53 protein-coding genes (1 of these 53 running past the window's edge) are annotated in these 57,671 nt (G+C 59.9%); 27 read left to right on the forward strand and 26 right to left on the reverse strand.

Annotated elements, in window-relative coordinates:
• Positions 1–82 precede the first annotated feature (82 nt).
• Complete coding sequence (tyrS, locus tag AC07RO_RS19320; RefSeq protein WP_346627126.1) at positions 83–1,282, reverse strand: tyrosine--tRNA ligase; 1,200 nt, start codon at positions 1,280–1,282, stop codon at positions 83–85.
• Positions 1,283–1,494: 212 nt separating this feature from the next.
• Between tyrS and AC07RO_RS19325 the strand changes: the two genes are divergently transcribed.
• Both AC07RO_RS19325 and AC07RO_RS19330 read left to right on the forward strand, forming a co-directional pair.
• Positions 1,495–2,928 carry a peptidoglycan DD-metalloendopeptidase family protein gene (locus AC07RO_RS19325; protein WP_346627127.1) on the forward strand — a complete coding sequence of 478 codons (1,434 nt, stop codon included), beginning with the start codon at positions 1,495–1,497 and terminating at the stop codon, positions 2,926–2,928.
• A 3-nt stretch (positions 2,929–2,931) separates the two neighbouring features.
• Entirely contained in the window at positions 2,932–4,023 is a 1,092-nt protein-coding gene (locus AC07RO_RS19330; protein WP_282372465.1) for an anhydro-N-acetylmuramic acid kinase, read from the forward strand.
• A gap of 63 nt (positions 4,024–4,086) precedes the next feature.
• Here AC07RO_RS19330 and erpA read toward each other — a convergent pair whose 3' ends face one another.
• On the reverse strand, positions 4,087–4,437 hold the full coding sequence (gene erpA, locus AC07RO_RS19335; RefSeq protein WP_122536594.1) for an iron-sulfur cluster insertion protein ErpA: 351 nt from the start codon (positions 4,435–4,437) through the stop codon (positions 4,087–4,089).
• Positions 4,438–4,598: 161 nt separating this feature from the next.
• Complete coding sequence (gene argC, locus AC07RO_RS19340) at positions 4,599–5,633, reverse strand: N-acetyl-gamma-glutamyl-phosphate reductase (protein ID WP_192173081.1); 1,035 nt, start codon at positions 5,631–5,633, stop codon at positions 4,599–4,601.
• A gap of 133 nt (positions 5,634–5,766) precedes the next feature.
• Here argC and hemJ point away from each other — a divergent pair, with 133 nt between their 5' ends.
• The 5 genes from hemJ (at position 5,767) to coq7 (ending at position 9,211) form a co-directional block, all read left to right on the forward strand.
• Positions 5,767–6,192, forward strand: a complete 426-nt coding sequence (hemJ, locus tag AC07RO_RS19345) for a protoporphyrinogen oxidase HemJ (RefSeq protein ID WP_346627128.1) — start codon at positions 5,767–5,769, stop codon at positions 6,190–6,192.
• 46 nt (positions 6,193–6,238) lie between these two features.
• Positions 6,239–7,171 carry a DUF805 domain-containing protein gene (locus tag AC07RO_RS19350; protein ID WP_423573452.1) on the forward strand — a complete coding sequence of 311 codons (933 nt, stop codon included), beginning with the start codon at positions 6,239–6,241 and terminating at the stop codon, positions 7,169–7,171.
• Between the two features lie 55 nt (positions 7,172–7,226).
• Positions 7,227–8,012 carry an SDR family NAD(P)-dependent oxidoreductase gene (locus AC07RO_RS19355; RefSeq protein ID WP_282372471.1) on the forward strand — a complete coding sequence of 262 codons (786 nt, stop codon included), beginning with the start codon at positions 7,227–7,229 and terminating at the stop codon, positions 8,010–8,012.
• Positions 8,013–8,098: 86 nt separating this feature from the next.
• On the forward strand, positions 8,099–8,437 hold the full coding sequence (locus tag AC07RO_RS19360; protein ID WP_065991361.1) for a histidine triad nucleotide-binding protein: 339 nt from the start codon (positions 8,099–8,101) through the stop codon (positions 8,435–8,437).
• A 126-nt stretch (positions 8,438–8,563) separates the two neighbouring features.
• Positions 8,564–9,211 (forward strand): 2-polyprenyl-3-methyl-6-methoxy-1,4-benzoquinone monooxygenase, encoded by a 648-nt coding sequence (gene coq7 / locus AC07RO_RS19365; protein ID WP_282372473.1) that lies wholly within the window; start codon positions 8,564–8,566, stop codon positions 9,209–9,211.
• A 104-nt stretch (positions 9,212–9,315) separates the two neighbouring features.
• Here the strand turns inward: coq7 and speD are convergent, their stop codons facing one another.
• A complete protein-coding gene (speD, locus tag AC07RO_RS19370; protein ID WP_037019204.1) occupies positions 9,316–10,110 on the reverse strand; it encodes an adenosylmethionine decarboxylase in 795 nt (264 codons plus the stop codon).
• Positions 10,111–10,345: 235 nt separating this feature from the next.
• The gene (locus AC07RO_RS19375) at positions 10,346–10,768 is read right to left on the reverse strand and encodes an OsmC family protein (RefSeq protein WP_192173086.1); all 423 of its coding nucleotides are present in this window, start codon (positions 10,766–10,768) and stop codon (positions 10,346–10,348) included.
• A 206-nt stretch (positions 10,769–10,974) separates the two neighbouring features.
• Here AC07RO_RS19375 and crp point away from each other — a divergent pair, with 206 nt between their 5' ends.
• Complete coding sequence (gene crp / locus AC07RO_RS19380) at positions 10,975–11,619, forward strand: cAMP-activated global transcriptional regulator CRP (protein WP_192173087.1); 645 nt, start codon at positions 10,975–10,977, stop codon at positions 11,617–11,619.
• A gap of 26 nt (positions 11,620–11,645) precedes the next feature.
• On the opposite strand, the gene AC07RO_RS19385 is transcribed toward crp, so the two are convergent.
• The 4 genes from AC07RO_RS19385 to AC07RO_RS19400 are packed head-to-tail and all read right to left on the reverse strand — an operon-like array spanning position 11,646 to position 14,891.
• Positions 11,646–12,341 carry a lipoate--protein ligase family protein gene (locus AC07RO_RS19385; protein WP_192173088.1) on the reverse strand — a complete coding sequence of 232 codons (696 nt, stop codon included), beginning with the start codon at positions 12,339–12,341 and terminating at the stop codon, positions 11,646–11,648.
• A 49-nt stretch (positions 12,342–12,390) separates the two neighbouring features.
• Positions 12,391–13,227, reverse strand: coding sequence for an indole-3-glycerol phosphate synthase TrpC (gene trpC, locus AC07RO_RS19390; RefSeq protein WP_192173089.1), 837 nt, complete (start codon positions 13,225–13,227; stop codon positions 12,391–12,393).
• The gene (gene trpD / locus AC07RO_RS19395; RefSeq protein WP_192173234.1) at positions 13,224–14,273 is read right to left on the reverse strand and encodes an anthranilate phosphoribosyltransferase; all 1,050 of its coding nucleotides are present in this window, start codon (positions 14,271–14,273) and stop codon (positions 13,224–13,226) included. Before trpD ends, trpC begins: the two co-directional genes overlap by 4 nt.
• Positions 14,274–14,291: 18 nt before the next feature.
• A complete protein-coding gene (locus AC07RO_RS19400; protein WP_282372476.1) occupies positions 14,292–14,891 on the reverse strand; it encodes an aminodeoxychorismate/anthranilate synthase component II in 600 nt (199 codons plus the stop codon).
• Between the two features lie 471 nt (positions 14,892–15,362).
• Between AC07RO_RS19400 and estP the strand changes: the two genes are divergently transcribed.
• A complete protein-coding gene (gene estP / locus AC07RO_RS19405; protein ID WP_495086831.1) occupies positions 15,363–17,303 on the forward strand; it encodes an esterase EstP in 1,941 nt (646 codons plus the stop codon).
• A gap of 182 nt (positions 17,304–17,485) precedes the next feature.
• On the opposite strand, the gene trpE is transcribed toward estP, so the two are convergent.
• From trpE to AC07RO_RS19425, 4 genes are all read right to left on the reverse strand, one after another.
• Complete coding sequence (trpE, locus tag AC07RO_RS19410; RefSeq protein ID WP_495086832.1) at positions 17,486–18,967, reverse strand: anthranilate synthase component I; 1,482 nt, start codon at positions 18,965–18,967, stop codon at positions 17,486–17,488.
• A 68-nt stretch (positions 18,968–19,035) separates the two neighbouring features.
• Complete coding sequence (locus tag AC07RO_RS19415; RefSeq protein ID WP_495086903.1) at positions 19,036–19,818, reverse strand: phosphoglycolate phosphatase; 783 nt, start codon at positions 19,816–19,818, stop codon at positions 19,036–19,038.
• A 47-nt stretch (positions 19,819–19,865) separates the two neighbouring features.
• Positions 19,866–20,537: a ribulose-phosphate 3-epimerase gene (rpe, locus tag AC07RO_RS19420; protein WP_122536580.1), complete on the reverse strand. Its 672-nt coding sequence runs from the start codon at positions 20,535–20,537 to the stop codon at positions 19,866–19,868.
• Between the two features lie 196 nt (positions 20,538–20,733).
• Complete coding sequence (locus tag AC07RO_RS19425) at positions 20,734–21,726, reverse strand: hypothetical protein (RefSeq protein WP_495086833.1); 993 nt, start codon at positions 21,724–21,726, stop codon at positions 20,734–20,736.
• A 313-nt stretch (positions 21,727–22,039) separates the two neighbouring features.
• Here AC07RO_RS19425 and AC07RO_RS19430 point away from each other — a divergent pair, with 313 nt between their 5' ends.
• Positions 22,040–23,533: a helix-turn-helix transcriptional regulator gene (locus tag AC07RO_RS19430; RefSeq protein ID WP_495086834.1), complete on the forward strand. Its 1,494-nt coding sequence runs from the start codon at positions 22,040–22,042 to the stop codon at positions 23,531–23,533.
• Positions 23,534–23,670: 137 nt separating this feature from the next.
• Entirely contained in the window at positions 23,671–23,928 is a 258-nt protein-coding gene (locus tag AC07RO_RS19435) for a CsbD family protein (protein WP_122536577.1), read from the forward strand.
• A gap of 23 nt (positions 23,929–23,951) precedes the next feature.
• Here AC07RO_RS19435 and AC07RO_RS19440 read toward each other — a convergent pair whose 3' ends face one another.
• The 7 genes from AC07RO_RS19440 to AC07RO_RS19470 form a co-directional block, all read right to left on the reverse strand.
• Entirely contained in the window at positions 23,952–25,097 is a 1,146-nt protein-coding gene (locus AC07RO_RS19440) for an iron-containing alcohol dehydrogenase (protein ID WP_495086835.1), read from the reverse strand.
• 367 nt (positions 25,098–25,464) lie between these two features.
• Entirely contained in the window at positions 25,465–26,289 is an 825-nt protein-coding gene (locus AC07RO_RS19445; RefSeq protein ID WP_495086836.1) for an ABC transporter permease, read from the reverse strand.
• Positions 26,290–26,300: 11 nt separating this feature from the next.
• The gene (locus AC07RO_RS19450; protein WP_495086837.1) at positions 26,301–27,548 is read right to left on the reverse strand and encodes an ABC transporter permease; all 1,248 of its coding nucleotides are present in this window, start codon (positions 27,546–27,548) and stop codon (positions 26,301–26,303) included.
• Positions 27,549–27,659: 111 nt separating this feature from the next.
• Positions 27,660–28,691, reverse strand: a complete 1,032-nt coding sequence (locus AC07RO_RS19455) for an ABC transporter substrate-binding protein (RefSeq protein WP_495086838.1) — start codon at positions 28,689–28,691, stop codon at positions 27,660–27,662.
• Positions 28,692–28,781: 90 nt separating this feature from the next.
• A complete protein-coding gene (locus tag AC07RO_RS19460) occupies positions 28,782–29,906 on the reverse strand; it encodes an ABC transporter ATP-binding protein (protein WP_495086839.1) in 1,125 nt (374 codons plus the stop codon).
• A 290-nt stretch (positions 29,907–30,196) separates the two neighbouring features.
• On the reverse strand, positions 30,197–30,826 hold the full coding sequence (locus AC07RO_RS19465; RefSeq protein ID WP_122536572.1) for a response regulator: 630 nt from the start codon (positions 30,824–30,826) through the stop codon (positions 30,197–30,199).
• On the reverse strand, positions 30,823–32,811 hold the full coding sequence (locus tag AC07RO_RS19470) for a PAS domain-containing sensor histidine kinase (RefSeq protein WP_495086904.1): 1,989 nt from the start codon (positions 32,809–32,811) through the stop codon (positions 30,823–30,825). The genes AC07RO_RS19465 and AC07RO_RS19470 overlap by 4 nt, the downstream gene beginning before the upstream one ends.
• Positions 32,812–33,033: 222 nt before the next feature.
• Between AC07RO_RS19470 and AC07RO_RS19475 the strand changes: the two genes are divergently transcribed.
• Complete coding sequence (locus tag AC07RO_RS19475) at positions 33,034–34,017, forward strand: alpha/beta hydrolase family protein (protein ID WP_495086840.1); 984 nt, start codon at positions 33,034–33,036, stop codon at positions 34,015–34,017.
• Between the two features lie 72 nt (positions 34,018–34,089).
• Here AC07RO_RS19475 and AC07RO_RS19480 read toward each other — a convergent pair whose 3' ends face one another.
• Genes AC07RO_RS19480 through AC07RO_RS19490 form a run of 3 tightly spaced genes read right to left on the reverse strand, consistent with a single transcriptional unit; the run spans position 34,090 to position 36,634 of the window.
• Entirely contained in the window at positions 34,090–34,863 is a 774-nt protein-coding gene (locus AC07RO_RS19480) for a DnaJ domain-containing protein (protein WP_495009422.1), read from the reverse strand.
• Positions 34,864–35,532: an N-acetylmuramate alpha-1-phosphate uridylyltransferase MurU gene (murU, locus tag AC07RO_RS19485; protein WP_495086841.1), complete on the reverse strand. Its 669-nt coding sequence runs from the start codon at positions 35,530–35,532 to the stop codon at positions 34,864–34,866.
• A gap of 58 nt (positions 35,533–35,590) precedes the next feature.
• Entirely contained in the window at positions 35,591–36,634 is a 1,044-nt protein-coding gene (locus tag AC07RO_RS19490) for an aminoglycoside phosphotransferase family protein (protein ID WP_495086842.1), read from the reverse strand.
• A gap of 129 nt (positions 36,635–36,763) precedes the next feature.
• Here AC07RO_RS19490 and AC07RO_RS19495 point away from each other — a divergent pair, with 129 nt between their 5' ends.
• The 11 genes from AC07RO_RS19495 to AC07RO_RS19545 all read left to right on the forward strand — a co-directional run bounded on the left by AC07RO_RS19495 (position 36,764) and on the right by AC07RO_RS19545 (position 50,851).
• On the forward strand, positions 36,764–39,547 hold the full coding sequence (locus AC07RO_RS19495; protein ID WP_192173102.1) for an LPS-assembly protein LptD: 2,784 nt from the start codon (positions 36,764–36,766) through the stop codon (positions 39,545–39,547).
• Positions 39,528–40,850 (forward strand): peptidylprolyl isomerase, encoded by a 1,323-nt coding sequence (locus AC07RO_RS19500; RefSeq protein WP_495086843.1) that lies wholly within the window; start codon positions 39,528–39,530, stop codon positions 40,848–40,850. The genes AC07RO_RS19495 and AC07RO_RS19500 overlap by 20 nt, the downstream gene beginning before the upstream one ends.
• Positions 40,847–41,836: a 4-hydroxythreonine-4-phosphate dehydrogenase PdxA gene (pdxA, locus tag AC07RO_RS19505; protein ID WP_346627146.1), complete on the forward strand. Its 990-nt coding sequence runs from the start codon at positions 40,847–40,849 to the stop codon at positions 41,834–41,836. Before AC07RO_RS19500 ends, pdxA begins: the two co-directional genes overlap by 4 nt.
• A complete protein-coding gene (rsmA, locus tag AC07RO_RS19510) occupies positions 41,833–42,639 on the forward strand; it encodes a 16S rRNA (adenine(1518)-N(6)/adenine(1519)-N(6))-dimethyltransferase RsmA (RefSeq protein ID WP_495086844.1) in 807 nt (268 codons plus the stop codon). The genes pdxA and rsmA overlap by 4 nt, the downstream gene beginning before the upstream one ends.
• 117 nt (positions 42,640–42,756) lie before the next feature.
• Positions 42,757–43,137, forward strand: coding sequence for a Co2+/Mg2+ efflux facilitator ApaG/CorD (gene apaG, locus AC07RO_RS19515; RefSeq protein WP_192173106.1), 381 nt, complete (start codon positions 42,757–42,759; stop codon positions 43,135–43,137).
• A complete protein-coding gene (locus tag AC07RO_RS19520; protein ID WP_192173107.1) occupies positions 43,137–44,018 on the forward strand; it encodes a symmetrical bis(5'-nucleosyl)-tetraphosphatase in 882 nt (293 codons plus the stop codon). The genes apaG and AC07RO_RS19520 overlap by 1 nt, the downstream gene beginning before the upstream one ends.
• 55 nt (positions 44,019–44,073) lie before the next feature.
• Entirely contained in the window at positions 44,074–44,394 is a 321-nt protein-coding gene (gene glpE / locus AC07RO_RS19525; RefSeq protein WP_495086845.1) for a thiosulfate sulfurtransferase GlpE, read from the forward strand.
• Positions 44,395–44,681: 287 nt separating this feature from the next.
• Positions 44,682–46,604 (forward strand): PrkA family serine protein kinase, encoded by a 1,923-nt coding sequence (locus AC07RO_RS19530; RefSeq protein WP_192173109.1) that lies wholly within the window; start codon positions 44,682–44,684, stop codon positions 46,602–46,604.
• A 116-nt stretch (positions 46,605–46,720) separates the two neighbouring features.
• On the forward strand, positions 46,721–47,992 hold the full coding sequence (locus AC07RO_RS19535) for a YeaH/YhbH family protein (RefSeq protein WP_074886967.1): 1,272 nt from the start codon (positions 46,721–46,723) through the stop codon (positions 47,990–47,992).
• Entirely contained in the window at positions 47,989–49,551 is a 1,563-nt protein-coding gene (locus tag AC07RO_RS19540) for a SpoVR family protein (RefSeq protein WP_495086846.1), read from the forward strand. The genes AC07RO_RS19535 and AC07RO_RS19540 overlap by 4 nt, the downstream gene beginning before the upstream one ends.
• Before the next feature lie 70 nt (positions 49,552–49,621).
• Positions 49,622–50,851: a multifunctional CCA addition/repair protein gene (locus AC07RO_RS19545; RefSeq protein ID WP_192173110.1), complete on the forward strand. Its 1,230-nt coding sequence runs from the start codon at positions 49,622–49,624 to the stop codon at positions 50,849–50,851.
• A 36-nt stretch (positions 50,852–50,887) separates the two neighbouring features.
• Here AC07RO_RS19545 and folK read toward each other — a convergent pair whose 3' ends face one another.
• Positions 50,888–51,415, reverse strand: a complete 528-nt coding sequence (gene folK / locus AC07RO_RS19550) for a 2-amino-4-hydroxy-6-hydroxymethyldihydropteridine diphosphokinase (protein WP_495086847.1) — start codon at positions 51,413–51,415, stop codon at positions 50,888–50,890.
• A complete protein-coding gene (folB, locus tag AC07RO_RS19555) occupies positions 51,406–51,759 on the reverse strand; it encodes a dihydroneopterin aldolase (protein WP_346627151.1) in 354 nt (117 codons plus the stop codon). Before folB ends, folK begins: the two co-directional genes overlap by 10 nt.
• Before the next feature lie 74 nt (positions 51,760–51,833).
• Here folB and plsY point away from each other — a divergent pair, with 74 nt between their 5' ends.
• Positions 51,834–52,403, forward strand: a complete 570-nt coding sequence (gene plsY / locus AC07RO_RS19560) for a glycerol-3-phosphate 1-O-acyltransferase PlsY (RefSeq protein ID WP_074886952.1) — start codon at positions 51,834–51,836, stop codon at positions 52,401–52,403.
• Positions 52,404–52,451: 48 nt separating this feature from the next.
• Here the strand turns inward: plsY and tsaD are convergent, their stop codons facing one another.
• Positions 52,452–53,477, reverse strand: coding sequence for a tRNA (adenosine(37)-N6)-threonylcarbamoyltransferase complex transferase subunit TsaD (gene tsaD / locus AC07RO_RS19565; RefSeq protein WP_282368222.1), 1,026 nt, complete (start codon positions 53,475–53,477; stop codon positions 52,452–52,454).
• A gap of 196 nt (positions 53,478–53,673) precedes the next feature.
• Between tsaD and rpsU the strand changes: the two genes are divergently transcribed.
• The 3 genes from rpsU to rpoD form a co-directional block, all read left to right on the forward strand.
• Positions 53,674–53,889: a 30S ribosomal protein S21 gene (gene rpsU / locus AC07RO_RS19570; protein WP_002551877.1), complete on the forward strand. Its 216-nt coding sequence runs from the start codon at positions 53,674–53,676 to the stop codon at positions 53,887–53,889.
• A gap of 262 nt (positions 53,890–54,151) precedes the next feature.
• Positions 54,152–56,119 carry a DNA primase gene (dnaG, locus tag AC07RO_RS19575; protein ID WP_192173114.1) on the forward strand — a complete coding sequence of 656 codons (1,968 nt, stop codon included), beginning with the start codon at positions 54,152–54,154 and terminating at the stop codon, positions 56,117–56,119.
• Positions 56,120–56,186: 67 nt separating this feature from the next.
• A protein-coding gene (rpoD, locus tag AC07RO_RS19580) for an RNA polymerase sigma factor RpoD (protein ID WP_192173115.1) crosses the window boundary here: on the forward strand, positions 56,187–57,671 show its 5' portion. The gene runs 360 nt beyond the window's last position; only the first 1,485 of its 1,845 coding nucleotides appear in the window; the start codon lies at positions 56,187–56,189; its stop codon lies beyond the right edge, outside the window.

Here is a 57,671-nt window from a genome sequence, read left to right on the forward strand (position 1 = left end):
AAGGAGTTTTCCGTTTCGTCTGCGCCGGAAGTGGGGCGAATTATAGACAGATCCAGAGGGGCGTCAAGCACTTATTTAAACTTTATTCCAAGCGAAGTGTAATCCGCCCGAACGCCTTCTTGCCGGCCTGGCAAACATGGGTCGCCCCCAGCTTGAATACAAACCCGCGCTCTACCACCTCACCATCTATACGCACGCCGCCGGATGCCAGCAGGTCGCGAGCGACTGCCGAGTTCTTTACCAGCCCCGCCTTATTAAGGACGGCAGCAATCGGCATGTCTTCGGAAGCGGCCAGCTCGATCTCGGGAAGATCTTCCGGAAGCTCCCCATCCTTCATACGATTGCCTGCAGAACGATGGGCAGAAGCTGCAGCCTCTTCACCATGGAAGCGCGCGACAATCTCTTCGGCAAGCTTGATCTTGATGTCGCGCGGATTCGCCCCGGCTTCGCAATCCGCCTTAAAGGCAGCGATCTCCTCCATGGAGCGGAAGCTCAGCAGCTCAAAGTAACGCCACATCAGCGCATCAGGGATGGAGACGAGCTTGCTGTACATAATGCCGGGCGCTTCCTGGATACCTACATAGTTACCCAGAGATTTGGACATCTTCTTGACGCCGTCCAACCCTTCCAGCAACGGCATCGTCAGAACACACTGAGCCTCCTGACCATAGGCGCGCTGAAGCTCACGCCCCATCAGCAAGTTGAATTTCTGATCGGTGCCACCCAGCTCGACGTCCGCGCGCAAGGCAACCGAGTCGTAACCCTGCACCAGCGGATAAAGGAATTCGTGGATGGCGATCGACTGGTTCGACTTGTAACGCTTGTCGAAGTCATCACGCTCAAGCATACGGGCAACGGTGTATTGGGAAGAAAGCCGAATGAAGTCAGCGGGGCTCAGCTGGTCCATCCAGGTGGAATTGAAGGCCACCTCGGTTTTGGCCGGATCCAGAATCTTGAAGACCTGAGCTTTATAGGTCTCGGCATAGTCGAGCACTTGCTCGCGCGTAAGCGGGGGACGGGTAGCGCTCTTGCCGCTTGGATCGCCGATCATCCCGGTGAAATCGCCAATCAGGAAAATCACCTGATGCCCGAGATCCTGGAATTGACGCAGCTTATTAATTAGCACTGTGTGCCCGAGGTGCAGGTCGGGCGCGGTTGGATCAAAACCGGCCTTGATGCGAAGTGGCTGCCCACGCTTGAGCTTTGTGATCAGCTCGGCCTCGACCAGGAGTTCATCTGCACCGCGCTTGATCAGCGCTAGCTGCTCTTCAACCGACTTCATAACCGCCCCGTAATGCCTTATTTCAAAGGGAAACAACCATACAAGATCAGCGCTCAAATACAAGTTCTGACAATAGGTGCTCGACGAATCGCGGAGCGAGCCGATCGCAAGCTTGCCTCAGGCGAGATTTGGTTATATTTTATACAGTTATTTCATCTTCATCATGTCATTCATCTTTTCCATTTCATCTTTTTTCAAAGTCAAAATTACCTATGACCGACACTCCGCCTAAAGCGCCACCGCTTTATCCGAAGAGCCACCTGCTAGCAGCCAGCGGTATCGCCGCACTGCTCAGCCTGGCTCTCCTCGTATTCCCATCCAGTGACGTCGAAGCCAAACGAACAAACCTTGCTCTTGAACTGGACACGCCCGCTGATCAGATCGAGCAAGAACAAGACGCTCAAGAACAGACTCAAGCCACAGAGGCGCCGGTAGATTCTCCCTTCGCCCAGATCGAAGGTGATGCGACTGAGCCGACTGAAACAGCGAAGCCCTCCACCGACACAAAGGCTGCGCCGAAAGAGGTTGCCACTGCCAAAGGTCCCACCCACCGGGAAGTGGTGGTATCGAAAGGCGATACGCTGTCGACGCTGTTCGGCAAAGTCGGCTTACCCGCAACGGCAGTGCATGACGTTATTGCCAGCGACAAACAAGCCAAGCAATTCAGCCAGTTGAAAAACGGCCAGGTTCTGCAGTTCGAACTGTCGCCTGAAGGCAGCCTTAAGCAGCTGCACAGCAAGCTGAGCGAGACAGAAAGCATCAGCTTGTCCCGGACAGACAAGGGCTACACGTTTACCCGTGACGTAAGCAAACCCAATGTTCGCACTGCCTATGTGCACGGCATGATCAACAACTCGCTGTCGCAATCCGCCCAGCGTGCAGGCCTCAGCCATACCATGACCATGGAGATGGCAAACATCTTTGGCTACGACGTCGACTTCACCCAGGATATCCGCAAGGGTGACGAATTCGATGTCATTTACGAGCAGAAGGTCGTCAACGGCAAGACGGTCAGTACGGGCAATATTCTTTCGGCGCGCTTTGTAAACCGTGGCAAGACTTACACCGCAGTGCGTTATACGAACAAGCAAGGCAACACCAACTACTACACCGCCGATGGCAACAGCATGCGTAAGGCATTCATCCGTACTCCAGTCGAATTCGCCCGCATCAGCTCGCTGTTTTCATCCGGTCGCAAACACCCGATCCTGAACAAGATTCGCGCCCACCAAGGCATCGACTACGCTGCACCTCGTGGTACGCCAATCAAGGCGACCGGCGACGGCAAAGTCATTCTTGCCGGTCGGCGCGGCGGCTACGGCAATACCGTGATCATTCAGCACGGTGAGACCTACCGGACGCTGTACGGCCACATGCAGGGTTTTGCCAAGGGCATTCAGTCCGGATCCAGCGTCAAGCAGGGCCAAGTCATTGGCTATATTGGAACCACCGGCCTGTCCACGGGTCCTCATGTTCATTACGAGTTTCAGGTAAACGGCGTTCATGTCGACCCGTTGGGGCAGAAGCTGCCGATGGCAGACCCGATCGCCAAGTCCGAAAAACAGCGGTTCATGCAGGAGAGCCAACCTTTGATGGCTCGCATGGACCAGGAAAAGGCCACCATGCTGGCCTCGAGTAAGCGCTGACCCATGACTTTATATGTAGGTGTAATGTCCGGAAGCAGTCTGGATGGACTCGACTTCGCGCTGGTAGAACAGGATGACCGACCACGTTTGCTCGGCACCTACTACATTCCCATGCCGGACGATCTTCGCGCCGAACTGCTGGGGCTATGCGCCAGCGGTCCGGATGAGCTGGCCCGTGCCGGCATCGCCGAGCAGAAATGGGTTCATCTCGCGGCTCAAGGCGTACTGGCCCTGCTGGATCAGCAGAACGTGTCAGCCGGCGAAATCCGCGCGATTGGCAGCCACGGCCAGACGATTCGCCACGAACCAGCCCGTGGCTTCACCATTCAGATTGGCAACCCTGCCCTGCTCGCCGAAATGACCGGCATCACCGTTGTCAGTGACTTCCGCAAGCGCGATATCGCTGCAGGTGGACAGGGCGCGCCGCTGGTTCCGGCATTCCACGAAGCGTTGTTCGACGATAACAAGGACTACCGCGCCGTACTCAACGTCGGTGGTTTCAGCAACCTCAGCTTGATCGAGATCGACAAACCGGTTTCCGGGTTCGATTCAGGTCCTGGCAACGTGTTGCTCGACGCGTGGATACAAGCACAGCGTGGCGTGAGCTATGACCGCGATGGCGCGTGGGGCGCGAGTGGAACAGTCAATGATGCGCTGCTCAAGTCCATGCTCAGTGATCAGTTCTTCCAGACCAAGGGCCCGAAAAGCACCGGCCGTGAAGTGTTCAACCTTGGCTGGGTTCATCACCATTTGTTCCAGATGCCAACGCTGAGACCCGAAGACGTGCAGGCTACACTTCTGGAAGTCACCGCATTGAGCATTACCGAGTCGCTGCAATCGGCACAGGCGCAGACCAAAGAGCTGTTGGTCTGCGGTGGCGGCGCTCACAACAAGGCATTGATGGATCGACTGGCGGCGCTGCTGCCGGCAACAAAGGTCACAAGCACAGCGGAATTCGGCGTTGATCCTGATTGGGTGGAAGCAATGGCGTTCGCCTGGCTTGCCCATTGCGCACTGGAAAGCGTACCCGCCAACCGTCCGAGCGTGACCGGAGCCAAAGGGTTGCGAGTTCTGGGCGCAATCTACCCAGCCTAAGTGCAACGCCCGCCATGCAAAACGCCGCGCAAATGCGCGGCGTTTTTGTGTGCGACGGTTGGATCAGATCGAAAACGAAGAGCCGCAGCCGCAAGTAGTCGCGGCATTAGGATTCTTGATTACGAAGCGAGAGCCTTCCAGACCCTCCTGATAATCCACTTCCGCACCTGCCAGGTACTGGAAGCTCATGGGGTCAACCACCAGGCTGACACCCTCGCGCTCAACAATCGTGTCATCTTCGGCGACGTCTTCATCAAACGTGAAGCCGTACTGAAAGCCGGAACAACCGCCACCGGTCACGAAGACGCGGAGCTTCAGGCGGTCATTGCCCTCTTCATCGACCAGAGTTTTCACCTTGTGCGCGGCACCGTGGGTGAATTCCAAAGCCACAGGGGTGAAGGATTCAACGCTCATGCTCAAAATCTCCCGGCGCTAAGCCGTCATAATGCGTAATGTCGCGCATTATCCGCTTCTCCTAGAAAATTGGTCAACTATTGTCACGGCAGCCGCAAGCGACAAGCTGCAAGAAACAGCCAGCTATCGGCTTACAACCTGAGACGTACGACCTGGCGCTGTTAAGGCAACATCCCCGCGTGGGACAGGCCCAGGCGCTCATCGAGGCCAAACATGATGTTCATGTTCTGCACGGCCTGGCCCGAAGCGCCTTTGACCAGATTGTCGATGACCGACAGCACCACCACCAGATCGCCATCCTGCGGACGGTGCACAGCCATGCGGCAGACGTTGGCTCCACGTACGCTGCGGGTTTCCGGATGGCTGCCGGCGGGCATCACGTCGACGAATGGCTCATTGGCATAGCGTTTTTCAAACAACGCCTGCAGATCGACCGATCTGTCGACGACGGTTGCGTACAACGTGGCGTGAATGCCACGGATCATCGGCGTCAGGTGCGGCACGAACGTCAGCCCGACATCGCCGCCGGCTGCACGACGCAGCCCTTGGGTGATTTCGGGAAGATGGCGATGCCCTTTAACGGCATAAGCCTTGAAGCTCTCGCTGGTTTCGGAATATAGCGAGCCCACGCTGGCGCCGCGACCTGCACCACTGACACCCGATTTGCAGTCGGCGATCAATCGTGATGCATCAGCAAGGCCCGCTTCGAGCAGCGGCAGAAAGCCCAGCTGAGTGGCGGTGGGATAGCAACCCGGCACCGCAATCAGGCGTGCGCCTTTGATGTGCTCGCGGTTGACTTCCGGCAGGCCGTATACCGCCTCGTCGAGCAGCTCCGGTGCACCATGGGGCTGGTTGTACCACTTGGCCCACTCGACCGGATCTTGCAGACGGAAATCGGCGGAGAGGTCGATGACCTTGGTGCCAGCGGCGAGCAACTCGCCCGCTAACGCATGTGCGACACCGTGAGGCGTGGCGAAGAACACCACGTCGCAGGCGCCAAGCACCTTGACGTCCGGCACACTGAACGCCAGACCGTCATAGTGACCGCGCAGGTTTGGATACATGTCAGCGACAGGCAGACCTGCCTCGGAGCGCGAGGTGATCGCAACCACTTCAGCCTCCGGGTGTTGCGCCAGAAGACGCAACAACTCGACGCCGGTGTAACCCGTACCGCCGACGATACCGACCTTGACCATAACCTGCCCCTCAACGAAACCAGTGGAAAGCCGCTGATCATATGGGTCGATTGCCAATGGGACAACCGCGAACGTGACGTACGGGCGCCGAAGCCACTACTATTTGGCACCGTGTTCCTGGAAACAAACCAAAATGCTCTATCTCTGGATCAAAGCCCTGCATATCGTCGCCATGGTGTGCTGGTTCGCAGCCCTGTTCTATCTTCCGCGGTTGTTCGTCTATCACGCCATGAGCGAAGACTCGGTTAGCCGCGAGCGTTTCTGCACCATGGAGCGCAAGTTGTACCGGGGCATCATGATTCCCTCGATGATCGCCACACTGGTATTCGGTATCTGGCTGATCGTCCTGGCCCCGGGTTTCCTGCAGCAAGGCTGGTTGCATGCCAAGCTCACCCTGGTCGTCCTGCTGATTGGCTATCACCACGTGTGCGGCGCTCAGGTCAAACGCTTCGCGCGCGGAGTACCAGGCCGCAGCCATGTGTTCTATCGCTGGTTCAACGAGATACCGGTGTTGATCCTGCTGGCTGTGGTCATTCTGGTAGTCGTCAAACCGTTCTGACGCGCACTGCTCACATCGTATGAACTCAAAAGACAAGGAAGCCAGCATGGCGGAGCACTTCAAGATCGTTTTCGAGGGACAGTTGCGGACAGGTGTTGAGCTGGAAACAGCGCGCCTGAACCTGGCGCAGCTGTTCAAGACTGACGTTTCCGGCGTTGATCGTCTATTCACCGGCAACCCGGTGACCATCAAGCGCAGTCTGACGCGAGACGACGCGCAGCGCTATCTTGCGGCGCTGAACGATGCGGGTGTCGAAGGCCGTATCGAGCCTGAGGATCCGGTATCACTGAGCCTTGAAGAAGTCGTTGAACACGCGCCCCAGCGTCCGTATTTCGAACCCGCGGTATCGCCCTACGCGCCGCCGCGCACACCGGTTGCACAAGACTGGCCCGCCGTCGGCGAATTAAAGGTGTTTACCACTCAGGGGCGGATCGGCCGTCTGCGCTATCTGGCGTGGAGCATGGCGCTGGTGGGCGTGGCCATACTGGTCGCCGCCCTGTGTGTCGGCGTTCTCAGCGTTTCGCTCGTGGCGGGAGGGCTGCTGGGCACCGTCGCGTTCGTCGCGTTTGTCGTCATCAGTGTCCAGATCGGCGCCCAGCGCCTGCATGACGCCGGTATGTCGGCCTGGTTGCTGCTGCTGAATCTGGTGCCGGTGGTGGGCAGCTTCTTTCCAATTGTGATGATGGCCGTGCCCGGTAGCACAGGCCCTAATCAGTATGGTCCGCCGCCGCCCGCCAATACGCCACGCGTCAAAGCCCTCGCAGTGATCTGGCTTGTGGTACTGGCGCTGGCGATCGTGGCTGGGGTGATGGGTGGCCTGAAAACCATTCAGGAAGAAGTTGAAGCCACCACCAGCGCATACGAACAAGCATTGCCCTACGACGATGACACCAATGACACCAATGACGCGGAACAACCGACCGTCCCCGTTGATCCTGTAGATATTGGTGACTCGTCCGACAGCAACGACGACCAATAACTATCTGGCAGCAAGGACGCTGTCTCAATACGAGCTGCAAACACTGGAGAATTGCATGACCCGTTACGCCATGGTCACAGGGGCATCCAGCGGTATTGGCCTGGCGATGGCAGAAGCCCTCGCCCGCCGAGGTCGCAACCTTATTCTGGTGGCCAGGCACCGGGAAATGCTGGAAAGCATTGCGCTTGAGTTCACCCAACGGTTTGGCGTCGAGGTGCTGTTCCGCGCCTGCGATCTGGGTGAACCGCTGCGCCTCTCGGGCTTTCTGCTAGAGCTCGAAGAGGGCGCGCGAAGCATCGATTTGTTGGTCAACTGCGCGGGCATCGGCAACAGCGGGCCGTTTCTCGCTCAAGAATGGGCGCAAGAGCAGGACCTGCTCGACCTTAATGTGCTCGCATTGACGCGGCTGTGTCACACGGTTGGCAACCTGATGGCGGTCCAAGGCGGCGGTCAGATTCTCAACGTTGCTTCGATCATGGGCTTTCAACCAGGGCCGTGGATGAGCACCTACGCCGCGAGCAAAGCGTATGTACTGCATTTTTCCGAGGGGCTTCGCGAGGAGCTGCATAAAACCGGCGTGAAGGTTTCGGTGTTGTGCCCCGGGCCGACGCGAACGGCGTTTTTCCGCACCGCACAGCTGGACGCCGGCAAGTTCACCCACGACAAACACATGACCGCCGAAGAAGTTGCGCTGTACACGGTTCGCGCGCTGGAAAAGAACCGTGCGGTGATTATCCCGGGTTGGCGTAACAGGCTGCTGACGCGGGTTCCGCGCTTCGCCGGTCGCTGGATGACGCGAAAACTCTGGGGCTCGATTCTCAAATCTCGTACGTCAGTCTGACGCGACCCGTCGCAACAAACGGCTGGGCGTGACCCGGGACGCTCAGTACACTGCCTTCATCCCCCTCGAAACGGAGCAAGAAGGCTGTGGATACTTTGTTCACCAAGATCATCAACCGCGAAATCCCGGCGAAGATCATCTACGAAGATGATCAAGTGCTGGCCTTTCACGACATCGCCCCACAGGCGCCAGTGCATTTTCTGGTCATTCCGAAGAAGCCGATCGCCACCCTCAACGACGTGACTGAAGACGATAAAGGGCTGCTGGGCCATATCCTGTTCACGGCGCAGCGCCTGGCGAAAGAACTGGGTTGCGAGGACGGCTTTCGCGTGGTCATGAACACCAACGAGAAAGGCGGGCAGACCGTTTATCACATTCACATGCACGTGCTGGGTCAGCGCCAGATGAACTGGCCGCCGGGCTGAGTCACCGCGTTCGGATTCTATCGACCTGCCGAGTGCGTGCCTTGCGCCTCGGCGGGCTGACGCCGGACAAGCCCGGCTTCATCGTTTGCGGTAGACTGGCCATCGTGGATTTACCCGGAGGCGCCCATGGCTACCGAACGTCACTACTCCCCTATCGACCGTTTTCTGCTTCAGGCCGACGCTGCGATGAAGACGCTGCTGCCCGTCAGCGCGCACGCACACCGTCCCTCGCCTGCCATTGTTCAACCCGATATCAAGATGAATGAGACCGACACCCGACATGTCGCCGGGCTCATGCGCATTAATCACACCGGCGAAGTCTGTGCTCAGGCGTTGTATCAGGGGCAGGCGCTTACCGCGAAACTGCCTCAGGTGCGCAAAGCCATGGAGCACGCCGCCGAGGAAGAAATCGACCACCTGGTGTGGTGCGAGCAACGCATTCATCAGTTGGGCAGTCATACCAGTGTGCTCAACCCGCTGTTCTACGGCGCTTCGTTCGGCATCGGCGCAGTGGCGGGCTTGATCAGTGATCGGATCAGCCTGGGCTTTGTTGCCGCGACGGAAGATCAAGTCTGCAAGCATTTGAATGAGCATCTGGAGCAATTGCCGGTCGAGGACGAGAAGTCCCGTGCGATTCTCAAACAGATGTGTGCCGACGAGGAGCAACACGCCGAAAGCGCGATCGAGGCAGGCGGATTCCGCTTTCCGGCGCCGGTGAAATTCGGCATGAGCCTGATCGCCAAAGTCATGACCAAGACCACCTACAGGATCTGACCGAAACTGCGATTTCGGGCTGTTATTACGGAGCCCGATTATCGTTGAAAGCCAGATACAAAGAAGGCGCCTCTAGAGGCGCCTTTTTTTGTACCGCTGAAACCTTAGACCGGCATGTTGCGGCCGTAGAAGATTTCGAGCATCTCGTGCTTCACGCGACCAGTCACCTGCTCGCGCTGCTCAGCGGAGAGATTGCTGGTGGCGTCACCGAACAGGTAGTTGTCCAGCTCGAACTGCTTGAGCAGCATTTTCGTGTGGAACAGGTTTTCCTGGTACACGTTCACGTCAGTCATCTGGTAGCTGTCGCGGGTGTCGTCGGAAAGGTAATTCTGGATCGAGTTGATCTCGTGGTCGATGAAGTGCTTCTTGCCTTCGACGTCACGGGTGAAACCGCGCACACGATAGTCGACGGTCACGATGTCGGACTCGAACTTGTGGATCAGGTAGTTCAGCGCTTTCAACGGCGAGATCACGCCGCAGGTCGACACGTCGATGTCCACTCGGAAGGTGGCGATGCCGTCTACGGGATGGATTTCAGGATAGGTGTGAACCGTGATGTGGCTCTTGTCCAGGTGCGCGAGGATAGTCTCGGGCAGCGGACCCGGCGATTCTTCGATCTGGCTGTCAGTCGGCGTGACCGGCTGCTCGGAGATCAGAATGGTCACACTGGCGCCTTGTGGGTCGTAGTCCTGACGCGCGATGTTCAGGATGTTCGCGCCAATGATATCGACGACATCGGTGAGAATCCGCGTCAGGCGTTCGGCGTCGTATACGCTGTTGATGTACTCGACGTAAGCCTGCTGGTCCTGCGGGGTTTCCGCATAGCAGATGTCATAGATGTTGAAGCTCAAGGTCTTGGTCAGGTTATTGAACCCGTGGAGCTTGAGTTTGCTTTTCACCGTTAAAAACTCTCTATATGGGTGCGGCGCTGGCCGCGTGATCAAGCATGCCCGTCAACTGAGCCCGGCTCAGCTGCGTAGGACGGTTAACACCTCTTCGCGTTGGCGATTTTGGTTGTCTGGTCGGAGGCGAGCCGGCTATCCGGCGGTCGCGCCCTGAAAAAGGGGCGCATTATGCAGACGTCAGAAGTCGCATGCCATAGCCTGCACCGCTTTTGTGAAAATTGAGCGTTGCTCAGCCCAGTTCGATGATCTCGTAATCGTGGGTGATTTCGACGCCCGCATTACCCAGCATGATCGATGCCGAGCAGTATTTCTCGGCCGACAGCTCGATCGCACGCTTGACCTGCGTTTCTTTCAGACCGCGTCCTTTAACCACAAAGTGCAGGTGGATCTTGGTGAACACCTTGGGATCTTCGCTGGCGCGCTCTGCTTCCAGAAACGCCTCGCAGCTTTCGATGGGCTGACGGGCTTTCTTGAGGATGCTGACCACGTCGTAGTTGCTGCAGCCACCCAGGCCAATCAGCACCATTTCCATCGGGCGAACACCCAGGTTGCGACCGCCGCTTTCGGGTGGGCCATCCATCACGACCACATGGCCGCTGCCGGACTCACCGAGGAACATCGACTCACCCGCCCATTGAATACGCGCCTTCATCACCGGACTCCAATGCTTGAAAAATGGCGGCCAGCTTAGCACAGGGCCCTACCGTCGCTGAGTGGACTGGACATGCCCGAAAACGACCGCAATGTAGGAAGTGTCTGAAAAAAAGGCTAATTGCCGCTGTTGAACTGCGTTAAATCGGAAATACTGCCGATACCTCTAGGAATGCCTCAGGGCGCAGTTTTTTACGGGATACAGCCATGCTCGCCGTGCCGCCTCCGAACAAGATGAAAATCGCCGACAAACTGCTCCCGCACGCCCAGCGACGACGATGCCCGGCCAAGAGCAACATCATTTGCGCAGGCGAAGAATCGGACTCGCTATACCTGATCATCAAGGGCTCGGTGACGATCCTGATCGAAGACAACGAAGGCCGCGAGATGATTGTGGCCTACCTGAACAGCGGGGATTTCTTTGGCGAACTGGGGCTGTTTCAGCAGACGGCCGCCGGCGCCCAGCGCAGCGCCTGGGTGCGTGCCAAAACCGAATGTGAAGTGGCCGAAATCAGCTACGCCAAATTCCGCGAGCTCAGTCAGCATGACCCTGAGTTGATGTACGCCATCGGTTCGCAGATCGCCGAAAGGCTGCGCAACACCACGCGCAAGGTCGGCGATCTGGCGTTTCTGGACGTCACCGGGCGCGTTGCCCGCAGCTTGCTCGATCTATGCAAACAGCCCGACGCGATGACCCACCCCGATGGCATGCAGATCAAGATCACCCGCCAGGAGATTGGCCGTATCGTGGGGTGTTCCCGAGAAATGGTCGGTCGTGTGCTCAAGTCACTCGAAGAGCAGAATCTGGTGCATGTCCGGGGCAAAACCATGGTGGTGTTCGGCACCCGCTAACGACGTGATCGATGCCCGCAGCGGAATCAGATCCGGGCGAGCAGGCGTTCATATCGTTCCCTCAGGCGGGTTAGAAAATCCGGCGCGTCAAATAGCTCATGCAAAGCAATGTGGCTTTCTGCTTTGCAGCGTTGATCCAGCTCGCAGGTCTCATTGAAGCGGTTGACCGCGTTGACCATTGCCACGCGCTCGTCATCCAGCAGCATCGCGGCATGGGCCAACACCACCGGCCGTTTGCCACCCTGACTCTGGCGCCAGCGCTGCGCGGTACCGACCATCTTGCGAGCGTTGAGGTTGACGTTGAAGCGGCCGTCGCAGAAAGCGCCTTCGACTTCGCCCAGAGATGCAGCGCCGCCCAGCTCACCCAGGGTATCGAGGATCGGCTGACACAGGCGCATGTAGGCATTTTCGATGCGGTCGCGATCCAGATCGGTGTCCGGCTGGACATACACGAGCGCCACATTGACGGTTGAAGAAGATTGCGGCACCGGCTCGCCGCCACTTTCACGCAACAGGACGGGCCAGCCACTGTCGGCGAGGGTTTCGCTGGCTTCAGTGAAGCCGGGAAGCCGACTCAACCGGCGTGGCATAACCAACGCGCGATCAATAGGCCGCCAGAACAGCAAGCCACTGTCAGCGTGGCCATCACACACCGACGCCAGGAGGTCTTGCTCGGCCTTGAGGCCGGCTTCAACGCAGGTTTCCAAGAGCTGAAGGGTCATGCTGCCTCCTGACGCGAAGAGCGATGGCTTTCTGGCCTACAACCCTGGATCAGTCCAGCCCGCCGGACTTGATCGCCGTGCCTTTCTCCGGGAAGAACAGTCTCTGCAGTTCCACGCCCGGCTTCTCGGCGCGCATGAACGCCTCGCCCACCAGGAAGGAATAGACATCGCTGATTTCCATGAGCTCGACATCGGCGCGGTGGAAAATACCGCTTTCGGTAATGACCAGCCGATCACGGGGAATACGTGGCAGCAGGTCGAGGGTGGTTTCCAGGCTGACGTCGAACGTGTGCAAGTTGCGGTTGTTGACGCCCACCAGCGGGGTGTCGAGGGTTTTGAGTGCCCGCTCCAGCTCGTCGCCATCGTGGACTTCAACCAGCACGTCGAGGCCGACATCTTTGGCGACCGATGCCAGCTCGGCCATCTTCACATCATCCAGCGCCGATACGATCAACAGGATGCAATCGGCGCCCAATGCCCGCGCTTCGACAATCTGATACGGGTCGATCATGAAGTCCTTGCGGATCACCGGCAGCGAGCACGCCGCCCGGGCTTGCTTCAGATACTCGTCAGCGCCTTGAAAGAAATCAATGTCAGTGAGCACAGAAAGACAGGTGGCCCCGCCCGCTTCGTAGCTCTTGGCGATCTCCGCCGGCTGGAAGTTTTCGCGGATCACGCCTTTGCTCGGCGAAGCCTTCTTGATTTCTGCAATGACGGCCGGCTGCTTGCGCTTGGCCTGAGCAATCATTGCTTTAGCGAACCCACGCGGCGCATCGGCTGCGGCGGCCAAGGTTTCCAACTCGGCGAGGCTGACGCTGGCACGGCGTGCAGCGACTTCCTCGACCTTTCGGGCCAGAATCTTTTCCAATACCGTCGGCACGCTCATTCTTCATTCTCCTGCTTGAATACCGCGGTAAAGGCACCCAGTTCTTCCAGCTTCTCGCGGGCCAGGCCCGTGTGCAATGCGTCGTGGGCCAAGGCCACGCCTTCTCTCAATGACGACGCATGGTCAGCCGCGTAAAGCGCGGCGCCGGCGTTGAGCACGATCATTTCAGCGGCTTTCTGGCCGTGCTCGGATTTGCGCCGCCCCAACGCGTCGCGAATCAATTCCAGCGACTGCGCCGGGCTGTCGACCACCAGGCCGAACAGGCTCTGGCTCTTCATGCCCAGATCTTCCGGCTGCACCCAGTATTCGGTCACTTCGCCGTTCTTCAGTTCCGCGACAAACGTCGGCGCGGCGATGCTGAATTCGTCCAGGCCATCCTGGGAGTGCACCACCAGCACGTGTTTGCTGCCCATGCGCAGTAGCACCTCGGCCAATGGCCGGCACAGCGCCTGACTGAACACGCCGACCACCTGATGCTTGACGCCGGCAGGATTGGTCAGTGGACCGAGCATGTTGAACAGGGTCCGCAGGCCCAGTTCCTTTCGTGGCCCGGCGGCGTGCTTCATGGCGCCATGATGGGTTTGCGCGAACATGAAGCCGATACCGACGCTGTCGATGCAGCGCGCCACTTGCACTGGGGTCAGGTTCAGGTAAACGCCTGCGGCTTCCAGCAAATCAGCGCTGCCGCTCTTGCCGGAGACCGCGCGATTGCCGTGTTTGGCCACTGTGCAACCGGCCGCCGCGATCACGAATGAGGCGGCGGTCGAGACGTTGAAGATGTTCGCGCCATCGCCACCGGTGCCGACGATGTCGACCACGCCGTCCAGCGTCTTGAGCTGTACCTGATCCGCCAGCTCGCGCATGACCGACACGGCACCGACGATTTCGTCGATGCTTTCGCTCTTCATGCGCATGCCCATCAGGAATGCGCCGATCTGCGCCTGTGTGCACTGGCCGGTCATGATTTCGCGCATGACGTCGCGCATTTCATCGGTGCTCAGGTCCAGTTGATTCACAACCCGGCCCAGCGCCGTTTTGATATCCATTGCCATGTCGAATTGCCCTTAACCCTGACGGGTGCCGCCGGTCTGCTTGAGGAAGTTGGCGAACAGCTCGTGGCCCTGCTCGGAAAGAATCGACTCAGGGTGAAATTGAACGCCCTCAACGTTAAGGGTTTTGTGTCGCAGGCCCATGACTTCATCGACCGAGCCGTCTTCGAGCTGAGTCCAAGCGGTTAATTCCAGGCAGTCCGGGAGTGTCTCGCGCTTGACCACCAGCGAGTGATAGCGGGTCACAGTCAGCGGATGCTTTAGGCCTTCGAACACGCCTTTGTCTTCGTGGATCAGCTCGCTGGTCTTGCCGTGCATGACCTGGCGCGCACGCACTACGTCGCCGCCAAACGCCTGGCCGATTGACTGATGGCCCAGGCAGACGCCGAGCACAGGCAGCTTGCCGGCAAAGTGTTTGATCACGTCAATGGACACGCCGGCTTCGTTCGGCGTGCACGGGCCGGGGGAAACGACAATGCGCTCGGGGTTCAGGGCTTCGATTTCGGCGACGGTCATCTCGTCGTTGCGAATGACTTTGACGTCGGCACCCAGCTCGCCCAAGTACTGCACGACGTTGTAGGTGAAGGAGTCGTAGTTATCGATCATCAGCAGCATGGTGCTTAACCTTTTGAATGACTGACTTTATAACGTGGCCTTCTGTTTACTGACCTCAGTGGCACGCAGAGGGGTCGCAGGAGGTGTTCCGGCGAGGCACTGCAAAACCGAGGCATCAGAAGGCATATCAATACAGATCCGGCGGGGCCGGCGGGGGAAATAGTCAGGCGCGCCAACGCCAACGGGCGTGGCCCTTGATAACGCGCATCAAGAAGCTGCTGACAATCGACACAGGAAAGGTCTCGTTCATACGTTGCCGCACAGTAGCGTACCGCCGCAGGCCGCGCAATATCGCAGTGCCCGGATGGCCCGGCCCAGAGGCCGATTGGCAGGATTTGAACGCTCGCAAGGTGCAGATTGCAGCGTGGAAGGCGGTACAGAATATTTGCCGTGAATGCCACAGCATCGTGGGTGATTTGTGTCGCGGCTGCTACCTTCTCGTACAGCACTAAAACAATAAGGGATGCCCCCATGCTCAAAGCCACACTGCGCTGGCCGTTCGCGGCTTGCCTGCTCTCGCTCGCTTGCTCCTCCGCCCTGGCCGCCTCTTCCCCCTATTCAACGATGATCGTGTTCGGCGACAGCCTCGCCGACGCCGGACAGTTCCCCGATGCGGGCGGACCACCGGGCGCCACCTTGCGCTTCACCAACCGCACCGGCCCGACGTACCTGAACGGCAGCGGAGAGGCATTCGGTCTGAACTCATCAACGTTGCTGGGCGGAATGCTTGGCGTGGCGCCCGGTGATTTGCAGGCGTCGACCTCCCCCGTTCGCGCGGCGCAAGGGTTGGCGGACGGCAATAACTGGGCCGTGGGCGGCGACCGGACCGATCAGATCCTCGCGGCGATCACCACCCAATCACAGGTTGCCAACACCGATGCGTCGACGGGCGTCACGACGGTGTTCCGGACACGACCCGGTTATCTGGTTGAAAACAGCTCGCGGGCTGACCCGAACGCCCTTTACTACCTGACCGGGGGCGGCAACGACTTCCTTCAGGGCCGGGTGCTGAGTGCGGGACAGGCCGTCAACGCTGCCAACAACCTGGCGAACGGCGCACAAATCCTGTCCCAGGCCGGCGCGCGTTACATCATGGTCTGGCTGCTGCCGGACATCGGCCGCACGCCCGCTGCATTCGGCACGCCATTACAGGGGCCATCGACGTTGCTGAGCGGGGTGTTCAACCAGCAGTTGGTCAATCGGCTGGGGCAAATCGATGCCGAAGTCATTCCGCTCAATGTCCCGGGGCTCATACGTGATGTCCTGACCGACCCGGCGCGCTACGGGCTGGCGGCCGATCAGAACTTGGTTGGCACCTGTTTCAACGGCAACAACTGCACCGCCAACAGCGTCTACGGGATTGGCGGCCTGACCCCTGATCCGACCAAGCTGCTGTTCAACGACGGCGTGCACCCGACGGTTGCGGGTCAACGCCTTATCGCCGATTACGGGTATTCGATTCTGTCGGCACCGTGGGAGATCACCTTGCTGCCGGAAATGGCCAACGGCACATTGCGCGCGCAACAGGATGAACTGCGCAGTCAATGGCTGGCGGACTGGGGCAACTGGCAGAACGTTGGTGAATGGCGCGCCATCGTCGCCGGCGGCGGTCAGAAAATGGATTTCGACGCGCAAAGCAATTCCGCCAGCGGCGACGGTCATGGCTACAACCTCACAGTGGGTGGCAGCTACCGCTTCGCCGAGGATTGGAGAGCCGGCCTGGTTGCGGGCGCTTACCGGCAAACCCTCGAAGCCGGTGCCAAGGACTCGGACTACAAACTCAACAGCTATATCGCGACCGCGTTCGTGCAATATCAGGCGCAACACTGGTGGGCGGACCTGGCCGCTTCGGGCGGAAAGCTCGACTACGACAACCTCAAGCGCAAGTTCGCGCTGGGCATCAGCGAAGGGGCAGAGAAAGGCGACACCGACGGCGACCTGTGGGCCATCAGTGGCCGCGTGGGCTTTGATCTGGCCGAGCAGAGCAGTCGCTGGCATTTCTCGCCGTTCATCAGCGCCGACTATTCCCACGTCAATGTCGATGGCTATTCGGAGAACAGTGCGCGCGCGACGGCACTTAATTACGACGACCAGACGCGCAAGTCGAAACGTTTAGGCGCGGGGCTGCAAGGCAAGTTCGACGTCACGCCGCAGACTCAAGTGTTTGGCGAAGTGGCCCATGAGCGCGAGTTCGACACCGATCAGCAGGACGTGACCATCGCGCTGAACAGCGTGCCGGGCGTGGACTTTGATCTGAAAGGCTATGACCCCCAGCGCAGTCTGAATCGTGCAAGCGTGGGCCTGAGCCAGAAACTGGCGCCGGACCTGACGCTGCGGGCCGGCTATAACTGGCGCAAGAATGATGACGTGACGCAGCAAGGGGTGAATCTGGCGGTGAGTCTGGATTTCTGACGCACTAAAACATGTCGGAGCGCCCCGTGTGGCGCTCCACCTGCTCGCGATGGTTTCGTTGAGCACGCTAAAGATTTAGCGGCGCGGAATCAGCCTTCGCGAGCAAGCTCACTCCTACAACGGATTGGTGTTCGGCATAAAAAACGGCGCCCCGGGCGCCGTTTTCATGAGCAGACCAACCATCAAGCCTCAGGCGTCTGCTGCGCCAGGGCTACCGCTCGGAACATGGCGCGGCGCTTGTTGAGGGTTTCTTCCCACTCCAGCGCTGGCACAGAGTCGGCGACAATCCCGCCACCGGCCTGCACGTGCAGCTCGCCGTTCTTGATCACCGCGGTACGAATGGCAATCGCGGTGTCCATGTTGCCGTTCCAGGCAAAGTAGCCCACGGCGCCGCCGTACACACCACGCTTGACCGGCTCCAGCTCGTCGATGATTTCCATCGCACGAATCTTCGGCGCGCCCGACAACGTGCCCGCCGGCAAGATGGCCCGCAGCGCGTCCATCGCCGTCAGGCCGCTTTTCAGCTGACCGGTGACGTTGGACACGATGTGCATGACATTCGAATAACGCTCGATGACCATCTTCTCGGTGAGCTTCACCGAGCCGACTTCCGAAACGCGCCCAGTGTCGTTGCGTCCCAGATCGATGAGCATCAGGTGCTCGGCAATCTCTTTGTCATCGGACAGCAGATCGACTTCCAGCGCGTGATCTTCTTCTTCGGTGGCGCCACGGGGACGCGTCCCGGCAATCGGGCGCACGGTGATCAAGTTGTCTTCGACCCGCACCAGCACTTCCGGCGAACTGCCGACGACATGGAAGTCGCCGAAGTTGAAGAAGTACATGTACGGCGTCGGATTGAAGCACCGCAGCGCGCGATACAGGTCGATCGGGGCGGCGCTGAAGTCGATGGACATGCGCTGGGACGGTACGACCTGCATGCAATCGCCCGCCAGGATGTATTCCTTGATCGTGTCGACGGCTTTTTCATAATCCGACTGGGTGAAGCTGGATCGGAACACCGGATCCGCCGCCTGCGGACGGGTCAGGTCCAGACCACGACGGGGCATGATCGGCTGGCGCAATTTCTCCATCAACGCTTCGAGTCGCGCCAGGCCACCTTCGTAGGCTTCAGGCTCAGCCGGATCGACCAGCACGATCGCGTGCATCTTGCCAGCCAGGTTATCGAATACCACAACGGCATCGGACACCATCAGCAGAATATCCGGCACGCCCAACGGATCAGGATTGGGGCACTTGCCCAGACGCGGCTCTACATAACGCACGCAGTCATAACCGAAGTAGCCCACCAGGCCGCCGTTGAAGCGTGGCAGACCGGCGATGGTCGGGACGTTGTAGCGCGCCTTGAAGGTCTCGACGAAATCCAGCGGGTCTTTGACTTCCAGGCGCTCGATCTCGACGCCGTCGTGGGTCACGCTGACGGTATGGTCATGCACGCGCATGACGGTGCGGCATGGCAGCCCGATGATCGAATAACGCCCCCACTTTTCCCCGCCCTGCACCGACTCAAGCAGGTAGGAGTTGGGCTCGTCAGCCAGCTTCAGATAGATCGACAGCGGCGTATCGAAGTCGGCTAGGGTTTCATAGGCAAGGGGAATGCGGTTGTAGCCTTCAGCGGCCAAACGCAGGAATTCTTCGCGGGTCATATCAGCCTCGTGGTCTGAGGGAAAACGGTCAGGGATGCAAACGCGCCGGGGTTCCGGCCAGATTCAAGTCAGGCGCGCCAACGCCAGCGGGCCAGGGCCTTGATGACTTTCATCCAGAGTTTGCGAGTGACCACCACGATGGATTCTCTAAAAGAGGGAGACTTGAGGTCGGGCAACGTTATCTCAGCGCCTTGCGCTAAGCAACCGGCAGAACTGCCCGGAATCAGCATGCGCAAATCGTCGATGACCAGTGCCGGTGACTCTTCCGCGATCGGGCGTCCGTGGTTGTAGCCGTAACTCAGCGCCACACAGGCCACACCCGCCGCTTTCGCCGCCAGCACGTCGTTGCGCGAGTCACCCACGAACAGTGACTGCGACCCCGGTACGCCGGCCATTTTCATGACAAAGAACAGCGCCGCCGGGTCGGGTTTCTGCTGCGGCAGCGTGTCGCCACCCACGATCCAGCGAAAGAACCGGCCGAGCTTCAGGTCATCCAGCAACGGCGCAACAAAGCGCTCCGGCTTGTTGGTGATCAGCGCCATCTCGACGCCCATCTTCTGCAGCCATTTCAGGGTTTCCCGCACGCCAGGGTAGACCTTGGTCAGCGCGTGACTGCCGCTGTAGGCCTCCATGAAAATCGCCAGCGCAGCCTCCGAGGACTCTTCATCCACGGCGGTGTGATCCATGCCGTTCGCCAACGCGCGGCGTACCAGCACGCGCACACCGTTGCCGATCCAGTCACGTACCCGTTCGATTCCTGCCGGCGGCCGGCCAAGCTGGATCAAGGTTTTATCCACAGCTGCAGCCAGATCCGGCACGGAGTCGACCAGTGTGCCGTCGAGATCGAACATGATCAGCTTGGGCAGACGGCCCGGAAACAGCTGCTCGAAGCCGCTGGTCAACGGGCCAACGCCAGTTCTGCGTGCATCTTCGCAATGACTTCGCGGTAATCAGGCGCGTTGAAAATGGCCGAGCCTGCGACGAAGGTGTCGGCACCGGCTGCGGCGATCTCGCGGATGTTGTTGACGTTGACGCCGCCGTCGATCTCCAGACGGATGTCGCGACCGGACGCGTCAATGAGCGCGCGGGCCTCGCGCAGCTTGTTGATCGTGCCGGGGATGAATTTCTGACCGCCGAAGCCCGGGTTGACGCTCATGAGCAGGATCATGTCGACCTTGTCCATGACGTATTCGAGCAGGTTCAGCGGGGTCGCCGGGTTGAACACCAGACCCGCCTTGCAGCCGCCTTCGCGGATCAGTTGCAGAGAGCGGTCGATGTGCTGGGTTGCTTCCGGGTGGAAGGTGATGAAGGTTGCCCCGGCTTCGATGAAGTCGCCAATGATGCGATCCACCGGGCTGACCATCAGGTGAACGTCGATGGGCGCGGTGATGCCGTATTTGCGCAATGCCGCGCAGACCATCGGTCCGATCGTCAGGTTGGGGACGTAGTGGTTGTCCATGACGTCGAAGTGGACGATGTCGGCGCCAGCGGCCAGGACGTTGTCGACTTCCTCTCCCAGGCGGGCGAAATCGGCGGACAGAATCGAAGGAGCAATAGCGAAGGGCTGCATGACGCACCTTTTATGAGCGAAATCACGGTGGCGCGCATTGTACTCCAAGAGTTTGAAACGTGCGTTGGGTCGCACGAGAGTGATCCGAGCGGCGTGACTCAGGGTGCGTCAAAGGCACAAGGCCCGGTGCGACAGCATTGCGCACCGGGCCCAGGCTTGATTCAGGGATTCAGAATCAAAAGAGACGGCTGAAACCTTACACGGTCTCGACCAGCAGACGAGGACGCGAGCTCAGGGCATAACGGGCCAGACCAAAGCTCAACGCCGCGCCGATGATCAGCATGAAGAACGTGCCCCACGCCGCCTTGGCGACCTGCTTGGCCGCAACATCCGCCGCTTCACGGGCCTGTTGCTCAGCTTGCTGCTTGAGCTCCGCCACTTTGGCCGCGGCTTGCTGATAGGCCTGGGCATAGTTGTCGACGATCTGCTGCGCCTCGGCTTTGCTCTTGCCGGTGCGGGCCGCAACGATGTTGACCAGCGCGTCCTTGTCAGCTGCATTCAACGCCGGTTCGCCGGCTTTCTGAATGCGATCAAACCACTGCTTCAACTGATCGCCGGCCTGGGTTGGATCGGTAGACGAATGCTCTGCGGTCTGCTTGGCATCGGCGCCAGCCACGTCAGCTTTCTGATCCAGCTTCGAAGGATCGAGCTCTGGCTTGCCGGACTGCTTGAGCGTGGTGTCCAGCTGTGATTTCAGGCTGTCCCAATCCAGGCTGATGCCGTTCTTATCCAGCTGTTGCTTGATGCTCTGGCCCACACCGGGCGCGGCCGCAGCCACGCCGTCGGCCGCCAGGGAAATACCCTTGCCGGCGATGTTGCCGGCAGTGCCGACGAGCGAGCCGGCCAGCGACGCGAGGAGCCAGGTGGTCAGCAACGTGCTGACCGTCCAGCTGAGCAAACCATGCAGACCACCACGGTCCGGCGCAGTACGACCCGACACCCAGGCACCGGCGGCAATGGCCACCAGGGTACTGATGAACAACCAGGCGCCGGCGCCCTTGCCGAAACCGCTGAGCGGGTTGCCTTGAGCCATCGGATCAAGCGCGCCCGCGCCGATCGCCGTGCCAAGCACGCTGAGCACCAGATAGGTCACCAGCGTGATTGCCGCACCAGCGAACACCGATCCCCAAGACACTCGAAACGGCGAAGCGCTGCCCAGAACAGCAGATGTTGCGTAGGTCGAAGCCATGTAAATTTCCTCTGGTGCAGGGGGTGCACATCAGGCGTGCAACCGACGTATCAGTGCAAATGCACCACCTGCGTTGATAAGGGCGAGCCTGCGAGGGCGGACTCACCGCGTCTTATGAGACGTGAAACCAGTTTGATCAGCGCGTTGAGAGATGTGATGGCGCATTTGCACCGCTTCGGCTGGTGCATTCGCACCGACCCTCGCAAGCACGGCTGCACTAAGCTGCAGCACTAAGCATTTGCCAGCCGGTCCGATAGCGTGGAGCGCCCGGCTGACCGAAGCCCGACCGCATTGAGACGTCAGGAGAGCAAGCATGTCAGAGGCCATCCTCGCCAGAGAAACCAACCGCCGCCAGTTGCAGCAGATCATCTCGGGTCTGTCGGACGGGGTGATGCTGGTGGAGGTCGATCAGACCATCATCTGGGCCAACGAAGCGGCGCTGCTGATGCACGGGGTCGAAGAGATCAGCGAACTGGACGCCAACGGCGAGGCCTATCGCGAAAAGTTTTCCCTGCGTTATCGCAACAATCATCCGCTGGACGTTGACCAATATCCGATCAGCCGCGTGGCGGCAGGCGAGGTGTTCAGCGACGTGCTCATCGAGGTCAGCAAGATCGGTGAAGAAGAGGAGCGCAGCTGGGTCCATCGCGTCCGCAGCATGGTGCTTGAAGACAGCACCGGCACTCCCGAATCGCTGGTGCTGATCCTCGCCGACGCAACGGAGTGGGCCGGCGCCGAGCAGCGCTTCGAAAAGACCTTCAACGCCAACCCCGCCCCCGCCGTGATCTGCCGCCTGAGTGATCTGCGCTTCATCAAGGTCAATCAGGGCTTTCTGGAAATGACCGGGCACTCGAGAGAGAACGTGATTGGCCGCTCGGTGTACGAGGTGGACGTGCTGGAAAATGCCGGGCGCAAGGACCTCGCCATCGAGCGTCTGAATCAGGGCGCGACCATCCCGCAGATGCAGGCTGAGCTGAAGTTGCCGGAGGGCGGTACCAAACTGGTCATCGTCGCCGGGCAGCCGCTGGACATGAACGAAGAAGATTGCATGCTGTTTTCGTTCACCGACCTTGAGCCGAGACGCAAAGCCGAAACCGCGCTGCGCCAGAGCGAAGAGCGTTTTGCCAAAGCGTTCAAGCTGACGCCGGTGCCGACACTGGTGTGTACAGCTGATCGGCAACAGATCGTCGAAGCTAACGAGGCGTTCTTCAGCACACTCGGTTACACCCCCCAGGAGCTGATTGGCCGGACTGTCGCGGAGTTAGGCTTCATCGAGGACGGCGCGGTGATGGACGGGTTGTTCAACGTCCTGGAAACCACCGGCCGCGTCGACGGGCTCGATCTGAAGGTCCGCAAGAAAGGCAGCGAGTCGCTGGACTGCATGCTGGCCGCTGACACGGTGACGATTCAGGACAACGCCTGCTACCTCTTCGTACTGATGGACATTACCGAGCGCAAGCGATCCGAGCTTGAGCTGGTGGAGGCCATCGAAACAGTGATGCAGGACGCCTCATGGTTCAGCCAGACGCTGATCGAAAAGCTGGCCAATGCCAAGCGGGTCAACAGTCGACAGATGCCCAGCGCTTCATTCACCGACCTGACCGCTCGCGAGCGGGATGTGCTGGGTTTGATCTGTGAGGGGCTGGCGGACAAAGAGATCGCTGCACGGTTGAACCTGGCGCTCAACACCATTCGCAACCATGTCGCGACGGTGTATTCCAAGCTCGACGTGCACAGCCGGGCGGAAGCCATTGTCTGGGCTAGGGAGCGAAACCTGTTCGCCAATCAGGGCAAAAGCAAACGCTGAGTGATGCAAATGCGCCAGTGCCTCTGGTGCATAGTCACCTTCATGGAGTGATGCCCGGGCTCTACGCTATCAGTGTGGCTGACCCGTCTGGGTCAGCGAGATATTCATCACTGATACTCATTTCCTGGAGCCAAGATATGAAAAGCGAACAAGTGAAAGGCGTTCTGGAACAAGCCGCCGGCAAGGCCCAAGACGTCTTCGGCAACCTGACCGGTGACGAGCGCACCCAAATGGAAGGCAAGGCGCGTCAAGCGGCGGGTGAGCTGCAGGAACGTTACGGCGATCTGCTGGACGAAGTGGCGACCTTCACCCAGCAACGGCCACGTACCACGCTAATGGTGCTCGCCGGCCTGACGCTGACCGTCGGCTGGTTGCTGGCCCGTCGTCGCGGTTGACGTTCCTGGCCTGACCAGCCGGATCAATAGGCCGCGCGGTAGATTTTCTCGATGTCAGCGGAGGTCAGTTTCCGCGGGTTGTTGCGCATGAGGCGATCGATCTTGCTGGCCTCCTCAGCCATCGCGGAAATGGCGTCTTCGGGCACATTGAAGCTGCGCAGGCCAGACGGGATTTCCACCGCTGCGCACAAGTCGGCCATGGCTTTCACGGCCAGATCGGCGGCGTCCCTGTCGCTCAAATGCGCGACGCGGACGCCCATCGCGTCGGCAATGTCGCGCATCCGTTCGACGCAGGCCAGTTTGTTCCACTCCATCACGTAGGGCAGCAGCAGCGCGTTGCTGACGCCGTGAGCGATGTTGAAACGCCCTCCCAGCGGATACGCCAGCGCATGCACCGCGCCAACCCCGGCATTGCCGAACGCCATACCGGCCATGAGGCTAGCGGTGGCCATGTCTTCTCGCGCTTGCAAGCTGGACGGATTGGCGTAGGCCTTGGGCAGCGCTTTGACGATCAGCTTGATGGCGCCCAGCGCGATAGCGTCGGTGATCGGCGAGGCATTCACCGAAAGGTAGGCCTCGATGGCGTGCACCAGGGCATCGACTCCGCTGGCTGCCGTAACGCTGCGCGGACAGGTCAGGGTCATCAACGGGCTGACCAGCGCGACGTCGGGCAACAGATAATCGCTGACGATGCCTTTTTTCAGCTGAGCCTGTTTGTCCGAAAAGATCGCCACGTTGGTGACTTCCGAACCGGTGCCCGCAGTGGTCGGGATGGCAATCAGTGGCGGGCCTTTGCGCTTGACCAGATCAACCCCGAATAACTCGGCCAGCGGCCCTTCGTGGCTGGCGAACGCGGCGACGCCTTTGGCGATGTCAATAGCACTGCCGCCTACACCGATCAGGCCGTCATGACCGCCGTCCCGGTAGGCCCGGGTGCAGTCTTCAACGATAGAGATTTCTGGCTCGGGTTTGACCCGATCAAACAAGCCATAACGACGGCCGCCCAATTGGGCCAGTGCGAGATCGACCGTTCCGGATTTGACCAGGATTGCGTCGGTGACGATCAGCGGGTTTTGAACGTTGAGCCGGGTCAGCTCGGCCGACAACTGCTCGATGGCAGCCGGGCCGGTGATCAGTTTGTTGGCGATTTTGAAGGCAGAAACACTCATCGGGCTCGTCCTTTACGTTGTTGTTGGAGACGTGGCTCTTTTACAAGGCAGGGTTGGCATGCGTTGAGTGAAACATAGACCGGATCGTGGGATGCGTCAGTTTTGTGGTGCGGGAAGAGCCCTCGGTGTGCGCTATTAATCTTGCGGTGTGGCACCTGGCGCTTTCCCGGCTAAAGCCGGTCCCACTAAAAGCAGGCGGTGTGTCAGCGAGAACCGCTGGATGAACGCAGTTCATGTGTGGGACCGGCTTCAGCCGGGAAGAGGCCCTTGTGTGCGCTATCAATTTTGCGGCGCGGCACCCGACGCCTTTTCGGCTAAAACCGGTCCTACCATTCGCGGCCCGGTCAGTTCCTGCGGCGGGGATTGATCATTCCACCGCCGTGCGCAGTTTCTCGCTGCGACCACGCAGCCATTCCAGCACCAGCAGCAGCACCACTGAGAAGCCGATGAGCAAGGTGGCGGCGGCGGCAATCGTCGGGCTGAGGTTTTCGCGGATGCCGCTGAACATCTGCCGGGGCAAGGTCGCCTGGCCCGGGCCTGCGAGGAACAGCGTGACCACCACTTCATCGAACGAGGTCGCGAAGGCAAACAGCGCCCCGGAGATCACACCCGGTGCAATCAGCGGCAGGGTCACACGCCGAAACGCCGTGGTGGGCGAAGCGCCCAGACTCGCCGCTGCGCGCACCAGGTTGTAATTGAAGCCCTGCAACGTGGCCGACACCGTAATGATCACGAACGGCACACCCAGCACGGCGTGCACGAGGATCAGCGAGATGTAGCTGTTGCCCAGCCCCAGCGGCGCAAAAAACAGGTAGCTCGCCACCCCGACAATCACCACCGGCACCACCATCGGCGAAATTACCACCGCCATCACCAGCGCCTTGCCGGGGAAGTTACTGCGGGTCAGACCGATGGCCGCCAACGTCCCGAACCCCATGGCAAGTACCGTGGCAGCCGGCGCGACGATCAGGCTGTTCTTAAGGGCGCGCATCCACTCTGCCGAGCCGAAAAAGTCCTGATACCAGTGCAGCGAAAAGCCCTGCAGCGGGTAGACCAGAAAGCTGCCGGAGTTAAACGACAGCGGCACGATCACCAGCACCGGCAGCACCAGAAACAGCAGAATCAACCCGCACAGCGTGCGCAGCGTGTAATGCCAGACCCGCTCGATGGGCGAGGAATAAGGGCTCAACATGGTCGTTCTCCTCAGCTCAGACGCAGGCGGCTGGCGCCGACCAGCCAGTTATAGATCAGGTACAGCACGACGGTCGCCAGCAGCAACAACCCGCCCAGCGCCGTCGCCATGCCCCAGTTGATGCTGGTGTTGGTGTAGAACGCCACGAAATAACTGACCATCTGATCGTTCGGGCTGCCCAGCAGCGCCGGGGTGATGTAGTAACCGATGGCGAGGATGAACACCAACAGACAGCCCGCGCCAACACCGGCGTAGGTCTGCGGGAAATACACGCGCCAGAAACTCGCGATCGGGTTGCAGCCCAGGGAGATCGCGGCGCGCATGTAGGTCGGTGAGATGCCCTTCATCACGCTGTAGATAGGCAGGATCATGAACGGCAACATGATGTGCACCATCGAGATGTAAACGCCGACCCGGTTGAACACCAATTCCAGCGGTTTATCGATGATGCCCATGGCCATCAGCGCGCCGTTGATCAGGCCGCTCGATTGCAGCAATACAATCCAGGCGGCGACGCGCACCAGGATCGACGTCCAGAACGGCAGCAGGACCAGAATCATCAACAGGTTGCTCTGCCGTGCAGGCAGATTGGCCAACAGGTATGCCAGCGGATACGCCAGCAGCAGGCAAATCACGGTGATCACCAGGCCCATCCAGAAGGTGCGGGCGAAGATGTCGATGTAAATCGCCTGATCGGGCGTCGCGGGCGCCACTTCACCGAGGTCATCGATGCGGTGGTCGACAGCGGCCAGCAAATAATAGGGGGTGAAGCTTGAGGTGTTGCGGCGGATCGCCTGCCAGTACGCGGGATCGCCCCAACGTTCATCGATGGCTTCCAGCGCCTCCTTATAAGAAGCCGGTTCTTCCTTGAAAGGCATGGCGCGGGCCGTTTTCGCCAACAGACTGCGGTAGCCCGCCAACTCCTGGTTCAAGCGCTTGGACAGATCGCCCAGCGTCTGATTCTTGCGCGCTTCGCCCAGGTCCTGGCTTGCGGCTTTGTAGACCGCGTCCGGCGGCAGCCCCTTGCCGTCCCATTTCGCCACTTCGACCACAGTGAGCGGCATGCCCCCCACCACTTCCGGGTTGCTGACGCTTTTGTAGAGCAGTGCCGCGATCGGCACGAGAAACACCAGCAGCAGGAAGATCACCAATGGCGCGATCAACGCCTGAGCCTTCCAGCGATTGACGCGCTCGGCACGGGCCAGGCGTTGCTTCAGGGTCGGGCTGGCGCCTTCAGTCAGGGGCACGGCGATGGCCATAGTGAACTCCGAAATCTTTGAACAAAGAGCGCGTCCCCTGCCCTGCTTTCAGACAGGTCAGACGACGCACCCGGATCTAACTCACAACGAAGCGCTTACTGGGCAGTGCTCTTATTTGGCGGCCCAAGAATTGAAGCGCTGTTCCAGCGACTCACCGAAGTCGGCCCAGAATTTCACGTCGATCTGCACCTGATCCTTGATGTTCTCAGGGGTGGTCGGCATGTTTTTCAGGGTGTCAGCGCTCAGCAACGGGACCGCGCCTGTATTGGCTGGGCCGTAGGCGATGTTTTCGGAATAGGTCTTTTGCTGTTCTGGCTTGAGGGAGTAAGCGATGAACTTCTTCGCTTCTTCGGCGTTTTTCGCGCCCTTCGGAATGGCCCATGCGTCGAAGTCATACACGCCGCCGGTCCAGACCACTTTCAGGTTGCTCTCTTTCTGCACGGCAGCGATGCGACCGTTGTAGGCCGAGCTCATCACGACGTCGCCCGATTGCAGATATTGAGGCGGCTGTGCGCCCGCTTCCCACCACTGAATGCTTGGCTTGAGCTTGTCGAGCATCTTGAAGGCGCGGTCCTGGCCGTCCTTGGTCGCCAGCACTTTGTAGACGTCTTTCGGCGCAACGCCGTCGGCCATCAGGGCGAATTCCAGGGTGTATTTGGCGCCCTTGCGCAGGCCACGTTTGCCCGGGAATTTCTCGGTGTCCCAGAAATCAGCCCAACCGGTTGGTGCGGATTTCAGCTTGTCGGCGTTGTAGGCCAGCACGGTGGACCAGACGAAAAAGCCTACGCCGCACTCGGAAATTGCGCCCTTGACGTAGCTGTCCTTGTTGCCGAGATCGACCGAGGCCAGCGACTCGAACATGTCTTCGTCACAGCCGCGGGACAGCTCTGGCGACTCCACTTCCACCAGATCCCAGGTCACGCTCTTGGTGTCGACCATGGCTTTGACCTTGGCCATCTCACCGTTGTATTCGCCGGCGATGATCTTGCCGTTGCCGGCTTTTTCCCACGGCGCGTAGAAGGCCTTTTCCTGGGCCGCCTTGTTCGCGCCACCGAAGGAAATGACCGTCAGGTCCGCTGCCATGGCTTGCGCCGCGCACATCATGCCGACCGATAAGGCGGTGAGCTTCAATGTCTTGAGCATCAGTTTTTCTCTCCACGAACAATGTTGGTTAAGCGATGGGGCGATTTGGCTCGCCTCTGGGTTCTTCGGTTGACGCGTAACGCGGGTGTATCAATGTGCATCCAGCAATGGGTCCAGCGCGCGCGCGTGCTCGACCTGCCATCCAATGGGCACGACATCGCCAACGCTCAGCGACGGATCCAGCTCGGCGATGGGCTGCTTGACGAAGAAATCGGTTTTACCGGCCACTTCCAGGCGCACTCGCACGTGGTCGCCCAGGTAGATGAATTCGGCAACACGGCCGGAGAAGCGGTTGACGCAACTCTCGCTGCGGCCGTTGAGGTTTACGCGCTCCGGACGAATAGAGAGCGTGACCGGGCTCCCGGTGGCACCGACGTTGATCGCCAGCGCTTCGACTTTTTCGCCGCGTGCCAGGCCCACTACACAACGGTCGCCGCTCTGGCTGAGCAAGGTGCCGTTGATGCGGTTGTTCTCGCCGATGAAGTTCGCGACGAAGGTGTTTTTCGGCTCTTCGTAGAGGGTGCGCGGCGGGGCGATCTGCTGGATTTCGCCCTGATGGAATACCGCGACGCGGTCGGACATGGTCAGCGCTTCGCCCTGATCGTGGGTGACGTAGACGACGGTCACGCCCAAGCGCTGGTGCAGATGCTTGATTTCCATCTGCATGTGTTCGCGCAGTTGTTTGTCGAGCGCACCGAGGGGTTCGTCCATCAGCACCAGCTGCGGCTCGAACACCAGCGCGCGGGCCAGCGCGACACGTTGCTGCTGGCCACCCGACAACTGCGCGGGGTAGCGATGGGCGAAGGTGCCGAGCTGGACCATGTCGAGGGCACGTTTGACCTTTTCGGCGACGTCGGTCTTGCTCATGCCGCGCACCGACAGCGGGAACGCGAGGTTCTCAGCGACCGTCATGTGCGGGAACAGCGCGTAGTTCTGGAACACCATGCCGATGTCGCGCTTGTGCGGCGGCACATTGTTGATCGAGCGACCGGCCAGCAGGATCTCGCCGGCGGTTGGCGTCTCGAACCCGGCGAGCATCATCAGGCTGGTGGTTTTGCCGGAGCCGGACGGCCCGAGCAGGGTGAGGAATTCGCCTTTGCAAATATCCAGGTTGAGGTCTTTGACGATCAGGGCTTCGCCGTCGTAGCTCTTTTGCACACCGCGAAAGCTGACCAGAACATCACTCGCCCCAGCGCTTGAATCGACGTTGCTCATTGCCCACACCTTTGTTTGATCCACCGTAGGGATCAAACATAGATGAGCCTGAAGGCCGCGCAAATCGGGGCGTGAGAGAGAATGACCTAGGTGGGGTGGAAGGTTTCGGGTAGGGATTGCCCTACAGGGATGGCGGGGATAGGTATGTCGCCCGGGAGTTATTTATGGCCTGGTCTGACGTCTTCGCGAGCAAGCTCACTCCTACAGGGGATCGCAATAACCTGTAGGCGTGAGCTTGCTCGCGATTGCGTTTTACGAAGTACCACAGGAAGTCGTTTTTAGACACGCAATCAAACCAACTTGTGTTCCATCGCATACTTCACCAGCTCGGCCAGCGAATTGATTTTCAGCTTCTGCATCAGGCGCGCCTTGTGGGTGCTGATGGTCTTGCTGCTCAGCGCCAGTTGCTGGGCGATGTCGTTGACGTTCGCGCCCTGGGCCAGGCGCTCGAACACCGAGAACTCGCGCTCGGACAACAATGAGTGCAACGGCCGGCTGTCCGTCAGACCGACCTCAAACACCATGCGATCGGCCAGGTCCGGGTCGATATAACGCCCGCCCGCAGCCACCCGCCGGATCGCCGTCAGCAGCAACGCAGGGTCGCTGTCCTTGGTCGCGTAGCCGGCGGCGCCGACCTTCAAGGCCCGCGCGGCCATTTGCGCTTCATCGTGCATCGACAGCACCAGAATCGCGGGCGGATTGTTCAGCGCGCGAATTCTCGGGATCGCCTCCAGGCCATTCACCCCCGGCATGGAAATATCCAGCAGCACCACCTCGCACGGGATGTGGCGCAAGGCCTCCAGCAACTGCTCGCCATTGCTGGCCTCTCCGACCACTTGCAGATCCTTCGCCAGGCCGATCAGCTGTTTGATGCCCTCGCGGACAATCGTGTGGTCTTCGGCAACCAATACGCGAATCAATGCACGTGCTCCTCAGCGACCGGGTCCAGCGGAATGTGGATGCGCAAGGTTGTGCCTTCTCCGGGCAAGGTGTCCAGATGCAATTGCCCGCCCATGATCAGAACCCGCTCGCGCATGCCCACCAGGCCGAACGACGCCGGACGTTCTGCGTGCTGATCGAAACCCTTGCCGTCGTCGGCGATGCGCATGCACAGCACGCCATCGCTCAGCGTCAGGCTCAGCTCGACCGTATGCGCTTCGGCATGGCGCATGACGTTGGTCAGCGACTCCTGAAGAATGCGAAACAGCCCGATGGCCGTTGCGTCCGGCAGGCTGGGCAAGTTGTCCGGCACCTGCACCAGGCACGGAATCTGGGTGCGTGCTTCGAAGCGCCGGGCCTGCCATTCAATGGCCGACGCAATGCCTGCATCGAGAATCGGTGGCCGCAGCGCGGTCGCCACGTCTCGCACCAACTGGAACAACTGCGCAATCAGGCGCTTCATGCTGTTCAACCGATCACGCAAGCCAGGGTCAAGATCGGCGTAGGCCAGTTCACACATGGACGTTTCCAGCTTGAGCACGGTCAGCATCTGACCCAGCTCGTCGTGGACTTCCCGGGCGATTCGGGCCTTTTCTTCTTCGCGCACGGTTTCCAGGTGCGCCGACAGCTCGCGCAACTGCTCGGCCAGCACCTGCAAGCGCGCCTCGCTCTCCTGCAGCGCGGCGAGGGACCGCCGCCGTTCGGTCACGTCGGTGATGAACACCACCAGGTACTCGGCGTCGCGAAAACGCAGGAAGCTCAGCGACACATCGGCAGGCAGAATTCTGCCATCGGCGCGCACGCAATTGCTTTCGTAGTTCTGCGGCCCTTCCTCGCTGGAGCGCGCGGTTTTCCACAGATTGAGCCAGCGATCCATGTTCAGCCCCGGCTCGAAATCAATCAGCGGCCGGTCCACCACTCCACCCGGCGCATAACCCAGCATGGTTTCGGCGGCCTGATTGGCGTAGCGCACGTGGCTGTCCCAATTGACCCAGAGAATGCCGACGGTGCTCTGATCGATGGAGAACTGCGCCAGCCGCAATGCCTCCTCCCCTGCCTGACGCCTGGCAATGTCATCCCGGGCGGCGAGTAATTGTTTCTCCAATTGCTGCTGTTGTTTGCGCTGCCAGTAAACAATCGCCGCGCTGGCGAGGAGCAGGACCAACAGCAGCAGCGCGATGTTCTTCCACAGCCCCGGCGACTCACTGATCTGCGGGTATTTGGGCTGGAGCCACTGCGTATGCAGTTGTTCGAGATCCCGGGCCGGAATGGCGCTCAATGCCTGGCTGATAATCTCGGCGAGCTGCGGCGTGTCACGTCGGGAGGCCACGCGCAGCAGCTGCGGGAAGCCAATGTCGCCAACCACGGCGAGCCCGGCAAACTCGGCTTCGCGGGACAGACGGCTGAGTTGCGCCTCATCGATCACGGCGTATCGCGCCTGCTGACTGAGCAAGAGCTGCAACGCCTGACGCTCCAGCGGCACGCCTTGCAGATTGAGGTGGGTGTAATTGCTGCGCAGGTAGTCAGCGGTGGCGCTGGGCATGCGCACAGCGACGCGCACCTGGCCGTCGAGCTTTTCCAGATCCACCGCGCCGGCGCCGTCACGTTCGCCAACGATCAGTTGCGGAACGCGCATGTACGGATCGGAATACAGCCACAGGCGCAAGCCGGCGGGCGTCTGGGTCAGGCCCGGCGCGAAGTCGATCTGGCCGTCGGCCAAGGCTTTTTCGAGCTCGCCCTGATCGGCATAACTGCGCCACAGCAGCTCCACCTGAAGGGTCTTCGCCATGAGATTAATGAGGTCGACGTTCGCGCCGGACAACTGCTGCGCACGACGATCGAGCTGGGCGTAAGGCGTTTGAAGGACGAGCCCCACGCGCAACTGCCCGCGCTGAGTCAACCAGTCACGCTGCTCGCGGCTCAAGGGGTCGGCCTGCGTGGGCGAGGCGACGGCGTAGTGCGACATTGGCAACACGATCAGCATCAGGCCGATCAAGAGCGCGCGGGTATCGCCGATAACCCGGAGGCACAGCGCACGGATTCTCAAACTGTCGTCTCCATTTCCCTGAATCCCATGCCGATCATGCTATGTGTCTGTCGCTTGCTGAGACGCGGCGATTGCCTGGCCTGACAAACCGCCGTCAACCCATTAGTCTGCCGGAATTGTTTCCGGCCTTTGGAATATTCGATGTCCTACACCCTTCGCGCACTCTTTCCTGCGCTGTGCCTGACGCTGATACTACCTTGCTCGTCGCTCGTCATGGCTGCGGATCCGGCGCCGGACAACGACGCCAAGCCTGCTGAAGCGCCAGTCGAGCGAGCGGCATTGCCGTCGCGCACTGAAGAAGACACCCTGGCGCTGGAGCGTCAGGTGCCACAAGCCGAGCAACAGCAGTTGCAGGCGGGCGACGAGACGTTTCTGGCGTTGTGGAAACCGGCGAATGTCGACGAGCCCAAAGGCGCGGTGATCATCGTGCCGGGGGCCGATGAGTCAGCAGACTGGCCGACTGCGGTGGCACCGCTGCGCCGCAAGTTGCCGGACGTCGGGTGGTCCAGCCTCAGTCTGAGCATGCCGGACGCTCACAATGACGGCGTATTCGCGCGCGCGGCGGATGCTCCGGCTGCGGCCTCTACGGGTGATAAACCCAAGGACGCGCCGGTCAAGGCACCGGATCCTGCAGCCACTGCTGAAGCGGAGGCCGCAGCGGCCGCCGAACAGGCCGCTGCCCAAGCCGAGATGGCCAAGGCCAGCGCCGAGAAAATCTTTACCCGGATCGACAGCGCCGTGGCGTTCGCCCAGCGGAACAAAGCCCGGAACATCGTCCTCCTCGGCCATGGCAGCGGCGCTTATTGGGCGGCGCGTTACATGAGCGAGCGGCCCTCGCCAGCCGTTCAACGCCTGGTCATGGTCACGGCCGTGGACACCGGCAAGGAAACGCCGTCGCTGATGGAGCTGCTGCCCACGCTGAAAGTCCCGACGGCCGACTTCGTCAACAAGGACCGTTCGGTGCCGCGTCAGCAGGCACAAGACCGCCTGGATGCCAGCAAACGAAACAAGAACGCCAGGTTCACCCAAGTGGCGTTGAGCGCCATTCCCGGCAATCCCGCGATGGAGCAAGATCAATTGTTTCGTCGCGTTCGGGGTTGGCTGGAGGGTGACGCCGCAAAGTAACCATTACCGCCTTCGACGCTGCCCGAGCTGCCCGAGCTGCCCGAGCTGCGGGCAGCATCCACACCCAAAGCCTCAGCGAAACCCGCGCCGATCACGAATGACCGCATAGGCGTGGTGCAGCTCGCGGGTCTTCTCGGTGGCATCACGAACCTGTATCTGATTGGCGCCACTGCCAGCGATCTTGTCCGGGTGATGGCGACTGAGCAATCGACGGTAGGCGCGCTTGATCTGCGCTGGTTCCGCATCCGCTTTCACGCCCAGCAAACGCAGCGCATCCTGAAACTCGCCGCCACTGCTGGCGGGAGCACCCCGCGAACGCTGCTCGTCTTCGGTCGATGACAAGCCTTCAACTTTGCCCGCCGGCCAGCCCAGCCATTTGCCCCACAGCACAATCAATTCACGTTCGGTGCGCGACGCCCTGCCATCCGCCCACGCCATGCGCCAACAGGCACGCAACAAACCCTCTGCCGCATGGGGCTGGCTTTTCAGGCGCGTCAGGTGGACGCGCAAATTATCGCGCCCGTCCTTGCCCCGATTGAACGCCTGAATGGCCCGCCGCTGCGCTGCCTCGCTGAGGTCCAGTCGGCGCATTTCCACGCGCGCCTGCTGAATATGCCCGTCGACCACACGGCCATCGCTCTTCGCCAGACGCCCCAGCAGAATGAAAATAAGCTCGTCGTCGCGCGGCACGGTGCGGCCATTGGCACGCTCGCGCATCTCCGCCCAGCTCCGGAAATGCAGCCGCCGATCAAGCGCCTGCCCCAGAAGCGCGCCGAGCATGGCGCCGGGAATGCTGGCAATCAGATACCCGACGCCACCGCCAACCACCGTGAATGGCCACAGCATCTAGGGCTTCACCGCAAGGATCTGCTCGACTTCGGCCAGTCGCTCATGGGTACCGACATCCACCCAGCGGCCGGCAAAACGTTCGCCGGTCACTAGGCCTTTCGCCATGGCGTCACGCAACAGAGGCGCCAGCTTGAACGCGCCTTCGGTGCAGCCCGCGAAAAGTTGCGGATGCAGCACCGCGATACCGCTGTAGGTCAGGCGCGGCTGATCAGCATCGTTGTGAACTTGCCCGTCGACCAGCGCAAAATCCCCGCCGGGGTGATGCGGCGGGTTGTCCACCAGCACCAGATGGGCGAGCCCCTTGAGCGGCTTCATCAACACGCTGAAATCGAAATCGACCCAGATGTCTCCGTTGACCACCAGAAACGGCTCGTCGCCCAGCAGCGGCAGCGCACGAAAGATCCCGCCGCCCGTCTCCAGCGGTTCGCCCTCAGGGGAGTAGGAGATATTCAGACCCCACTGGTGACCGTCGCCCACATGATTTTCGATCTGCTGGCCCAACCACGCGTGGTTGATCAAAACGCTCTGGAATCCGGCCGATTTGATTGCGCGCAGGTGATATTCAATCAGTGGAACACCGCCGGCTCGCACCAGCGGTTTGGGCGTGTGCAGGGTCAACGGGCGCAGGCGCTCGCCTTTACCCGCCGCCAGAATCATCGCTTTCATGCGGCCCTCATCAAGACAATCTTCACGTGCAGTCCCTCTTCAATTGCAGTCCATTCCGTTACACAACAGATGCTGGTTTTGCCTGTGTCGGTTTTGTATGGCCAAGGCTGGTCAGCAGATTACTCAGTTCAACCAGCTCCGGGCGTCGCGCCAACACCGCTTCTATATAAGAGAAGAAGCGCGGCACATCGGCGACGTAGCGTGGCTTGCCATCACGATGGCAGATGCGGGCGAAAATACCGATCACCTTCAAATGCCGCTGCACGCCCATCAAATCGCTGGCACGCCGGAATTCATCGAATTCGCCCTGCACCGGGATGCCCGCCGCAGCGGCCTTGTTCCAGTACAGCTGGAGCCAGGCCGCTACACGCTCCTCCGGCCAACTCAGGAAAGCATCCTTGAACAGGCAGGTGATGTCGTAGGTGACCGGGCCGTACACCGCGTCCTGAAAATCCAGCACGCCAGGGTTCGGTTCGCTGAGCATCAGGTTGCGCGGCATGTAATCGCGGTGCACCAGCACCTTCGGCTGGGCCAGCGCGCTTTCGATCAGCAGATCGCTGACTGCCTGCCAACTGGCCTGCTGGGCCTGGTCAAACTCCACGCCCAGATGACGCTTCACATACCACTCGGGAAACAGCTCCAGCTCGCGGCGCAGCAGTGCCACGTCGTAACTCGGCAACGGCGCGTCCATCGGCAGTTGCTGGTAGGCGAGCAGTGCGTCGATTGCCTCCATGAACAGCCGATCGGCGTTTTGCTCGTCGATGACATCCAGGTAGGTCTGACGACCCAGGTCGTTCAACAAAAGAAAGCCCTGATTCAGGTCTTCGGCATAAATTTTCGGAACATTAATGCCCGACCCGCTCAATAAATGAGCGATATCCACGAAGGGTTTGCAGTTTTCCTGGGGCGGCGGCGCGTCCATGACAATAAAAGTTCGGCCCTCCCCCTCCCAGCGAAAGTAACGACGGAAACTGGCGTCGCTACTGGCGGCAGTCAACGTGGCCGGGGGAATCGGGCCCCAGCCCTGGGCCTCAAATAACCGCGGGAGCTGCTCATCGAGCCAAACTTTCAGGTGTTGCAGGCGTACATCTTGATCTGGCATTGCAAGGGTCTCCGACGGCGCTAGCCGTCAAGCGGGTCATGCTTTATTATCCGACATCTTTTTCAGCCCATCGAGAGGCGTGCGGCCCCCCCGCGGGCAGATGGCGCGCAGGAAGCCCGGACTAATAAGATGGCATTGAAATCCCCCGCGTTTCGTAAAAAATTTCCGTTGCTCGTAACCGGCAGTTTGCTGGCGATGCAACCCCTGGCCGTCCCGTACGTGGTTGCCGCCGAACAGTATGACTGCTCGGTGTCTGCAACAGGTGCATGGGATTGCTCTCCGAAAACCAACGCAGCCCAGTTGCCTCCGCGCCCCGTGCACGACGCCAACAGTGTTTCGTCCAACAGCAGCACGGCAGATGGCGCTCAGACGACCACCACCTCCGATGGCGAAGTCGTGCCCAAAACGATGCTGGTCACCGAGGCCAAGGGCCGTGGCCTGAAATCGCGCAGCGCCGATTACAGCCACCTTGACTGGGTTCCGCGCGAGAAGCTGACCGCAGCCCAACTGGCCGAGACCGGTCCGTATTGCTCGGGCGCCTACATCGAACCCATCCGTCCGGGCATGGACGACAAGACGCCGAAGAGCGACGCACCGACCTTCATCGGCGCCAAGGCTTCGCGTTATCAGCAGGAAGAGCAGGTTGCGACTCTGGCCGGTGATGTTGTCCTGCGTCAGGGCAGCATGCAGGTCGAGGCTGACGAAGCCAGCCTGCATCAGGCCGAGAACCGTGGCGAGCTGAACGGCGATGTCCGTCTGCGCGACAACGGCGCCCTGATCGTCGGCGACCATGCTGAAGTTCAGCTCGACACCGGCGAAGCCAAAGTCGACAACGCCGAATACGTGCTGCACAAAAACAACGTTCGCGGTAACGCCCTGTACGCTCGTCGTGCCGAGAACGCGATCATCCGCTTGAAGGACGGCACGTACACCACGTGCGAACCGAACAGCAACGCGTGGACCGTTAAGGGCAACAACATCACCCTGAATCCGGCCACCGGTTTCGGTACTGCCACCAACGCCACACTGCGCGTTCATGACATTCCGATCCTTTACACGCCTTACATTTATTTCCCGATCGACGACCGTCGCCAGTCCGGCTTCCTGCCACCGACCATCGGCACGGACAGCGACACCGGCTTCTCGTTGCTCACTCCGTACTACTTCAACCTGGCGCCGAACTACGACGCCACGTTGTACCCGACCTACATGGCCAAGCGCGGCATGTTGCTGGAAGGCGAGTTCCGTTACCTGACCAAGAGCAGTGAAGGTCAGTTCGGTGCGGCTTACCTGAACGACGACAACGACGATCGCAAAAATCAGTCGGACTACAAAGACACCCGCTGGTTGATCAACTGGCAGGATCGAAGTGGTCTGGATTCACGTCTGACCAGCAAGATCGACTACACCAAAGTCAGCGATCCTTACTACTTCAAGGACCTGAAAAGCGGTCAGGAAGGCGTCAGCACCCACGACTACCTGAACCAGCAGGGCGCGGTCTACTATCGTGGTGATAACTACACCGCGACGCTGAACGCTCAGCAGTATCAGCTGACCACCGTGACCCAGATCACGCCTTATGGCCGCCTGCCTCAGCTCACGCTGAATGGTTCGCTGCCGTTCCAGCCTGCAGGCTTCAAGTTCGATTACGAGACTGAGCTGGTTCGCTTTGATCGTGATTTGAGAACCGGTGGCTACACCAACGAAGACGACGTGACCTCGCCGCGTCTGGACACCAACGTCCGGGGGCTTGCTCGTGCGAACGGCGATCGTCTGAACCTGGCGCCGTCCATCAGCCTGCCGCTGACTGCCAGCTACGGTTTTGTAACGCCCAAGCTGAAGTACGTTTACACCCAGTACGATCTGGACCTGGACTCGCAGGGCAAGAGCACGTTGCTGGCGGATGAGACTTATCACAGCAGCGAAAACCGCAGCGTGCCAATTTTCAGCGTCGACAGCGGCCTGTATTTCGATCGCAACACCAACTGGTTCGGGAAAAACTACCGCCAGACGCTGGAGCCTCGTGCGTACTACCTCTACGTGCCAGAGAAAGATCAAACCGATATCCCGATTTTCGACTCGGGTGAAACCACGTTCAACTACGCCTCGCTGTTCCGCGACAACCGCTTCGTCGGCTCCGACCGTATCGGTGACGAGAACAAGCTGTCGCTGGGCGTAACCAACCGCTGGATCGAAGACAACGGTTTCGAGCGTCAGCGTGTCAGCATTGGTCAGGCGGTGTATTTCGCCGACCGTAAGGTGCAACTGCCAGGCATTGCCTACGAAGACCGCAAGGACGCCCAGTCCGACGTGTCGCCTTACGCACTGGAATACGAATACCGCTTCAACCGCGACTGGCGGGCGACGTCGGACTTCAACTGGGACCCGGACAGCCGCAGCACTCGCTCCGGTAGCGCAATGGTTCACTACCAGCCTGAAGACGAGCCGGGCAAGATCATCAACGCCGGCTACCGCTATCGCAACGACCAGGTTCGTTACGACCAGACTACAGGTCGCTGGAGCGTAGGTGGGGGTGACTACACCTATCCGGATGGCACCGTCATCAAGGACTACTACAAGATCCAGCAACATGACTTCTCGGTCATCTGGCCTGTGGTTCCGCAGTGGAGCGCCATCGCTCGCTGGCAGTACGACTACAACCGTGACCGCACCCTCGAAGCCTTTGGTGGTTTTGAATATGACAACTGCTGCTGGAAGCTGCGTCTGATCAACCGGTACTGGGTCGACTATGACGAGTCCACCCAAGAGATACCGCAGAACGAAAAAGGCGACCGCGGCGTCTTCCTACAAATCGTGTTGAAGGGACTTGGCGGCGTTGTTGGCCAAAAAGTTGAAAGCTTCCTCGACAAAGGCATCCAAGGTTATCGTGAACGTGAAGACCAAGCTTTCTGATTGTCTGCGCCCGCTGATGCTGGGCGCGCTGCTTATCGGTACTGTTGCGCACGCTGAAGTGCGCACCATCGACAAGGTAGTTGCCATCGTCGACAACGACGTGGTCATGCAAAGCCAGCTCGACCAGCGCACCCGTGAGGTTCAGCAAACCATCGCCAAGCGCGGGCAGGGTGTTCCGCCTGCCAGCGCGCTGGAGTCTCAGGTCCTGGATCGTCTGATCCTGGAAAACCTGCAGATCCAGATCGGCGAACGCTCCGGCATTCGCATCAGCGATGAAGAACTGAATCAGGCGGTTGCAACCATCGCTCAACGCAACAACATGACTGTTGACCAGTTCAAGGCTGCACTGACCCACGACGGGCTGTCCTACACCAGCGCGCGTGAGCAGATTCGCCGGGAAATGATCATCAGCCGTGTGCGTCAGCGCCGGGTTGCCGAGCGCATCCAGGTCTCGGAGCAGGAAGTGAAGAACTTCCTCGCTTCCGACCTGGGCAAGGCTCAGTTCTCCGAAGAATTCCACTTGGCCAACATCTTGATCCCGACGCCGGACAGCGCGACGTCGGATCAGATTCAGGCCGCTGCAGCCAAAGCCAAGGACCTCTACGGCAAGCTGCAACAGGGTGCGAACTTCGAGCAGATGGCGATCGCGTCGTCCGCCAGTGAAAGTGCTCTGGACGGTGGTGACATGGGCTGGCGTAAGGCCGCTCAGCTGCCGCCTCCGTTTGGTGACATGCTGTCGTCGATGCGTCCGGGTGAGGTCACCCCTCCTGCGCGTACACCGGGCGGCTTCATCATTCTCAAGCTGCTGGAAAAACGCGGCGGCGAGACTCAGACCCAGATGCGCGACGAAGTCCACGTTCGTCACATCCTGATCAAGCCAAGCGAAATCCGCAGCCCAGCCGAGACCAAGCTGCTGGCGCAACGGATCTACGACCGGATCCAGAATGGCGAAGACTTCGGCGAACTGGCGAAGAGCTTTTCCGAAGACCCGGGTTCGGCGCTTAACGGCGGCGACATGAACTGGGTTGACCCGCGTTCGCTGGTTCCGGAGTTCCGCGACGTCATGAACGAGACACCTCAGGGTGTCGTGTCCAAGCCGTTCGAGACTCAATTCGGCTGGCACGTTCTGGAAGTCCTCGGCCGTCGCTCGACTGACAGCACCAGTCAGGCCCGTGAGCAACAGGCGATGACTGTGCTGCGTAACCGCAAGTACGACGAAGAGCTGCAAACCTGGCTGCGTCAGATCCGTGATGAAGCCTACGTCGAGATCAAGCTCCCCGGAGCTGATCAGGCGGCCAAGTGAAACCCCAGCGTTTCGCCCTGACACCCGGCGAGCCGGCCGGCATCGGTCCCGACCTTTGCCTGCTGCTCGCCGCGCAGTCCCAGCCCCATCCCCTGATTGCCATTACCAGCTGCGACCTGCTCACCGAGCGGGCCGCCCGGCTGGGTGTGGCTGTCAGCTTGATCCCCGTCACACCCGCCGCCTGGCCTGACGTCCCGGCCCCCGCTGGCAGTCTGTATGTCTGGGACACCCCCGTTCAGGCGCCGGTCGTTGCCGGCCAGCTCGACAAAGCCAACGGCGGCTTCGTGCTCGAAACCCTGACCCGCGCCGGCCAGGGCTGCCTGGACGGCCACTTCGCCGGCATGATCACAGCGCCGGTGCACAAGGGCGTGATCAACGACAGTGGCATCGCGTTCTCCGGGCACACTGAATTTCTTGCGGAGCTGACCCACACCGAACAGGTGGTGATGATGCTGGCAACCGGTGATCTGCGGGTGGCGCTGGTGACCACTCACCTGCCCCTGCGTGACGTCGCCGACGCGATCACCGCTGAACGGCTGGAGCGCGTGACGCGCATCCTGCACGCGGATCTGGTCAACAAATTCGGTATCGCCCGCCCGCGGATTCTGGTCTGTGGCCTGAACCCCCATGCCGGCGAGAGCGGTCACCTGGGCCGCGAAGAAATCGACATCATTGAACCTACTCTGGCGCGTCTGCGCAGCGAGGGCCTGGATTTACATGGCCCGCTGCCTGCCGACACGCTCTTCACCCCCAAATATCTGGAGCACTGCGACGCAGTGCTGGCGATGTACCACGACCAGGGCCTGCCCGTGCTGAAGTACAAAGGCTTCGGCGCCGCCGTCAACATCACGCTGGGCCTGCCGATCATTCGCACCTCCGTGGATCACGGCACGGCGCTGGATCTGGCGGGCACCGGCAAGATTGACACCGGCAGCCTCAGGGTCGCTCTGGAAACCGCCTATCAGATGGCCGAGACCCATTCATGAACGAGCAATTTCAACACAAGGCGCGCAAGCGTTTTGGCCAGAACTTCCTGCACGATGCCGGTGTGATCGACAAGATCCTGCGCTCCATTCGGGCCAAGACCGAGGACCGCATGCTGGAAATCGGCCCGGGACAAGGCGCCCTGACCGAGGGCCTGCTGAACAGCGGCGCACAATTGGACGTCGTCGAGCTCGACAAAGACCTCGTGCCGATTCTCATGCATCAGTTCGGCACCAAGCCGAATTTCAGTCTGCACCAGGGTGACGCGCTGAAGTTCGACTTCACCAGCCTGAACGCAGCACCCAACAGCCTCCGTGTCGTCGGCAACCTGCCGTACAACATCTCGACGCCGCTGATTTTCCATCTGCTGCAGAACGCTTACCTGATCCGCGACATGCACTTCATGCTGCAGAAAGAAGTGGTCGAGCGTCTGGCGGCGGGTCCTGGCGGCGGTGATTGGGGACGCCTGTCGATCATGGTTCAGTACCACTGCCGCGTGGAGCATCTGTTCAACGTCGGGCCCGGCGCGTTCAATCCGCCGCCTAAAGTCGATTCGGCCATCGTTCGTCTGGTGCCCCACGAAACCCTGCCGCATCCGGCCAAGGATCACCGCGTGCTTGAGCGCGTCGTCCGCGAGGCCTTCAACCAGCGCCGCAAGACCCTGCGCAATACGCTGAAAGCCCTGCTGACCAGCGAAGAAATCACCGAAGCCGGCGTCGATGGCAGCCTGCGTCCGGAGCAGCTGGATCTGGCGGCGTTTGTGCGACTGGCCGACAAGCTCAGCGAAAAGCCAGTCGCCGCCTGACTTTCTCGGGACATGTCCGGTCAAAGCCTCATCGGTCTTTATCCGTGACATGTCCTAGACTGATTTCCAACCGGACGACTTCCGGCTATTTCCGCTTTCGCTTCTAAGGCCTCTTGCATGTCTGATTCTCGTTACCAGGTCGACGTCAGCGTCGAGACCCGATTCCTAGCCGAACAGTCTCAGCCTGAGCAAAACCGCTTCGCCTTTGCCTACACCATCACCGTGCAGAACAACGGCGAGTTGCCAGCCAAGTTGCTGTCACGCCATTGGGTGATTACCGACGGCGACGGTCAGGTTGAAGAAGTGCGCGGCGACGGCGTTGTGGGACAGCAGCCGCTGATCCAGCCGGGACAAAGCCACACCTACACCAGCGGCACCGTGATGACCACTAAGGTGGGCAACATGCAGGGCACTTATCAAATGCTCGCCGAAGACGGCAAGCGCTTCGATGCTGTCATCGCTCCGTTCCGTCTGGCCGTCCCGGGGGCGCTTCACTGATGGCGGTCTACGCAGTCGGCGACCTGCAAGGCTGCCTTGAACCGCTGAAGTGCCTGCTCGAACGCGTTGCATTCGAGCCCGGCAAAGACACGCTCTGGCTGGTCGGCGACCTCGTCAACCGAGGTCCACAGTCACTAGAAACCCTGCGCTATCTCTACGCCATGCGCGACTCGATCGTCTGCGTACTGGGCAATCACGACCTGCACCTGCTGGCGGCCGGCCGCAATATCGAGCGCCTGAAGAAAGGCGACACGCTGCGGGAAATCCTCGAAGCGCCAGACGCCGTCGTGCTGCTCGACTGGTTGCGCCAACAGAAGCTGATGCATTACGACGCTGAACGCGACATCGCACTGGTGCACGCAGGGATCCCGCCGCAATGGACGCTGAAGAAAGCACTGCGCTGCGCCGAAGAGGTGGAAGAGGCATTGCGCGATGACAATCGCTTCGAGCCTTTTCTCGACGGCATGTACGGCAACGAGCCTGCCAAGTGGGACAAAGACCTGCAGGGCGTCACCCGGCTGCGGGTGATCACCAATTACTTCACGCGCATGCGTTTTTGCACCAGCGATGGCAAGCTCGACCTCAAGAGCAAGGAAGGCCTCGACAGTGCGCCGGCGGGTTACGCGCCGTGGTTCAAGCACAAGGAGCGCAAGACCAAGGGCGTCGGTATCATTTTTGGTCACTGGGCCGCACTTGAAGGCCGATGTGACGAGCCCGGGGTGTATGCGCTGGACACGGGCTGTGTCTGGGGCGGCGCCATGACGCTGCTCAACGTCGACACTCGCGCGCTGATCCGTTGCGACTGCGACGAGCGCGGCAACGCAAAAGTACCCGCCCCTGCGCTAACCCCCCTCAGCGAGCCAATTCCGCTGCAGCAGTAAAGATCTCACTACGTTCTCGACCGTTCGAGGACCCGACGGCCCAGGAGCCCGAGCCATGACTGACTTCAAACGCATTTCACCCGAACAAGTCCATGCCCTGCGCGAACAAGGCGCGGTACTGGTGGACGTACGTGACGCGCAGACCTACGCGTCCCAGCACATTCCGGATTCCCATCATCTCGACAACCACTCCATCGCCGACTTCATCCGTCAGGCCGATCTGGATAAACCGTTGGTCGTCCTCTGCTATCACGGCAACTCCAGTCAGAGCGCAGCGGCCTATCTTGTAGGTCAGGGCTTCTCCGAGGTCTACAGCATGGATGGCGGTTTCGAGTTGTGGAAAACCCAATTCCCGACTGAAACCACGCAAGGCTGATCGAAAAATATTTTTGCTGGCCGCTATCCCGCGTCCTACGCGGGCTCGCGCCCTCATCTGACGAACGGGTATGCCCTCTTCATCCCCATTGCTTCTTTCTGTGCCCGAATCCGAACTACTCTTAGCCTCAGGCCATCCGAATCAGGGGAGAGCCGGTACACCGGCGCGTGGGTCATCGGTAGCTACTTTTATGGTGTTTGGGGGGTAATGGCAGCCGCGTGATCGGCTTCCATCCAGCATCAACTGACGATCCGCCGCCGGCTCCACGTATCGAGCGAGGTGACGTCATGAGTATTTTTAGCCACTTCCAACAACGCTTTGAATCGACACGGCAGGAAGAGCTCTCGCTACAGGAGTATCTCGAGCTCTGCAAAACCGATCGCAGCGCATACGCTTCCGCCGCAGAACGTCTGCTGATGGCCATCGGTGAGCCTGAGTTGTTCGACACGTCGACCAATTCCAGGCTGTCCAGAATCTTCTCCAACAAGGTCATTCGGCGCTATCCGGCGTTCGAGGATTTCCATGGCATGGAGGACTGCATCGAGCAAATCGTCTCGTACTTCCGCCACGCCGCCCAAGGCCTGGAAGAGAAGAAACAGATCCTTTACCTGCTCGGCCCGGTAGGCGGCGGCAAGTCGTCCCTGGCTGAAAAACTCAAAACGCTGGTCGAAAAAGTACCGTTCTACGCCATCAAAGGGTCCCCGGTTTTCGAATCCCCTTTGGGCCTGTTCAAACCCACCGAAGACGGGACGATCCTCGAAGAGGACTACGGCATCCCGCGCCGGTACCTGAACACCATCATGTCGCCATGGGCGACCAAACGACTGGCCGAATTCGGCGGCGACATCAGTCAGTTCAAAGTGGTGAAACTCTACCCTTCCATTCTCAACCAGATCGCCGTCGCCAAAACCGAGCCCGGCGACGAGAACAACCAGGACATCTCGGCGCTGGTGGGTAAGGTCGATATCCGCAAGCTCGAGGAATACCCACAGAACGACGCCGACGCTTACAGCTATTCGGGCGCGCTGTGCCGGGCCAACCAGGGCCTGATGGAATTCGTGGAAATGTTCAAGGCGCCGATCAAGGTGCTTCACCCACTGCTGACCGCCACCCAGGAAGGTAACTACAACAGTACCGAAGGCCTGGGCGCGATTCCGTTCACCGGTATTTTGCTGGCCCACTCCAACGAATCGGAATGGCACAGCTTCCGCAACAACAAGAACAACGAAGCCTTCATCGACCGGATTTACATCGTGAAGGTGCCGTACTGCCTGCGGGTCAGTGACGAGATCAAGATTTACGACAAGCTGCTGTTCAACAGCTCGCTGGCCAAAGCCCACTGCGCGCCGGACACGCTGAAAATGCTCGCGCAGTTCACCGTGCTGTCGCGGCTTAAAGAGCCGGACAACTCCAACATCTATTCCAAGATGAGGGTCTACGACGGCGAGAACCTCAAGGACACCGATCCAAAAGCCAAGTCGATTCAGGAATACCGCGACAGCGCCGGTGTCGACGAAGGCATGAACGGACTCTCGACCCGGTTCGCGTTCAAGATCTTGTCGAAGGTTTTCAACTTCGACCCCCATGAGATCGCCGCCAACCCGGTCCATTTGCTGTACGTGCTGGAGCAACAGATCGAGCAGGAGCAGTTCCAGGCCGAAACCCGCGAGCGGTATCTGCGCTTCATCAAGGAATACCTGGCGCCGCGCTACATCGAGTTCATCGGCAAGGAAATCCAGACTGCGTACCTCGAGTCCTACAGCGAGTACGGCCAAAACATTTTTGACCGCTACGTGCTGTACGCGGACTTCTGGATTCAGGATCAGGAATACCGTGATCCGGAGACCGGCGAGATCCTTAATCGCGTGGCGTTGAACGAGGAACTGGAGAAGATCGAAAAACCGGCTGGCATCAGTAACCCGAAAGACTTCCGCAACGAGATCGTCAACTTCGTGCTGCGAGCCCGCGCCAACAACAACGGCAAGAACCCGACCTGGCTGAGCTACGAGAAGCTGCGGGTGGTGATCGAGAAGAAAATGTTCTCGAACACCGAAGACCTGCTGCCTGTCATCAGTTTCAACGCCAAAGCCAGCAAAGAGGACCAGCAGAAGCACAACGACTTTGTCACACGAATGGTCGAGCGGGGCTACACCGATAAACAGGTAAGGCTTCTTTCCGAATGGTACCTACGGGTCCGGAAATCGCAGTAAGGCAGCTGCAAGCGTCAAGCCACAGGCTGCAGGAAGAAAGCGCGTCATCTGCTATCCGGATAACCGCCTCTACTCGCAGCTTGCGGCTCACAACTTGAAGCTCCCCGGAGGGGCCTATGAGCTATGTGATCGACCGACGTCTCAATGGGAAGAACAAGAGCACGGTGAATCGGCAGCGCTTTCTTCGCCGTTATCGTGACCACATCAAGAAGGCAGTTGAAGAAGCCGTCAGCCGGCGCTCCATTACCGATATGGAGCACGGCGAACAGATCAGTATTCCGGGGCGGGATATCGACGAACCGGTGTTGCACCATGGTCGCGGCGGCAAGCAAACGGTTGTTCATCCGGGTAACAAGGAGTTCACCACCGGTGAGCACATTGCACGCCCGCAAGGTGGCGGCGGTGGCAAAGGGCCTGGCAAGGCGGGCAACTCCGGCGAGGGCATGGATGAGTTCGTGTTCCAGATCACTCAGGAAGAATTTCTCGAATTCATGTTCGAGGACCTGGAGCTGCCCAATCTGGTCAAGCGCAACCTGAGCGGCACTGACACGTTCAAGACCGTTCGCGCGGGCATCAGTAACGAAGGCAACCCGTCACGCATCAACATCATCCGCACATTGCGCTCGGCACATGCGCGGCGTATCGCGCTGTCCGGCAGCAGCAGGGCCAAGCTGCGCCAAGTGCAGGCTGAGCTGGAACGCCTGAGGATCGAGGAGCCCGACAACTTCGGCGATATCCAGGAACTGGAAATCGAGGCCGCAAAACTTCAAGCGCGCATCCGTCGCGTCCCGTATCTGGACACCTTCGACCTCAAATACAACCTGCTGGTCAAACAGCCGAACCCCAGCTCCAAAGCCGTGATGTTCTGTCTGATGGACGTTTCCGGGTCGATGACCCAGGCCACCAAGGACATCGCCAAGCGCTTTTTCATCCTGCTGTATCTGTTCCTCAAGCGTAACTACGACAAGATCGAAGTCGTCTTCATCCGCCACCACACCAGTGCGCGGGAAGTCGACGAAGAGGAGTTTTTCTATTCACGGGAAACCGGCGGCACCATCGTTTCCAGCGCATTGAAGCTGATGCAGGAAATCATGGCGGAGCGCTACCCCACCAACGAATGGAATATCTACGCAGCCCAGGCCTCGGACGGCGACAACTGGAACGATGACTCGCCCATTTGCCGCGATATCCTGATCAAACAGATCATGCCGTTCGTGCAGTACTACACCTACGTCGAAATTACCCCGCGCGAACATCAGGCGCTGTGGTTCGAATACGAACGCATCGGCGAAGCCTTCGCCGACACGTTCGCCCAGCAGCAGCTGGTCTCTGCCGGTGATATCTATCCGGTGTTCCGTGAACTCTTCCAGCGCAGGTTAGTGACATGACCGCTAGAGAGCAGAAGCGCCAACCCCTCTCCACGGGTTCAGAGTGGACGTTCGAACTGATCCAGGCCTACGACCGGGAGATCAGCCGCATTGCCGAACGTTATGCGCTGGACACTTACCCCAACCAGATCGAGGTGATCACCGCCGAGCAGATGATGGACGCCTATGCGTCTGTCGGCATGCCCTTGGGTTATCACCATTGGTCCTACGGCAAGCACTTCCTCAGCACGGAAAAATCCTACTCGCGAGGCCAGATGGGTCTGGCCTACGAGATCGTCATCAACTCCGATCCGTGCATCGCCTATCTGATGGAAGAGAACACCATCTGCATGCAGGCGCTGGTCGTGGCCCACGCCTGCTATGGGCATAACAGCTTCTTCAAGGGCAATTACCTGTTCCGCACCTGGACCGACGCCAGTTCAATCATCGATTACCTCGTCTTCGCCAAGCAGTACATCATGCAGTGCGAAGAGCGCCACGGGATCGATGCGGTCGAGGATCTGCTGGATTCCTGCCACGCGCTGATGAACTACGGCGTGGATCGCTACAAGCGGCCCTATCCGATTTCGGCGGAGGAAGAACGCCGCCGCATGAAGGACCGGGAAGAGCACCTGCAGAAGCAGATCAACGATCTGTGGCGTACGATTCCGAAAAGTGCGAGCAAGAACGACAAAGAGGACTTCTCGCGCTTCCCCGCCGAGCCCCAGGAAAACATCCTTTACTTCATCGAAAAGCACGCCCCATTGCTGGAGCCCTGGCAGCGTGAAGTGGTGCGGATCGTGCGCAAGATCGCCCAGTATTTCTACCCACAGCGTCAAACCCAAGTGATGAATGAGGGCTGGGCAACGTTCTGGCATTACACGCTGATGAACGATCTGTACGACGAGGGGCTGGTGACTGACGGTTTCATGCTCGAATTCCTGACCTCCCATACCAGTGTCGTCTACCAGCCGAGCTTCGACAGTCCCTACTACAGCGGTATTAATCCCTACACGTTGGGCTTTGCCATGTATCAGGACATCCGGCGGATGTGCGAGCACCCGACCGAGGAAGACCGCCACTGGTTTCCCGATCTGGCCGGCACCGACTGGCTGACGGCTGTGAAGTTTGCGATGAGCAGCTTCAAGGACGAGAGCTTCATCCTGCAATACCTGTCGCCCAAGGTGATTCGTGACCTCAAGCTGTTCAGCATCCTCGACGATGATCAAAAGGACGATCTCCTCGTGCCCGCCATCCACGATGAAACCGGCTACAAGATGATTCGTGAAACCCTCGCCGCGCAATACAACCTCGGCAACCGCGAACCCAACGTGCAGATCTACAGCATTGACCGGCGCGGCGATCGCTCCCTGACCCTTCGTCATCAACAGCACGACCGCAAACCCTTGGGCGATTCGACGGATGAGGTGCTGAAACACCTGCATCGGTTGTGGGGTTTTGATATCCATCTGGAAACGCTGCAAGGCGACCAGGTGATGAAAGTCCACCATGTGCCGCCGAGAAGCGAACACGCTGACAGTGAATATCCCCGGCTGGACCTGGCGGTCGTCCACTTATAAACCCTGAGCGTTTCCAGCCTCCGCGATCGCGACTTAAGGTTTATCCTGTCGCCCTCACGGAGGCTTTTTTATGCAGATTTATAAAGTTGGCGGCGCGGTACGCGATCGCCTGCTTGGCAAACCGGTCACTGACATCGACTGGGTAGTGGTGGGTGCGTCGACCGAAGAGATGCTGGTCAAGGGTTACCGCCCGGTGGGAACGGATTTTCCCGTTTTCCTGCATCCGCTGACCGGTGAGGAGTACGCACTGGCCCGCACCGAACGCAAGACCGGCAAAGGCTACGGCGGCTTTGTTTTTCACGCCCACCCGGACGTCACACTTGAGCAAGACCTGATCCGCCGGGACCTGACCATCAATGCCATTGCCGAAGACAAAAATGGACAACTGACTGATCCTTATCATGGTCAGCAGGACCTTGAAGCCCGAGTATTACGTCACGTTTCCCCCGCGTTCGCCGAAGATCCACTGCGCGTCCTGCGCGTGGCCCGCTTCGCCGCGCGCTATGCCCCCGACGGTTTCACCATCGCCCCGGAAACCCTCGAACTGATGCGCCAACTGAGCGGCTCCGGTGAACTGGAAGCGCTGACACCGGAGCGCAGCTGGAAGGAAATCTCCCGCGCGCTGATGGAAAAAGAGCCGCAGGTGTTCATCGAAGTCCTGCGCGAATGCGGCGCCCTGAACGTGCTGATGCCAGAAGTCGACGCGCTGTTTGGCGTGCCTCAGCCGGAAGCCCATCACCCTGAAATCGATACCGGTGTGCACGTTCTCAGCGTGTTGCATCAGTCCGCCCTGCACCGCCAGCCGCTAAGCGTTCGCTGGGCTTGCTTGCTGCACGACTTGGGCAAGGGCCTCACGCCGCAAGAGGAATGGCCGCGGCATATCGCCCATGAGCACAAGGGACTCAAGGCGATCAAGGCAATGAACCAGCGTTTCAAGGTGCCAAGGGACTGTCAGGAACTGGCGCTGCTGGTGGGCGAATATCACACCCATGGCCATCGCGCGCTGGAGCTGAAGCCTTCGACATTGCTGGATCTGCTGCAGAGCTTTGACGTGTATCGTCGCCCGCAGCGCTTCGAGGAGTTCATCGCTGCCTGCGAAATGGACGCCCGAGGCCGCAAGGGATTTGAGTCGCGCACGTATCCGCAAGCCGAGTACCTGCGCGGTGCTGCCGAAGCGGCGCGGCAAGTGGCAGTGCAACCGCTGCTGGAGAAGGGTTTTCAGGGCCAGCAACTGGGCGAGGCGCTTAAGCGGGAGCGGCTGGATACTCTGAAGGTATACAAGGCGTCGTATCAGCTTTAAGCCGCTGGCTTGGCTGCGGCTCGGTCGGGCTGCCTGCTACATCGTAACCAGCAGGGTGGCCGGGGTGAGTTGCTCGCCGCGCCATTCAAAGGCAACCGGCCAGAGTTTCTGATCGATGTTCGCATCGGCCCAAAGCTGGGCAAATGACACGCCGGCCTCTGGATGCAGGCGTTGCGGCGCGATCAGTGACAGCGGCCACAGCACGAACGCGTTTTTGAGGATTTCGGCCCGAGGCAGAATAAGGCCGTCGAAGTTGCCGACCTGTTCGCCATACAGCAGGACGTCGATGTCCAGCGGCAGCCCCTTTCGATCAGGGGCATAACGCCCGTTATCGGCTTCGATGAATTTGAGGCGGCGGTCCAGTTCAGTCAGCGGCAGGTCGGTCAGCGCCGACACCACCAGATTGAAAAACGGCCCGCTCTTGATCCCCACCGGATGACTTTCGAACACGGGCGAGCAGGTCATGTCGGTCAGAAAGCCGGCAAGGGCGTCGAGGCCTGCGCACAGATGGCGCTCCCGCTCGATGTTGCTGCCCAGTCCCAGAAAAATCCGTGTCAGCGACATCCGCGCTCGATCTCCACCCCAACGCCCTTCGCCGCAGGCACGGCTCCCGGCTTGGTCAATTTGAGGTGCAGCCAGGGAATGTTGAACTCGCTCATCAGCACTTCGGCGAGTCGCTCGGCAAAGGTCTCGACCAGCTGGAATTGAGAGGCTTCGGCGAACGTCTGAATTCGTGCGGACACACTGGCGTAATCGAGCGCCTTGGTCAGGTCGTCGCCTGCGGCTGCAGGCCGATTGTCCCAGGCAAAACTCAGGTCCAGACGCAGGCACTGGCGAATGCCACGCTCCCAGTCGTACGCGCCGATGACGGTATCGACCTCCAGACCCTCAATGAAAACTCTGTCCAAGCCTGTTTCTCCGCTGCACGACAAGGGCGCGATGCGCCGTTAGAATCAAGGCAACCTCGCCCGGAATGGTTAGCATGTTTTGGTTACTGGCGGTCCTCGCCTACCTGCTCGGCTCGCTGTCCTTTGCCATCCTGATCAGCCGCATAACCGGTCGCCCGGACCCTCGCGCCAGCGGCTCGGGCAACGCCGGCGCCACCAACATGCTGCGCCTGGCCGGCAAGAAACTCGCGGTACTGACCCTGATTGGCGACGTCTGCAAAGGCATGATCCCGGTGCTGATCGCCAGAGGATTGGACCTCGACCCACGCCTGCAAGCCTGGATCGGACTGTGCGCAGTGCTGGGGCATCTGTTCCCGCTGTACTTCCGTTTTCGTGGCGGCAAGGGCGTGGCCACGGCCGCCGGCATGTTGCTGGCCTTGTATCCGCCAGCCGCCCTGCTCGCCATAGGCGCCTGGCTGCTGACGTTCTACCTCACTCGCACCAGCTCGTTGGCGTCCCTGATTGCCACGCCGCTCACCCTTCCGCTGCTTGCCTGGCAGGAACCCCACGCTTTGCTGCCGATGAGCGTATTGACGTTGCTCATCGTCTGGCGCCATCGGGGCAATCTACGCGACCTGTTTGCCGGGCGCGAACGGCATTTCTGACGCTGCCCCCTTTCACATCCCCAATCAGGCGCTCAAACCTATTTGCCCTCAAAGACCGGGCAACTGCTCCATCGGCCAGCGCGCCTGAACCGTAATGCTCAAACTTTCCCTCTGCCCCGCCCGCAAACGCTGGCAGCCGGCAAAGGCGATCATCGCGCCGTTGTCGGTGCAGAACTCAGGACGCGCGTAGTAGACATTGCCGCCCAGGCCATCGAGCATCTGCTCCAGCGACTGGCGCAACGCCTTGTTCGCGCTCACGCCACCGGCGATGACCAGACGCTTGAGCCCGGTCTGCTTCAGCGCGCGTTTGCACTTGATGGTCAAAGTGTCCACCACCGCCTGCTGGAAGGCCAGCGAGATGTCGCAACGGGTTTGCTCGCTGTCGTCCCCGGCGCTCTGGCACTGCTGCCACGTGTTCAGCGAAAAGGTTTTCAAGCCGCTGAAGCTGAAATCCAGCCCGGGGCGGTCCGTCATCGGACGCGGAAAGACAAACCGCCCAGACACACCGGATTGCGCCAGACGGGAAATCTCCGGACCACCGGGGTAGTTCAGCCCCATCATCTTTGCGGTTTTGTCGAAAGCTTCGCCGGCGGCGTCGTCCAGGGTCTCGCCCAGCAGCTCGTAAAGACCAATGCCATCGACGCGAACCAGCTGCGTATGGCCGCCGGAAACCAACAAAGCGACGAACGGAAACTCAGGCGGATTTTCCTCCAGCATCGGCGCCAGCAGATGCCCTTCCATGTGGTGAACACCCAGCGCCGGAATGTCCCACGCAAACGCCAGAGCCTGTGCGCACGAAGCCCCTACCAGCAGGGCCCCGACCAGTCCCGGGCCAGCGGTATAAGCGATGGCATCGATCTCGGTCACGGCGCAGTCCGCCTCGGCCAACACCTGACGAATCAAGGGCAGCATGCGTTTTACGTGATCGCGCGAGGCAAGCTCCGGGACCACGCCACCGTAGACGCGGTGCAGGTCGATCTGGCTGAATAATGCATCGGCAAGCAACCCGCGGTCGCTGTCGTACAGCGCGACACCGGTCTCATCGCAGGAAGTTTCCATTCCCAGTACTAGCATGGGGTACGCCTTGTAGAGGCTGAATTCGAAGGCGCGCATAATAGTCGCCGCTCATGCCTGCGACCAGTGCTTTTCGATCAGAGGCTTTGCATTCCGCGAAGCAAGGGGTTAACATCCGCAACCCTTAAAAACCGACGTACTTAGTGCAAGCGTTGCAGTAAGCGTTGACCCCGGTAATGAATGAAGGTAGCTCTGGATGCCAGCCGTCAAAGTTAAAGAGAACGAACCCTTCGACGTAGCTCTGCGTCGTTTCAAGCGCTCCTGCGAAAAAGCCGGTGTTCTGGCTGAAGTTCGTAGCCGCGAATTTTACGAGAAGCCGACTTCTGAGCGTAAGCGTAAAGCAGCAGCTGCTGTTAAGCGTCACGCCAAGAAAGTACAGCGCGAACAGCGCCGCGCCGTTCGTCTGTATTAATACAGACGTCTGACGCAAGCTTCTGCCTTGCCCGGCCTTCAAAGCCGGGCTGTCGGCAGTTGCAGTTCTAGCCTCAGGCAACACCGATCAAGCAACACAAGACAGAGGCTGTTGACGCCGCAGATGCGACCGAGACAAACCCCGTCGATTTCTTCCAGCCTGATTCAGGCCGCGTTGACCCGTCTACACTGACCAAGCAACCGTCGTTACGGTTTGGATTCGCCACGATCTTTCTGGCGGGGCGCCTGATGATGAGAACGCCATGGCCGGACTGATTCCCCAAGGTTTTATTGACGACCTCCTGAACCGCACCGACATCGTCGATGTTGTCAGCTCACGCGTTCAATTAAAAAAGACCGGCAAGAACTTCAGCGCCTGTTGTCCTTTCCATAAAGAGAAGACACCGTCGTTCAGCGTCAGCCCGGACAAACAGTTCTATTACTGCTTCGGCTGTGGCGCGGGTGGCAATGCCCTCGGCTTCATCATGGACCACGACAACCTGGATTTCCCCCAGGCCGTCGAAGACCTGGCCAAAGCCGCCGGGATGGAAGTCCCACGCGAACAAGGCGTCAAAGGGCAAAAGCCCAGGCAGCCTACCGATTCGCCGCTCTACCCCCTATTAACAGCCGCCGCCGACTACTATCGCGCTGCGCTGAAGAGCCATCCAACGCGAAAATCTGCGGTGGAATACCTGAAAGGCCGTGGCCTGTCAGGCGAGATTGCCCGGGACTTCGGACTCGGCTTCGCCCCTCCTGGCTGGGATAACCTCTACAAACACCTTAGCAGCGACACCCTTCAACAGAAGGCGATGATCGATGCCGGCCTGCTGATCGAAAACGCCGAAACCGGCAAACGCTACGACCGCTTTCGCGACCGGGTGATGTTCCCCATTCGCGATAGTCGCGGCCGTGTGATCGCATTTGGCGGGCGGGTACTGGGCGACGACAAGCCCAAATACCTGAACTCTCCTGAAACCCCGGTGTTTCATAAGGGTCAGGAGTTATACGGTTTATTCGAAGCTCGCAAATTTAACCGTAACCTGGACGAGATTATCGTCGTCGAAGGCTACATGGACGTTATTGCGCTGGCCCAACAAGGCTTGCGCAATGCCGTTGCGACGCTCGGTACGGCGACCAGTGAAGAGCATTTGAAGCGGCTGTTTCGCGTGGTACCGAACGTGTTGTTCTGCTTTGACGGTGACCAGGCTGGCCGAAACGCCGCTTGGCGTGCGCTGGAAGCGACGATTCCCGGTTTGCAAGACGGCCGGCGCGCGAGGTTTCTGTTTCTGCCCGAAGGGGAAGATCCCGACACTCTGGTGCGGGCCGAAGGCACCGACGCATTTAAGGCCAGGATCAACCAGCATGCACAACCGCTGGCCGACTATTTTTTCGAGCAACTGACCAAGGAGGCCGATCCGCGCTCCCTGGAAGGCAAGGCACACATGGTAACGCTGGCCGCGCCACTGATCGAAAAAGTGCCGGGCGCGAATTTGCGTGAGCTGATGCGTCGACGCCTGAAAGAGATCACCGGGCTGGACACCGCTGCAGTCAGCCAGTTGATGCAGTCTGCTCCGGCGGAAGCCCAGCCCAGCTACGATCCGGGCTTTGATTACGACGCCGTGCCGGATTACGGCGATTACCAGCAGCACGATTATCAGGCGCAGCAGGAATGGACACCGAGCGCGCCGGGCGGTCAGCAGAAGAAATGGGACAAGAAGCCGTGGGACAAAGGCAAGAAATGGGACAAGAACGGCAAGCGTCCTGATTTCGAACCTCGCGGGCCACGCACACCGGCGACGGTTGAGCCACCGGCACTGACAGCACTCAGAACTTTGCTGCATCACCCTGAACTGTCAGCGCAGGTCGCAAACGCCAGTACGTTCGCCGATGAAGAGAATGTGTATTCACAGCTTCTGGTGGCCCTGATCGACGCTACACAGAAAAACCCGAAGCTGCGCACGATGCAGTTGATTGCCCGCTGGCATGGCACCGATCAAGGACGATTGCTGCGTCAACTGGCGGAAAAGGAATGGCTGATCTCGGCCGATAACCTTGAACAACAGTTTTTCGACACTATAACTAGCTTGTCTGCCCGCCAACGCGAGCGACATCTGGAGCAATTGATCAGGAAGGAACGGCAGTCAGGCCTGAGCGCGGAAGAAAAAGTTCAGCTGCTCAACCTGTTAAATCGCAAAGTTCCTGCACAAACCCCGACCTCAACTGGCGTGTGAGGTCATAGCTCGGGTATAATCCCCGGCTTGTTTTTTGCCCGCCAAGACCTTCAGTGGATAGGGTGTTATGTCCGGAAAAGCGCAACAGCAGTCTCGTATCAAAGAGTTGATCACCCTGGGTCGTGAGCAGAAGTATCTGACTTACGCAGAGGTCAACGACCACCTGCCTGAGGATATTTCAGATCCAGAGCAGGTGGAAGACATCATCCGCATGATCAACGACATGGGGATCCCCGTACACGAGAGTGCTCCGGATGCGGACGCCCTTATGTTGGCCGACGCCGATACCGACGAGGCAGCCGCTGAAGAAGCCGCTGCTGCGTTGGCTGCGGTGGAGACCGACATCGGTCGCACGACTGACCCAGTGCGCATGTATATGCGCGAAATGGGTACCGTCGAGCTTCTGACACGTGAAGGCGAAATTGAAATCGCCAAGCGTATCGAAGAAGGCATCCGTGAAGTGATGGGCGCCATCGCGCACTTCCCTGGCACGGTTGAGCACATTCTCTCCGAGTACACTCGCGTTACCACCGAAGGCGGTCGCCTGTCCGACGTTTTGAGCGGATATATCGACCCGGACGACGGCATAGCGCCGCCAGCCGAAGTCCCGCCGCCGGTAGATCCCAAGGCCGAGAAGGTCGAAGGGGCTGACGACGAAGAGGACGACGCTACCGACGATGAAGAGGACGAGGTCGAAAGCGGCCCGGATCCAGTCATCGCCGCCCAGCGCTTCGGTGCCGTTTCAGACCAGATGGCAATCGCCCTCAAGGCGTTGAAAAAGCACGGTCGTGGCAGCAAGCAGGCCAACGCTGAACTGTTGGCTCTGGCCGAGCTGTTCATGCCGATCAAGCTGGTTCCGAAACAGTTTGAAGGTCTGGTTGAGCGCGTCCGCGGTGCCCTTGAGCGTCTGCGCGCCCAGGAACGCGCCATCATGCAGCTGTGCGTTCGTGATGCACGCATGCCGCGCGCCGACTTCCTGCGCCAGTTCCCGGGCAACGAAGTTGACCAGAGCTGGACCGATGGGCTGGCCAAAGGCAAAAGCAAATACGCTGAAGCCATTGGTCGTCTTCAGGCCGACATTCAGCGCTGCCAGCAAAAGCTGACCGCGCTGGAAGAAGAAACCGGCCTGACCATTCTGGAAATCAAGGACATCAACCGTCGGATGTCGATCGGTGAGGCCAAGGCCCGCCGCGCGAAGAAAGAAATGGTTGAAGCCAACCTGCGTCTTGTGATCTCGATCGCCAAGAAGTACACCAACCGTGGCCTGCAATTCCTCGATCTGATCCAGGAAGGCAACATCGGTTTGATGAAGGCGGTGGACAAGTTCGAATACCGTCGTGGTTACAAGTTCTCGACGTACGCCACCTGGTGGATTCGTCAGGCGATCACTCGCTCGATCGCTGACCAGGCACGCACCATTCGTATTCCGGTGCACATGATCGAGACGATCAACAAGCTCAACCGCATTTCCCGTCAGATGTTGCAGGAAATGGGTCGCGAACCGACGCCGGAAGAGCTGGGCGAACGCATGGAAATGCCTGAGGACAAGATC

It is taken from the genome of Pseudomonas sp. GW821-FHT07F05 (assembly GCF_059418765.1).

Bases quoted from the DNA above. Each gene is read 5' to 3' on its own strand.
- tyrS (WP_346627126.1), bottom strand. From the start codon at position 1,282: ATGAAGTCGGTTGAAGAGCAGCTAGCGCTGATCAAGCGCGGTGCAGAT.
- AC07RO_RS19325 (WP_346627127.1), top strand. From the start codon at position 1,495: ATGACCGACACTCCGCCTAAAGCGCCACCGCTTTATCCGAAGAGCCAC.
- AC07RO_RS19330 (WP_282372465.1), top strand. From the start codon at position 2,932: ATGACTTTATATGTAGGTGTAATGTCCGGAAGCAGTCTGGATGGACTC.
- erpA (WP_122536594.1), bottom strand. From the start codon at position 4,437: ATGAGCGTTGAATCCTTCACCCCTGTGGCTTTGGAATTCACCCACGGT.
- argC (WP_192173081.1), bottom strand. From the start codon at position 5,633: ATGGTCAAGGTCGGTATCGTCGGCGGTACGGGTTACACCGGCGTCGAG.
- hemJ (WP_346627128.1), top strand. From the start codon at position 5,767: ATGCTCTATCTCTGGATCAAAGCCCTGCATATCGTCGCCATGGTGTGC.
- AC07RO_RS19350 (WP_423573452.1), top strand. From the start codon at position 6,239: ATGGCGGAGCACTTCAAGATCGTTTTCGAGGGACAGTTGCGGACAGGT.
- AC07RO_RS19355 (WP_282372471.1), top strand. From the start codon at position 7,227: ATGACCCGTTACGCCATGGTCACAGGGGCATCCAGCGGTATTGGCCTG.
- coq7 (WP_282372473.1), top strand. From the start codon at position 8,564: ATGGCTACCGAACGTCACTACTCCCCTATCGACCGTTTTCTGCTTCAG.
- AC07RO_RS19375 (WP_192173086.1), bottom strand. From the start codon at position 10,768: ATGAAGGCGCGTATTCAATGGGCGGGTGAGTCGATGTTCCTCGGTGAG.
- crp (WP_192173087.1), top strand. From the start codon at position 10,975: ATGCTCGCCGTGCCGCCTCCGAACAAGATGAAAATCGCCGACAAACTG.
- AC07RO_RS19385 (WP_192173088.1), bottom strand. From the start codon at position 12,341: ATGACCCTTCAGCTCTTGGAAACCTGCGTTGAAGCCGGCCTCAAGGCC.
- trpC (WP_192173089.1), bottom strand. From the start codon at position 13,227: ATGAGCGTGCCGACGGTATTGGAAAAGATTCTGGCCCGAAAGGTCGAG.
- trpD (WP_192173234.1), bottom strand. From the start codon at position 14,273: ATGGATATCAAAACGGCGCTGGGCCGGGTTGTGAATCAACTGGACCTG.
- AC07RO_RS19400 (WP_282372476.1), bottom strand. From the start codon at position 14,891: ATGCTGCTGATGATCGATAACTACGACTCCTTCACCTACAACGTCGTG.
- estP (WP_495086831.1), top strand. From the start codon at position 15,363: ATGCTCAAAGCCACACTGCGCTGGCCGTTCGCGGCTTGCCTGCTCTCG.
- trpE (WP_495086832.1), bottom strand. From the start codon at position 18,967: ATGACCCGCGAAGAATTCCTGCGTTTGGCCGCTGAAGGCTACAACCGC.
- AC07RO_RS19415 (WP_495086903.1), bottom strand. From the start codon at position 19,818: ATGTTCGATCTCGACGGCACACTGGTCGACTCCGTGCCGGATCTGGCT.
- rpe (WP_122536580.1), bottom strand. From the start codon at position 20,537: ATGCAGCCCTTCGCTATTGCTCCTTCGATTCTGTCCGCCGATTTCGCC.
- AC07RO_RS19425 (WP_495086833.1), bottom strand. From the start codon at position 21,726: ATGGCTTCGACCTACGCAACATCTGCTGTTCTGGGCAGCGCTTCGCCG.
- AC07RO_RS19430 (WP_495086834.1), top strand. From the start codon at position 22,040: ATGTCAGAGGCCATCCTCGCCAGAGAAACCAACCGCCGCCAGTTGCAG.
- AC07RO_RS19435 (WP_122536577.1), top strand. From the start codon at position 23,671: ATGAAAAGCGAACAAGTGAAAGGCGTTCTGGAACAAGCCGCCGGCAAG.
- AC07RO_RS19440 (WP_495086835.1), bottom strand. From the start codon at position 25,097: ATGAGTGTTTCTGCCTTCAAAATCGCCAACAAACTGATCACCGGCCCG.
- AC07RO_RS19445 (WP_495086836.1), bottom strand. From the start codon at position 26,289: ATGTTGAGCCCTTATTCCTCGCCCATCGAGCGGGTCTGGCATTACACG.
- AC07RO_RS19450 (WP_495086837.1), bottom strand. From the start codon at position 27,548: ATGGCCATCGCCGTGCCCCTGACTGAAGGCGCCAGCCCGACCCTGAAG.
- AC07RO_RS19455 (WP_495086838.1), bottom strand. From the start codon at position 28,691: ATGCTCAAGACATTGAAGCTCACCGCCTTATCGGTCGGCATGATGTGC.
- AC07RO_RS19460 (WP_495086839.1), bottom strand. From the start codon at position 29,906: ATGAGCAACGTCGATTCAAGCGCTGGGGCGAGTGATGTTCTGGTCAGC.
- AC07RO_RS19470 (WP_495086904.1), bottom strand. From the start codon at position 32,811: ATGTCGCACTACGCCGTCGCCTCGCCCACGCAGGCCGACCCCTTGAGC.
- AC07RO_RS19475 (WP_495086840.1), top strand. From the start codon at position 33,034: ATGTCCTACACCCTTCGCGCACTCTTTCCTGCGCTGTGCCTGACGCTG.
- AC07RO_RS19480 (WP_495009422.1), bottom strand. From the start codon at position 34,863: ATGCTGTGGCCATTCACGGTGGTTGGCGGTGGCGTCGGGTATCTGATT.
- murU (WP_495086841.1), bottom strand. From the start codon at position 35,532: ATGAAAGCGATGATTCTGGCGGCGGGTAAAGGCGAGCGCCTGCGCCCG.
- AC07RO_RS19490 (WP_495086842.1), bottom strand. From the start codon at position 36,634: ATGCCAGATCAAGATGTACGCCTGCAACACCTGAAAGTTTGGCTCGAT.
- AC07RO_RS19495 (WP_192173102.1), top strand. From the start codon at position 36,764: ATGGCATTGAAATCCCCCGCGTTTCGTAAAAAATTTCCGTTGCTCGTA.
- rsmA (WP_495086844.1), top strand. From the start codon at position 41,833: ATGAACGAGCAATTTCAACACAAGGCGCGCAAGCGTTTTGGCCAGAAC.
- apaG (WP_192173106.1), top strand. From the start codon at position 42,757: ATGTCTGATTCTCGTTACCAGGTCGACGTCAGCGTCGAGACCCGATTC.
- AC07RO_RS19520 (WP_192173107.1), top strand. From the start codon at position 43,137: ATGGCGGTCTACGCAGTCGGCGACCTGCAAGGCTGCCTTGAACCGCTG.
- glpE (WP_495086845.1), top strand. From the start codon at position 44,074: ATGACTGACTTCAAACGCATTTCACCCGAACAAGTCCATGCCCTGCGC.
- AC07RO_RS19530 (WP_192173109.1), top strand. From the start codon at position 44,682: ATGAGTATTTTTAGCCACTTCCAACAACGCTTTGAATCGACACGGCAG.
- AC07RO_RS19535 (WP_074886967.1), top strand. From the start codon at position 46,721: ATGAGCTATGTGATCGACCGACGTCTCAATGGGAAGAACAAGAGCACG.
- AC07RO_RS19540 (WP_495086846.1), top strand. From the start codon at position 47,989: ATGACCGCTAGAGAGCAGAAGCGCCAACCCCTCTCCACGGGTTCAGAG.
- AC07RO_RS19545 (WP_192173110.1), top strand. From the start codon at position 49,622: ATGCAGATTTATAAAGTTGGCGGCGCGGTACGCGATCGCCTGCTTGGC.
- folK (WP_495086847.1), bottom strand. From the start codon at position 51,415: ATGTCGCTGACACGGATTTTTCTGGGACTGGGCAGCAACATCGAGCGG.
- plsY (WP_074886952.1), top strand. From the start codon at position 51,834: ATGTTTTGGTTACTGGCGGTCCTCGCCTACCTGCTCGGCTCGCTGTCC.
- tsaD (WP_282368222.1), bottom strand. From the start codon at position 53,477: ATGCTAGTACTGGGAATGGAAACTTCCTGCGATGAGACCGGTGTCGCG.
- rpsU (WP_002551877.1), top strand. From the start codon at position 53,674: ATGCCAGCCGTCAAAGTTAAAGAGAACGAACCCTTCGACGTAGCTCTG.
- dnaG (WP_192173114.1), top strand. From the start codon at position 54,152: ATGGCCGGACTGATTCCCCAAGGTTTTATTGACGACCTCCTGAACCGC.